Source organism: Pseudomonas sp. RC4D1, assembly GCF_018390395.1.
GTDB classification, from domain to species: domain Bacteria; phylum Pseudomonadota; class Gammaproteobacteria; order Pseudomonadales; family Pseudomonadaceae; genus Aquipseudomonas; species Aquipseudomonas danubii.
This window is the reverse complement of record NZ_JAHBAW010000001.1, coordinates 2749330-2807000: the sequence shown is the minus strand read 5'-3', so window position 1 is coordinate 2807000 and position 57671 is coordinate 2749330. Positions and strand designations below refer to the sequence as shown.

Below are 57671 nucleotides of genomic sequence, written 5' to 3'. Positions count from 1 at the left end.
AGCAGGCTGACGAGACTGAGCAAAACGAGCGGTCTGAGCGGCATCTGAAGCTCCAACAAGGCGAATGTCCATGTGCGAAACATAATAGTCGGTCTGTATACCGTAAAGGCTATGGCTTGTCTTGCCAGTGGGATGCGCTACCATGGCCCTCCCTTTTTTTGTTGCCTGCCACCATGCACTGTCCCTTCTGCGGTGCCAACGACACCAAGGTCATCGACTCGCGTCTGGTCGCCGAGGGCGAACAGGTGCGCCGCCGGCGTGAATGCCTGGCCTGTGGTGAACGTTTCACCACCTTCGAAACCGCCGAACTGGTGATGCCGCGCCTGATCAAGACTGACGGCAGCCGTCAGCCCTTCGACGAAGAAAAACTGCGCGCCGGTATGCAGCGCGCCCTGGAAAAACGCCCGGTCAGTGTCGAGCGTCTGGAGGCGGCGCTGGTGCACATCAAGCACAAGCTGCGGGCCACTGGCGAGCGCGAAGTCAAATCCCTGGTCGTGGGTGAACTGGTGATGACCGAGCTGCAGAAGCTCGATGAAGTCGCCTATATCCGTTTCGCTTCGGTCTATCGACGTTTCCAGGATCTCAACGAATTCCGCGAAGAGATCGACCGTCTCGCCCGCGAGCCGGCCAAGCAATGAGCCTGTCCCCGGAGCAAGCGGTACTCGACGCGCACTACATGGCCCGTGCCCTGGAACTGGCGCGCAAGGGCCGGTATTCCACCCATCCCAACCCCCGCGTCGGCTGTGTCATCGTTCGCGACGGCCAGGTGGTAGGCGAAGGCTGGCATGTGCGTGCCGGTGAACCCCACGCTGAAGTCCATGCCCTGCGTGCCGCCGGGGAACTGGCCCGTGGCGCCACGGCCTATGTGACTCTCGAGCCTTGCAGCCATCACGGCCGCACACCGCCTTGCGCCGATGCCCTGGTCAATGCCGGGGTGGCGCGGGTGGTTGCGGCGATGCAGGACCCGAACCCGGAAGTGGCCGGTCGCGGTTTGCAGCGTCTGGCCCAGGCCGGCATCGACACCCACAGCGGTGTACTGGAAGCCGAGGCCCGTGCAATCAACAAGGGTTTCCTGAAACGCATGGAGCACGGCCTGCCTTATGTGCGGGTCAAGCTGGCGATGAGTCTCGACGGTCGCACTGCCATGGCCAGTGGCGAGAGCCAATGGATTACCGGGCCTGCCGCTCGTTCTGCGGTGCAGCGTCTGCGGGCCGAATCTTCGGTGGTGCTGACCGGTGCCGACACAGTGCTGGCGGATGACGCCCGGCTGACCGTCCGCGCCGCTGAGCTGGGCCTGGACCCTGAGCAGACTGCCCTGGCCATGAGTCGCCCACCGCTGCGGGTGTTGATCGATGGTCGTTTGCGGGTGCCTCTCGACGCGCCGTTCTTCAAGGCCGGACCGGTGTTGGTGGCCACCTGTGCGGCCGTGGAAGAGCAATATGCCAACGGCCCGGAGTGCCTGATCGTTCCCGGCCCCGATGGCCAGGTCGACCTGCATCGCTTGCTGTTGGAGCTGGCCGCCCGTGGCGTCAATGAAGTGCTGGTGGAAGCCGGCCCGCGGCTGGCGGGAGCCTTTGCCCAGCAGGGTCTGGTGGACGAGTACCAGATCTTCGTCGCCGGCAAGTTCCTCGGTTCCTCGGCGCGGCCGTTGCTGGACTGGCCGCTGGCGCAGATGAGCGAGGCACCGTTGCTCAAGATCATTGAAATGCGTGCGGTGGGCGATGACTGGCGAGTCACTGCCATCCCGGCCCCGCCAGCGAGCGTATAATTCCCGACTTTCGCCTACCCGGCGGCCCTGTTCTCGAGGAGGACTCCATGTTCACCGGCATCATCGAATCCATCGGCAGCATTCGCGCATTGACCCCAAAAGGCGGAGATGTGCGGGTCTATGTAGAAACCGGCAAGCTTGATCTGGCCGACGTCAAACTGGGCGACAGCATCGCGGTGAACGGCGTCTGCCTGACCGCAGTCGAGTTGCCGGGTGACGGTTTCTGGGCCGATGTCAGCCGCGAGACCCTCGATTGCACGGCCTTCCATCAGTTGAAAGCCGGCAGCCGGGTCAACCTGGAGAAAGCCCTGACCCCGACCACTCGCCTGGGCGGTCACCTGGTCAGCGGTCACGTCGACGGTGTCGGCGAAGTGGTGGCGCGGGAAGAAAATGCCCGGGCCATTCAGTTCCGCATCCGCGCACCGAAAGAACTGGCCAAGTACATCGCCCATAAAGGCTCGATCACCGTCGACGGCACCAGCCTGACGGTCAACGCGGTCAATGGCGCCGAGTTCGAGCTGACCATCGTGCCCCACACCCTGGCGGAAACCATCATGGCCGACTACCGGCCGGGTCGTCAGGTCAACCTCGAGGTCGACCTGCTGGCGCGCTACCTGGAACGCCTGCTGTTGGGTGACAAGGCGGCTGAAGCCAACACCGGCGGCACCATTACCGAAAGTTTTCTGGCCGCTAACGGCTATCTCAAATCCTGACCCAAGGGGGTGCCGCGTGGCGCTCAACAGCATCGAAGAACTGGTTGAAGACATCCGCCAAGGCAAGATGGTCATCCTCATGGATGACGAAGACCGCGAGAACGAAGGCGACCTGATCATGGCCGCCGAGTGCTGCAAGGCCGAGCACATCAACTTCATGGCCAAGCACGCCCGTGGCCTGATCTGCATGCCCATGAGCCGCGAGCGCTGCGAACTGCTCAAGCTGCCGCTGATGGCGCCGCGTAACGGTTCCGGCTTCGGCACCAAGTTCACCGTCTCCATCGAGGCCACCGAAGGCGTGACCACCGGCATCTCCGCCGCTGACCGTGCGCGTACCGTACAAGCGGCAGCGGCCAAGGACGCCAAGGCCGAGGACATCGTCAGCCCGGGTCACATCTTCCCGCTGATGGCCCAACCCGGCGGTACCCTGGCCCGTGCCGGCCACACCGAAGCCGCCTGCGACCTGGCGCGCATGGCCGGTTTCGAGCCAAGCGGGGTGATCTGCGAAGTGATGAACGACGACGGCACCATGTCCCGTCGTACCGAACTGGAAGCCTTCGCCGCTGAACACAACATCAAGATCGGCACCATCGCCGACCTGATTCACTATCGGATGATCCACGAACGTACCGTTCAGCGGATTGCCGAGCAGCCCCTGGACAGCGAATTGGGCCAGTTCAACTTGGTGACCTATCGTGATTCGGTGGAAGGCGACGTGCACATGGCCCTGACCCTGGGCGATATCTGTGCTGAAGAGCCGACCCTGGTGCGCGTGCATAACATGGACCCGCTGCGCGACTTGCTGATGGTCAAGCAGCCGGGCCGCTGGAGCCTGCGCGCGGCCATGGTCAAAGTGGCCGAGGCCGGCAGTGGCGTGGTGCTGTTGCTGGGTCACCCGCTGGATGGCGATGTACTGCTGGCGCACATCCGTGAAACCGCGGAACACCAGCCGGTGAAGAAACCCACCACCTACAGCATCGTCGGTGCCGGTTCGCAGATCCTTCGCGACCTGGGCGTACGTAAAATGCGCCTGATGAGTGCGCCGATGAAGTTTAATGCGATATCCGGTTTCGACCTGGAAGTTGTAGAATACGTGCCCTCCGAATAAAAGCCGGTCGTTTCCGGCTTGAAATTCGCGGTTCAAATATCACTGAAGAGCGTGTGCTAGACACGCTCTGGCTCTTTAAGAGATTTGTCGAATGACCCTGAAGACCATCGAAGGTACCTTCATCGCCCCTAAAGGCCGCTATGCCCTGGTGGTCGGCCGTTTCAACAGCTTCGTCGTCGAAAGCCTGGTCAGCGGCGCGGTTGACGCCCTGGTTCGCCACGGCGTGAGCGAAAGCGACATCACCATCATCCGTGCCCCTGGCGCCTTCGAAATTCCGTTGGTCGCGCAGAAAGTCGCACAGAAAGGTGAGTTCGCGGCGATCATCGCCCTGGGCGCGGTCATTCGTGGCGGTACTCCGCACTTCGAATACGTGGCCGGCGAGTGCACCAAGGGCCTGGCCCAGGTGTCCATGGAGTTCGGCGTGCCAGTGGCCTTCGGCGTGCTGACCGTTGATTCGATCGAACAAGCCATCGAACGTTCCGGCACCAAGGCCGGCAACAAAGGGGCCGAAGCTGCCTTGTCCGCCCTGGAAATGGTCAGCCTGCTGGCGCAGTTGGAGGCCAAGTGATTAGCGACGATAGCGATCGTTTCAACCCGCGCGATCCCAAGCCTGCCAACGCCGGCAAGCCATCCAAGAGCGCCAAGCGTCGCGAAGCCCGTCAGCTCGCGACCCAGGCGCTGTACCAATGGCACATGGCCAAGCATTCGCTGAACGAGATCGAAGCGCAGTTTCGGGTCGACAACGATTTCACTGACATCGACGGCGCCTACTTCCGGGAGATCCTGCACGGAGTTCCGGCCAACAAGAACGAGATCGACAACGCGCTCGTGCCTTGCCTGGACCTGGCCATCGATGAGCTGGACCCGGTTGAACTGGCGGTCCTGCGGCTGTCCACCTGGGAACTGCTCAAGCGCGTCGACGTGCCGTACCGCGTTGTGATCAACGAAGGTATCGAACTGGCCAAGGTTTTCGGTTCCACCGACGGCCACAAGTTCGTCAACGGTGTTCTCGACAAGCTGGCCCCGCGCCTGCGTGAAGCTGAAGTGAAGGCGTTCAAGCGCTGAACCGCGCTTGCAGCTGCCATGGGCGAGTTTGAGCTGATCCGTAACTTCTTCGCTGCCGCGCCTTGTGCGCAAGGCGGCGAGGGTGTTGCCCTGGGGATTGGTGACGACTGCGCCTTGCTGGCGGTTGCTCCGGGCGAGCAGTTGGCGATTTCCACCGACACCCTGGTGGCCGGTGTGCATTTCGCCGATCCCTGCGACCCCTATCTTTTAGGCCAACGCTCCCTGGCGGTGGCTGTCAGCGATCTGGCTGCCATGGGCGCCACCCCGCTGGCCTTTACCCTTGCCCTGACCCTGCCGACGGTAAGCGCCGATTGGCTGCAGGCCTATGCCCGCGGCCTGAACGCCATGGCCCAGAGTTGCGACGTGCGCCTGATTGGTGGCGACACCACTCGTGGCTCGCTGACCTTGACCCTGACCGTCTTCGGGCGAGTGCCCGCAGGCCTTGCCCTGACCCGCAGTGGTGCCCGTGTGGGTGATTTGCTGTGCGTCGGCGGTGAGTTGGGCAATGCCGCCGGAGCCCTGCCGCTGGTCTTGGGCCAGCGCAGCGCTGATGCAACCATCGCCGCCCCCTTGCTGGCTCACTACTGGTCACCGCAACCGCAATTGGCCCTGGGCCAGGCACTGCGGGGCAAGGCCACCTCGGCCCTGGATATCTCCGATGGCCTGCTGGCCGATTGCGGGCATATCGCGGCCGCTTCGAAGGTCGCCTTGCAGGTGGAGGTGGAGAAATTGCCACTGTCGCCGGCATTGTTGAGCTTTCTTGGCGAACAGGGTGCCCGCGCTGCGGCCCTGAGTGGCGGCGATGACTATGTCCTGGCCTTTACCTTGCCGCCTGCCGAGCTGGCGCCGCTGTTGGCGGCTGGTTGGCCGGTGCAGGTGGTGGGGCAAGTGGTGGCCGGGCAGGGCGTGACCCTGCTGGACGCCGGCGGCCAGGACATCACCCCCGGCACCCGGGGTTATCAACACTTTGCGGAGACACCGTGACAGATCATCCCAAACAGGTCCCGGCGGAGTTCGTACCGCCGTCGGTCTGGCGTAATCCCTGGCATTTCCTGGCGTTCGGTTTTGGTTCCGGCACCTTGCCCAAGGCGCCAGGCACCTGGGGCTCGCTGGTTGCACTACCCTTTATCCCGCTGTGGCAGATGTTGCCGGACTGGGGCTACTGGCTGATGCTCGGCGTCACCATGCTGTTCGGCTTCTGGCTGTGCGGCAAGGTCGCCGACGATCTGCGGGTGCATGACCACGAAGGTATCGTCTGGGACGAGATGGTCGGCATGTGGATCACCCTGTGGCTGGTGCCCGAGGGCTGGTACTGGCTGTTGGCGGGGTTTCTAATGTTCCGTTTCTTCGACATTCTCAAGCCGTGGCCGATTCGCTGGGTCGACCGGCATGTGCATGGCGGTGTCGGCATCATGCTCGATGATGTGCTGGCTGGCGTGTTTGCCTGGTTGGCGATGCAAGGGCTGGTGTGGTGCTTCAACTGAGGAATTAGGCATGGATGTCTGCCGCGTGCTGCTGGTGTTGCTGGTTGCCTGGAGCTGTTGCAGCGTCCGGGCCGGCGAGCTGCAGGCGCCATCCGGGCAGATTCGCATCGCCAGTGAGGTCTGGAGCGAATACACCGAGGCCGACGGCGATGGGTTGGCCTGGGACATCCTGCGCGAAGTCTTCGAGCCCGTGGGAATCACCATCGAGCGTTACAGCGTGCCTTATACCCGTTCGGTCGGGTTGGTGCAGCGCGGCGAGGTGGATGCACAGGTTGGGGCTTATCGCGACGAATCGCCGGGCGTGCTGTACCCGCACTGGAACTACGACACGGACCACATCTACGCCCTGGGCCTGGCGAGCAGTCCGGAACTGAGCCCGGCGACGCTCGGCAGTTACCGACTGGTCTGGGTGCGTGGCTACAAGTACCAGGACTACCTGCCCAATGTTCGCCGCTACAACGAGATCCGGCGGCGTGTCGGTATCCTGCCGATGCTGCTCTACAGTCGCGCCGACTACTATATCGATGCCCAGACCGAGATCGATTATGTGCTGAGCCAGGCTCAGGACCCGAGCCAGTTCAAGCGCACCCATTTGGCCGAGCTGCCGCTGTACCTGGGGTTTGCCAGCAATCCCCGGGGCCGGGAAATGCGCGAGCTGTATGACCAGCGCATGGCGCAGTTGGTGAGTACAGGGCGATTACGGCCAATCTTCGAGCGTTGGAAGCAGCCTTATCCCTTTGATGGGAGTCCGCGTCCGGCGGTCCGTTGATCAAACTTATCGATCTTTATCTCCGATAATTCAGCCTAAGCGTGCAGTGGAGGCTGCTGTTACAATGCCGCCTCTGCGAATCTCCAGTCCTCATACAGATCAGGAGCACAACAGTGCCCGTCGTTTTTGTTGCCGCCTCCAAGCTGCCTACACCTTTTGCGCAATTCACCATGCATGGTTTTCTCGATGAAGCCACCGGTCGCGAGCACGTCGTGCTCAGCCTGGGGGACATCGCCGATGGCGCGCCGGTTCTCGGTCGCCTGCACTCCGAATGCCTGACCGGTGACGCCCTGTTCAGCCAGCGTTGCGATTGCGGCTCGCAGCTGGAAGCCGCCCTGCGGGCCATCGCCCGGGAAGGTCGCGGCGTATTGCTGTACCTGCGTCAGGAAGGTCGCGGTATTGGCCTGCTGAACAAGATCCGTGCCTATGAGCTGCAAGATGGTGGCGCCGATACCGTGGAAGCCAACGAGCGCCTGGGGTTTGCCGCGGATCAGCGTGACTACGGCATGTGCCTGCCGATGCTCGAGCATCTGGGGGTCAAGTCACTACGCCTGATGACCAACAACCCGCGCAAGGTCAAGGCACTGACCGAGATGGGCATCCAGGTTGCCGAGCGGGTGCCGCTGCACACCGGGCACAACCCCCACAACAAGCTGTACCTGGCGACCAAGGCCAGCAAGCTCGACCACATGATGGGCAACGAGCACCAGGGCGAGGTCGACCGCGCGTGACTCGGGGTCAAGTCAAACGGCGTCTGACCGTAAGCTGGTGGCAATACTTGGCTCTGGCCTTGCTGCCGCTGTTTGTGATCAACCTGGTGTTTGGTCAGGGCGAGGCGTTGATGCCCGTGCTGGCGATGCCATTCTTTATCGCCGGTACGGCCTCGATGTTCGTCAGCCTGCGTTTTTTCAACGGCTACAAGCATGCCTTGATCGCCGCCGGCAAAGCCCTCGATACCCCTGAGGAGCCTGCCGCCTGGATCACCCTGGCGGCCCGTCGTCGCGCCGCCTTCCTGGCGGCATCCTTGCCCGCCTGGATCGGTGCCCTGGCAGTGTTTGTCGGCCTGGAAGCGGTGCCGCTGATGCTCCTGGCGCTGTCCACCGCGGTGCTGTTCTACCTCTACCGTATTCCTCGTCAGCTGGGCTGATGTGGCGCTGGCTGGCGGTCCTGTGCCTGCTGGCCAGCGTTCCGACGCTGGCTGCGCCGCGAGTGGTCAGCCTGGCGCCGTCGCTCACGGAAATCGTCGTGGAGCTGGGCGCTGCCGAGTTGCTGGTGGGAGTGCTGGACGCCGGTGAGCGGCCAGCGTCGCTCAAACACCTGCCTTCGGTGGGGCGTTACGGCCAGCTGGATATCGAGCGCCTACTGAGCCTCAAACCTGACCTGCTGTTGCTTTGGCCGGGCAGTGTTGGCCCGGCCCAGCGCGACCAACTGGCGCGCCTGGGCATTCCCACCTATGTTGCCGAACCCCATGATTTCCAGCAGTTGCTGGCGCAGATCGCCGAGATCGGCGAGCGCCTGGGCCGCCCGGCGGCCGGGCGCAAACTGGCGGACGAGTTGAATGGTCAGCTGGCCAGCCTGCGTGCACGCTATCACCGCGAGCCCGCCGTGCCGGTGTTTTATCAGGTCTGGGATCAGCCGTTGTACACCGTGGGCGGCGGGCAGATCATCAGTGAAGCCTTGGGTGTCTGCGGGGCGCGCAATGTATTTGCCGACCAGCACCTGCCGGCGCCCCAGGTCAGTATCGAGTCGGTGTTGCAGCGTAATCCGCAGGCGATCCTGGCCACCGCGCAGGGGCAGTTGGATGCCTGGAAGGCCTGGCCGCAGATCGCGGCGGTGCGGCAGGGACGGTTGTTGCTGGTGAGGGACAAGGGCCTGGAACGGCCCAGTGGGCAGATGATCGCGGCCACTGCCAAGCTCTGTGCCTTGATTGCGCCCGAGCGCTGAGCCCCTTCGACGGATCTTACAGCTCGGGCGTCCAGGTCACGCCGAGCATCCAGGTGCGGCCTTCTTCGCGGTAGCCGTAATCGTTGCCGTTGTATTCGTAAAGCTCGCGGGTATAGGACTTGTCGAAGACATTGTCGAGTTTCAGGTCCAGCTTTAGCTCCCGATTGAGTGCCCAACTGCTGCGCAGGCCAAACAGGCCGTAGCCGCCCACAGGTACCTGCTTTTTCACGTTCAGGTCTTCATAACTCTTGCTTACCAGTTGCCAGCTGGCACCGAACGCCAATGGGTCGAATTGTCGGTCCAGGTCCAGGCTCAAGGTGCGCCGGGCACGGCGCGGCAGTTGATGGCCATCCTTGCGGTTGCGTGGATCGATGATTGCGGTGCCGATGCTGGTCTGCCAGCCGAGCAGCTCCTGTTTCAGGGCCGCCTCGAAACCATTGATCCTTGCTGCGCCAACGTTTTCCGGGCGCTGCGCAACACGGTCATAGATAATCGCCTCTTTGATATCGGTCCGGTAGATCGAAGCTTCCAGACGGCTGCTTTGCGTCAGCTGGCTACGCCATTGCAGTTCATAGCTCTTGGAGTGCTCCGGCTTGAGATCTTGATTGCTGAAACCGGGGTAATACAGATCGCTGAAATTGGGCGCCCGGAAGCCTTCGCTATAGGACAGCAGCAGGTCATTGTCCGGGTTCAGCGGCAGGGTGAAGGTGCCGCTCCAAGTGTTCTGGCTGCCATATTGCTGGTTCTGATCGCGGCGCAAACCCAGTTCGGTGGAGAAGCTTTCACCGTGAAAACGATGCTGGATGAAGGCTGCCCGGTTCCAGCGGCTGTCTTCGGCAAATGATGCTGGGCTGGTATTGAGCCGGTCTTCGTACCAGTCTGCGCCGAGGATCAGGCTGCTGTCCTCGTCCAGGCGCATATCGTTCTGCCAGTTCAGCGAGTTCCGGTAGGTATTGAACACGCTACGTTCGTCGCTGAGCTTGTCGCGTTTGAGGTCGCGGTTTTCGCTATGTCCGAGCTCCAGCCGCGATTTCCAGTAGTCATTGAGGTTCGCGTCGAGATAGCCGCTGACGCTGCTGACACTGAAGTCGGTGTAAGGGTCCTGGGCGAAGACGTTGTAGCTTGAATCGTAGCGTCCGAAAGGGTTGTCGTAGCGAGCGCGGCCACGGTTATCCAGCAGGTTGAAGCCCACCTCTAAATCATCGTTCAGCGCGTGGCTGAGGGTGAAGCTCAACGACTGGTTGCGGTAGCCATCATGGTCGGTATCGCTGGGGAACGACTCATGGGTCCAGTCGATCCCCGCCGTTTCATCCAGGCTGGCGCCAAGGCTGAAGCGCGTCTGCTGATCGCCACCGGATAGTCCCAGGCTGCGTTCCCAAGTCTGGTTGCTGCCCACCCCCAGATGCATGCGTGCTTGCAGGCCTTGCTGGGCGCCACGCCGGGTGAAAATCTGGATCACCCCGCCAATGGCGTCGCTGCCGTAGATCACCGAGCGCGAGCCACGCAGCACTTCCACTCGCTCGATCTGCTCGACGCTGATGAATTGCAGATTGCTGTCGCCGGAGGATGAGCTGCTGATGCGCTGGCCATCCACCAGCACCAGGCTCTGGGCCGAGTTGGTGCCGCGAATGAAGATGCCTGGCAGGCTGCCGCGGCCGCCGCTGCGGGCGACCTGCACACCAGGCACCCGTTGCAGCAGATCGGTCAGGCTGGTGGGTTGCAGGCGGTCGATGTCTTCCCGGGTGAACACGGTGTTGGCGGCGCTGCTGTCGTTGCGTGCTTCCACCTGACGGTTGGCGCTGATCAGCATCTCGGGCAGTTTCAGGGCCTGATCGCGCTCGGAGGTGTCGGCCAGCAGATCGGCGCAGGGCAGGAGACATAGCGGCAGGGCCAGGCGAGAGAGTTTCATGGCTATTCCGTTAGCGCGGCTCGGCCTTCGCCGCAGTGTGTGAAGCCGGATAAGGAAGGGAGCAAAAGCGACGCCCGCATGGCGGGCGTGCAGCAGCGGCTACAGGTAGCCGCTGTGGATCAAGCCAGGCCCAGCAGTTCCAGACGCTGGCGCACCGAAGCTTCGATGCCGGCTTCGTCGAGGCCGCATTCAGCAAGCATCTGCGCCGGTTTGGCGTGCTCGACGTAGGCATCCGGCAGGCCCAGGTGCAGGATCGGCTTGAGGATGTTCTCGCGGGCCAGGAATTCGCTGACCGCGCCACCGGCGCCGCCCATGATGGCGTTTTCCTCGATGGTCACCAGCAGTTCGTGGCTACCGGCGATCTCGCGGACCAGGGCTTCATCCAGGGGTTTGACGAAACGCATGTCGACCACGGTGGCGTCGAGTTTTTCGGCCACTTGCAGGGCTTGGGCCAGTTGCACGCCGAATACCAGCAGGGCCACTTGCTTGCCTTGGCGGCGGATCACGCCCTTGCCGATCTCGATCGGTTCCAGGTCCTTGTCGATCGGCGCGTTGGGGCCGGTGCCGCGCGGGTAGCGCACGGCGGCGGGGCCGTTGTACAGGTGCCCGGTGCTGAGCATCTTGCGCAACTCGTTCTCGTCGCTCGGGGTCATCACCAGCATGCCGGGGATGCAACGCAGGTAGGACAGGTCGAAGCTGCCGGCGTGGGTCGGGCCGTCTTCGCCCACCAGGCCGGCACGGTCGATGGCGAACAGCACATCGAGGTTCTGTACCGCCACGTCGTGGATCAGTTGGTCATAGCCGCGCTGCAGGAAGGTGGAGTAGATCGCCACCACCGGCTTGGCGCCTTCGCAGGCCATGCCGGCTGCCAGGGTCACTGCGTGCTGCTCGGCAATCGCCACGTCGAAGTAGCGCAGCGGGAAACGCTCGCTAAAGGCCACCAGGTCCGAGCCTTCCTTCATCGCCGGGGTGATGCCCACCAGGCGCGGATCGGCGGCGGCCATGTCGCACAGCCACTCGCCAAAGACGCCGGAATACTTCGGACCGCCGGCCTTTTTCGGTGCGGCCGCCGGAGCATCCAGGGGTTCCAGTTTGGTGATGGCGTGGTAGCCGATCGGGTCGACTTCCGCCGGGGCGAAGCCCTTGCCCTTCTTGGTCACCACATGCAGGAACTGCGGGCCCTTGAGGTCACGCATGTTGCGCAGTGTGGCGATCAGGGTCGGCAGGTCGTGGCCATCGATGGGGCCGATGTAGTTCCAGCCCAGTTCTTCGAACAGGGTGCCGGGGACCAGCATGCCCTTGGCGTATTCTTCGGTGCGGCGAGCGATTTCCCAGGCACCGGGCAGGCGCGACAGCACTTTCTTGCTGCCTTCGCGCATGCTGGCGTAGGTGCGGCTGGAGAGGATCTTGGCCAGGTAGTTGGACAGCCCGCCGACATTGCGCGAGATCGACATGTCGTTGTCGTTGAGGATCACCAGCATGTTGGCGTCCACTTCCGGCGCGTGGTTCAGCGCCTCGAAGGCCATGCCCGCGGTCAGGGCGCCGTCGCCGATCACTGCGATGGCCTTGCGCTCGCTGTGCTGCAGGCGGGCGGCGATGGCCATGCCCAGGGCGGCGCTGATGGAGGTGCTGGAGTGGCCGACGCCAAAGGTGTCGTACTCGCTCTCGGAGCGCCGCGGGAAGGCCGCGAGGCCATCTTTCTGGCGCAGGCTGGCCATCTGTTCGCGACGACCGGTGAGGATCTTGTGCGGATACGCCTGGTGACCCACGTCCCACACCAGCCGGTCGTCCGGGGTGTCGAACACGTAATGCAACGCAATGGTCAGCTCGATGACCCCGAGGCCGGCACCGAAATGCCCGCCGGTCTGGCCGACCGTGTAGAGCAATTCCAGGCGCAACTCATCGGCCAGGGTTTCCAGCTCGGCTTCACCTAACCGACGCAGGCCGTCCGGCGTCTGGGCACGGTCGAGCAGCGGCGTGGTAGGGCGTTTGCGGGGAATCTCATGAAACGTCGTGGGCATCAGGCGAATCGTTATAGGTATAGAAAGAGGCGGCAGTTTACCTTATGCATCGCAAGCTGCCCACGCGGAGCGCCGAACTTGGCCGATATGCGGTCCGGCTATCGGGAGTTGATCAGCTGCGGCGCTCGACGATATACCGCGCCAGCTCGCGCAAGGGCTCGGCCGCTGCGTCAAACGGACGCAGCGCATGCAGCGCCTGGTCCCGCAATTCCAGGGCGTATTCCTTGGCTGCGGCCAGGCCCAGCAGCGCCGGGTAGGTCGGTTTGTCCCGAGCGATGTCGGCACCCTGGCGCTTGCCCAGGGTTGCGGTATCGCTTTCGACGTCGAGGATGTCGTCCTGCACCTGGAATGCCAGGCCGACTGCCTGAGCGTAGGTCTGCAGGGCCTTGAGCTCGTCTTTCTCGGCCCGGCCGCTGGCCAGGGCCCCGAGAATCACGCTGGCTTCAATCAGCGCGCCGGTCTTGTGCCGGTGCATGTACTCCAGGGCTTTCTGATCGAGCTTGAGCCCCACCGAGCCCAGGTCGATGGCCTGGCCGCCCACCATGCCCGCCGGGCCTGCGGCCTGGGCCAGGGTGGTGACCATGCGCAGGCGGATCTCGGCGCTGGCGTCGCTCAGGCCCGGGTCCAGCAGGGCGCTGAAGGCCAGGCTCTGCAGGCCGTCGCCGGCGAGGATGGCGCAGGCTTCGTCGAACGCCTTGTGGGTGGTGGGCTGGCCGCGACGCAAATCGTCATCGTCCATGGCCGGCAGGTCGTCGTGGACCAGGGAGTAAGCATGAATCAGTTCCACCGCGCAGGCCGCGCCGTTGGCTTGCTCGGGCCGGCCGCCCAGCGCCTCGCAGGCGGCGTAGGCCAGCAGCGGGCGCACGCGCTTGCCGCCATTCATCACGCTGTAGCGCATGGCTTCATAAAGGCGGGCAAGTTCGGGGCTTGGAGCGGTGAACAGGGTGTGCATTGCAGCGTCGACGCGGGCCTGGCTGGTGGCCTGATAAGCGGCAATCATTCTGGCTGTTCCGCGTCGAAAGGTTGTTCGGCCAGTTCGCCATCGCGCTCCAGCAGGATCTGCACCTTCTGCTCGGCCTGGGCCAGGGCGGCCTGGCAATCACGGGTCAGGCCGATGCCTTGTTCAAAGGCGGTCAACGAGTCTTCCAGCGACAGCTCGCCGTTCTCCAGACGCTCGACCAGGGTTTGCAGGTCGGCGAGGGATTGTTCGAAATCTAAGGCAGCTTTTTTGCGGGCCATGGCGGCTATCCCGGTTGACGTTAAACCGGCGCGACACTAGCAGACACCGGGGTTTCGGGCAAATGAGAAGCGCTTGCTGGCCCGGGTTTCAGTGGCCTTGGCTTGCGCTTTTCACGGAGTTTTTCCTGGGGCTCCAAGACGCTCCGGCAGGTTCGCTGCATAGCGGGTGCTGCGGCCACCTCCGGGCAAGCGGATGATGCAGCCTTTGGCCAGCAGGTCGGCCAGGTGGCGGGTTGCGGTGGCCTTGGAGACCTTGGCCAGCGCCTGGTATTGGCTGGCGCTGATGCCATGGGCAAAGCTGTCCTGATCCCCGTCGAACAGGCGATTGAGCACTTTGATCTGTTGCGCAGACAGCGCCTGCTGGCGGTGCTGCTGCCAGAAGCGAGTCTTGTCCAGTACCCGGTCGATGCGTGACATCGCCTGCTGCAGGCTGCTGAGCAGGGTTTGCAGGAACCACTCCAGCCAGGCACTGATATCCATCCCGCCGCGCTGGCTGTTTTCCAGTATCCGGTAGTAGCCCGCGCGGTCCTTGAGGATGCTGGAGGACATGGCATAGAAGCGAATAGCCTGGTGTTCGGCCTGGGCCAGAGCCAGGTCAGTGATGGCCCGGGCCAAACGGCCGTTGCCGTCATCAAAGGGGTGCAGGGTGACGAACCAGAAATGCGCGACCCCGGCCCGCAGCAGCGGGTCGAGCCCGGGCAGATGACGGCTGGACTCGAACCATTCCAGGAAGCTCTGCAACTGTTGCTCAAGGCCGGCTCTGGGCGGCGCCTCGAAGTGTACGGTGGGACGATCGAGGCGACCTGACACCACTTGCATCGGTGCCTCCCCGCGCAGTTCGCCGACCCGGATCGGCAGGCTCATCAGGTGCTGCTCTTGCGTGGGAAACAGCCACTGATGCCAACGCGTCAGTCGTGCAGGGCTCAGGGGTTGGGCAAAGTGCTGGGTGGCATCCAGGGTCAGCTCCGCCAGGCCTTCGCTGCGTGGGCTGGTGCGACTTTCCAGAGGGAGCTCCAGGCCCAGTCGCCGCGCCAGGGATGAACGCACCGAGCCGACATTCAGATGTTCACCTTCGATGGCAGATGAAGTGAGGATGTTCTGCAGCAACGCGTCCAGTTCACTCTGGACGCTCAGTTCCTGGTCCACCACGCCCGACATGCCCAACAAACGGCCTTGAGCCTGAGCGCATTCGCGCAATAGCGGCGCAAGACGCTCGGCCTGCCAGTCGAAGCTGTGCCAGGTAGGGTGTTGCCAGATCCAACGTGGGTGGTCCATGGACGGGCTCTCTGGGGATGAGCCGAATACATGCTCTATTCAGCTCTTGCAGTGAGCCGAATAGAGCATGTATTCGGCTCAGCGTCCAATTAAACCCTGCCTGAATCAGGCGGATGCAGCGTCGGTCTTGAGCGTGCTGCGCCCTGGTTCACCGGGCGGCGGCGCCTGGATCAGCCACTCCCCGGGCACAGCCTCGATGCGTGGATCAAGGGTCGAGGCCTGCACGCTTGGCGGATGCTCGGGCATGGCCACGTGCTGCAACGGCGCGTCGTCGACCCGGAACTCCCCGCTGACCTTGCTCGGTTGTACCCGCCAGGCCAGCAGCAGGGCGAACAGCGAAAACACCATGTACAAGGCGTTGTGGCCATAGAGGTTCATCAGCGCGCCGCTGAGCAGCGGCCCCAGACAGGCGCCGACGCCGTGGGTGGCCAGGAGCATGGCGCTCAGGGCCACACGTTGGGGTTGCTCAATGTGGTCGTTGGCCAGGGCGACCGCCAGCGGGTAGAGGCTGAACAGCAGCAGGCCGCTGAGGCAGGCGAACAGCAGCAAGAAGGTAAACGACAGGCCGAACAGCCCCCACAAAGGCACAGTCACCAGGCACAGCAGCAGCGCGCAGGCGCGGATCAGTCGTGTGCGGTCGAGGCGATCCGAAAGCCAGCCGAGCGGCCACTGGCCGCATAGTCCGGCCAGGATCGCCACGGCGACGAAAGTGCCGGCCTGGGCCGTGTCCAGGCCGCTCAAGGTGATGAACACCGGTGCCAGGGCATAGAACGAACCGACCAGCAGTCCGGTGATGAACACCGTGCTCAGGGCTTGCGGCACCCGGCGCCAGAAAAAGCCGATCTGCAGGGGGGCTGCCACCAGCTTGGCCGGGTGCAGGCGTCGGGTCAGGGCGACGGGTATCAGGCAGGCGGCGAAACACAGGGCGACGATCAGCAGAGGCTTGAAGTCCAGCTCGGGACGCCAGATCAGCACGCTCTGACCCAGCATCAGGCCCAGGGAGACCGCCACCATGTAGCCGGCGAACACTGCGCCGCGCTGCTGGTTGCCCGCCTGCTCGTTGAGCCAGCTTTCGATCACCATGTACTGGTTCATCATCACCAGGCCGGTGATGAAGCGCAGCACCAGCCACAACCACAGATCTTCGAACAGCAGGTGCAGGAGCACGATCATGGTCGCGGCACCCGCGCAGGCGACGTAGGAGCGGATATGGCCCACGGCGGCAATCATCCGATGGCCGAACTTGGCGCCGCAGACCATGCCGGCGTAATAGGCGGCAGTCAGGCCACCGATCCACAGTTCGCCGACCCCATCGTTGGTTAGGCGCAGGCCGATAAAGCTGAAGAACAGCCCGTTGCCGGCAAGCATCAGGAGGGTGGCGCAGTAGAGTGCGGGGAATGTCAGCAGGTTCAGGTTCATGAGTCGTCAGGTCGGGGCGGTCAAGGACCGGTGTCGTGGGCAAGGTGGGTGTGTTCCAGCAGCCATTGGCGAAAGCGGCGTACGGCGGATGGTGGATTGCGGTGGTGCGGTTGCATCAGGTTCAGGCGCCCGCGGCTGGGCATGCGCTGCGGCAGTGCGCGTTGCAGGCGTCCGGCGGCGAGTTCGTCCTGCAGCAGGCTTTCCCAGCCCAGGGCTACCCCCTGGCCCATCACTGCCGACTGCATCAGCAACTGGTAGCTGTTGGTGCGCAGCGCATGTTGCGGTGAGTGATAGGTCGCGCCCACGGCACTGAACCAGTCGGACCAGGTCAGCCAGTCGTGATAGTGGTCTTCGACAATCAGCAGTCGGTGTTCCTGCAGCAGGTGTTGCGGATCGCGAATCGGCCCCTTGCGGCTCAGGTAGTCCGGGCTGCAGACGCAGATCACCTGCTCCCCGGCAAAGACCGGGGTCAGCTCCAGGCCCAGGGGCGCCGGCAACTCGTCCAGGTGATAGAACAGTCCCAGGTCGTACTCGCTGACATCCAGGTGCTGGGGGCTTTCACTGCAGAGGATGCGGATGTCCAGCTCCGGATACAGGCTCTGGAACGCTGGCAGCAGGCGCGCCAGCCAGATCGAGCTGATGGTCGGGGTGCTGGCCAGGGTCAGCTGGCGCTCGGCGCCGCGCCGGCGCAGTTCCGCCGACTCGCGGTCCAGCTCGCGCAGCAGGCGCTGGATGGTGCGAAAGTAGCGCTCGCCCGCCGGGGTCAGGCTGATGCCCAGGTTGTGGCGGTGGAACAGCGGCCGGGCGAGGTTTGCCTCCAGACGCTTGATCTGGCGGCTCACCGCGCTCTGGGTCAGGTTCAGCTCCTGGGCGGCCCGGGTAAAGCTCAAATGACGGGCCACGGCCTCGAAAGGCTGCAGGCAGTTGAGAGGGGGCAGATCGACGTTTCGATGCGACATGCGGGTACCAGTCTACAGGGGCGGGCGCTGTGTCCTGCGTCCCGCCGAGTCTCGGAGATTGGGCATCCTGCCACGCTTTACAGCGTGGATCGGGCGATCCGTTTGTGCCACTGGCGTTGATGAATCTGCCGGCCATCGAGTCGCGCAACCTGGGTGGCGCGCAGGTAGAACCATTGCGCGTCGGCGTGCAGGCCCAGGGTGCTGTCCACTTCCACCGACCAGGTGCCGCGACCGGCCCGGTACTGCCATTGGATATCGGCTCGGGTCGACAGCGGGTCCCAGGGCAGGGTGCGGTACTGCTCGGTGCAGCGCTGGTCGACCCACAGGCCGTGATCGAGCAAGCGCATGGCGCCCAGGTCGTCGTCGATACGCACGCAGACTTCGCCGCTGGCCACGTCTTCGCTGAGGCTGCGCTTGGGGGCGGCGGCGCGGATGATTTCCAGGTTGGCCGGCGGGGCGCTTTGCGGGGCTTCGAACGGACACGCCACGGGTTCGCCGATGAACACCGGCAACTGTACGCTCTGTACCTCGGGCAGCAGGGTCAGGGTGGTCAGCTCCCGGGCCGGCCACAGCAACGGGAAGCTGGCGGTGCTCAACGCCAGGCGCAGGCGATAACCGGCCGGCAGGCGATAACCGACATGGTCGAGGTTGAAGCGAACCTGCAGGGGCGCGCCGGGCTCGGGTGGGCTGGCCACGGCGAAGTCGTCGCGCAGCGACAGGTTCAGGGTGCCGTAGGTGATCTGCGCCACCTGACCGTCCGGGGCCACGGCATTGAGCCGGGCGACGATCTGCCCGCAAGGCCGGTCCGAGGTCAGGCGCAGGTCCAGGCGCACATCACCCAGCAAGGCCAGGGGCTCGCTCAAGGGCTGGCTGTCGAAGCACAGTGAATGGGCATCGTCCCGGCGCTGGTCGGTGGGGCCGTCCGGTCCGAACCAGATGGCGCAGTACTCGCCCTGATGCAGGCCGGTGGTCAGGGGCGAGCAGATGCTGCGACTTGCGCTCAGCGCTTGCGCTCCCGCGCTGAGCCCGCTGTCGCTGAGGCTGAAGGTCTGCCACTGGATCTGTGGATCGGGCCAGCCGGCGGTCTGCACCCACACGCCCGGGCGTTCGGCGTAGCTGGCCTTGGGCGGCACGGCGTCCTGCAGGTAGAAGGTGCAGGCGGGCTCGTCCATCACCCCGTTGTCGATGCCCTTGAGCCAGTGGTCCCACCAGCGCTTGGCCTCCTGGAGAAAACCAATGGCCGGGTTGGGCACGGCAAAGTGCGGGTACTTGTGAATCCAGGGGCCGAGCAGGGCTTTCTTCGGGCCATTCAGGTGCTGCATCAGGCGCGGCACGCTGTTCTTGTAGGCATCGCCCCAACCGCCGATGCAGTACACCGCGGCCTTGATCGCCGCGTAGTCCTCGCACACCGAACCCTGGCGCCAGTAGTCGTCACGGGTCTGATGCTGCAGCCAGGTTTCGGCCAGCATCGGCATGGCGTCCAGGCGTTGCTGCCATTGCGCCTGCCAGTCCGGTACCAGCAGCGGGTCCGGTACGGCGGCGCTGAAGTTGAGCATGGTGGCGGCCCAACCCTGGTTTTCCATCAACAGGTTGCCACCTTTGTAATGAATGTCGTCGGCGTAGCGGTCGTCGGTGGAGCACAGGGTAATGATGGCTTTCAGTGCTGCGGGTTGATGGGCAGCCACTTGCAGGCCGTTGAAGCCGCCCCAGGAGATGCCCATCATCCCCAGGTTGCCGTCGCACCAGGGTTGGGCGCAGAGCCAGTCGAGCACCTCCAGGGCGTCCTGCTGCTCCTGGGGCAGGTACTCGTCGGCCATCAAGCCCTGGGACTCGCCGTTACCGCGCATGTCCACGCGCACGCAGGCGTAACCCTGGCCCGCCATCCAGGGATGGGTCAGGGCATCGCGCACTGCGGTGCCATCGCGCTTGCGATAGGGCAGGTATTCGAGAATTGCCGGGTAACGCCGGGTGCCGGCATCGGCCGGCAGCCAGATACGCGCAGCCAGTTGGGTGCCGTCACGCAGAGGGATCAGGCAGTGCTCGATCTCGCGGATCGGATGGGGAAAGTCGCGGATGACGTCCATGGGCTACTCCAGTCGAAAAAGGGGCCGGCACCGGGCCGAGCGCGGTGGATCACAGCAGGCTGAAGGGGTACTCGGTGACCAGGCGGATGTGGTCGACATCGCCGTTCGAGGTTCCGTTAATGCGGTAGGTGCCCTGGCGCAGGCTCAGGGACAGGTCCTTGGCGACGCCGCTCTGCACCCGGTAGCTCAGGTCGATGTCCCGCTCCCATTGGCGCTCCTTGTCGGCGTAGTAGCGGTAGGGGCTGTCGTTGGGGATCCGCCGGCCGTCGACATGGCTGCCACGGATGTAGCGGGTGCCGAAGGACAGGCCGGGCAGGCCCAGGTGCTCCAGGTCGAGTCGGTAGCCCAGGCTCCAGGAGCGTTCGCCGGGGCCGTTGAAGTCGGCGATCAGCGAGGCGTTGGCCAGGTAGATCGAGCCGTGGAAGCCGCCGCCGCTCAGGGCCAGATAGTCGAAGGGCTGCTGGCCATGGATGCGTTGGTGGGCCAGGGTCACGGTGTGCGGACCATCCTTCAGGGCCAGCGCCGCCGACCAGGCCGTTACGGCGATATCCCCGGCCAGGGCCTTGCCATCGTCTAGGGAACGATAGAGCCGCAGGTCCAGGTTCAGGCTGCGCCGATCCTCGGCGTCCAGGGGCTGGTCGAGGTTGAGGTTGACGTAGTGCTGGCGCCACAGGTCCTGGTAGCGCGAGCTGTAGAGCCCCAGCCCCACCTGCGGATGCAACTGGTAGGTGCCGCCCAGATAGCTGGCGTCGCCGCCCTCGACCCTGGCGTAACCGGCGTGGAAACCACCCCGATGACCGGTCTGGTTGAAGTCCCGGGAGGCGGTGAAGTGTCCGCCCTCCAGCAACAGGCCTTCCACCTCGCGACTGCTGAAGGCCAGGCCGGTGGCGGTGGCTGGCATCAGCCGGTTGTCGGCCAGGGCCAGCACCGGGGTCTGGGGTCGCAGGTCGCCGTATTTGAACTCGGTATTGGACAGGCGCATTTTCAGCGCGGCCCCGGCAGTGGCCGATTCCCGGCGGCTGCTGCCGTCGCTTTCGCTGACCAGCATCATGGTGCGCGCCCGGCCACCGCCGCTGTCGAGTCGGGTGGCGAAATAGGCATGGGCATCCAGGCCCCAGCCCAGGGTGCCCTGGGTGTAGCCGGAGGCGTAGTCCAGCTGCAGGCCCTGGCCCCACTCGCGGGCATCCAGGTCCAACTGACGATGGTCGTTGTTGCGGTAGTTGTTGCGCACCAGGCCGTTGATTCGGCTGTCTTCGACAAAGCCCCGGGATTGCGCCTGACTGGCGTGGGCCAGCGCGGGGCAGAGCAGCATCAGGCCCAGGCCGCCAAGGATCAGGAGACGGACGTTCATGGGGTAGGCCCTCGTGGCGAGTGGCTTTCCCCGAGCTCGTCCGCTGGCAACTGCGGTGTCAGCAAGGACGGGTTTTTCATCCAGATGATCAGTGCACTGCTGGAGAGCAGGACAATCAGCATGCCCGGCAGGCCGCCCAGGTTGGAGAGCATCTTGACCCCGTCGATGCCGACGTAGGCCACCATCACCCAGGACACGCAGCCGATGATCGCGCCCCAGATCACCTTGAGCAGCGGGCTGCCGTCCAGATCGGAGTCGGCGGTGACCCCGCGGCTGCACAGATTGCCGATGACATCGGTGCTGGAGTCGGCAGCAGTAACGAAGGAGATGAAGGCAATGAACAGCAGGAAGGCAATGATCAGGCCGCTCGCCGGCAGCTGCTGGAACACCTGGTACAGCACATGCTCCACCCCTTGCTCGTTGAGCACACGGTTGAGTACCCCATCACCCTGGGCGTCGAAGTACAGGCTGCTGCCGGAGAAGATGCAGATCCATAGGGCGGTGAACAGCGCCGGGTAGAGCATGGAGATGTGGATGAATTCGCGCACGGTATAGCCACGGCCGATCTTGCCCAGGAACATGGCGCTCACCGGGGCCCAGGCGAACCACACCGACCAGTAGAACACCGTCCAGCTCTGGGGCCAGTTGTCGCCACTGGCCGCGCCGGTGAACAGGCTGCGGCCGAAGAAGGTCTGCAGGTAGGTGCCGAAGGACTCGATGCCGAGGCTGAGGATGTACAGGGTCGGCCCGCAGACCAGAACGAACAGCCCCAGGGCCAGCATGATCCAGGTGTTGAAGGTGGAGAACTTGACGATGCCCTTCTGCAAGCCGCTGGCGGCGGAGAACACGAAGGTGGCGACGATCACCGCGATGATCAGTCCCAGGCGCAGCGGCGTGGTGTCACCGCCGATGTACTGGCTCAGGCCACCGGACAGGGTCAGGGCGCCGGTGCCCAGGGAAGAGGCCATGCCCGCCACCAGGGCGAACATCGCCAGGGTGTCGATCAGTCCGGCATGGCGCTTGACCCATGCTGCGCCAAGCAGGGGTTGCAGCATGGCGCCGATGGAGAAGTGGCCGCGCAGGTTGTAGAAAACCAGGGCGAACACCAGTGAGGGCACCAGATAGATGGCGTAGGGCGTCAGGGTCCAGTGCAGGAACATGCTGGACATGGCGAAGTGCTTGGCCTCGCTGCTGCCGGCTTCGATGTTCAGGCTCGAGGGCGGGCCATACAGGTGATAGAGCGGCTCGGCGGTGGTCCAGAACAGCACGCCGACCGCCAGGGTGGTGCACAGGGCCACCATGAACCAGCGCGGCTTGCTCAGCAGGGGCTTGGCGTCTTCGCCACCGATGCGCACCCGCCCCAGGGGCGAAAAGTAGACGATGGCGGTCAGTACCAGGAGAAAGAAGCTGCCGGCACTGAACAGCCAGGAAAAGTTGTCGAGGATGATCCGGTTGAGCTGCCTGCTCACCACCAGGAAACCCTGCAGATCAAGGTAGCTGGCGATCACCGCCGCCAGCAGAATCAGAAAGGTGGGCCAGAAGACCCAGGCTCTTAACGGATACTTCATCAGTGAGGCACTCCCGTTGCTTATCTTTTTTATGGCCAGGCGAGGCCGCAATCACAGGGCGCCGCGGTGCAACGCTGCGGCGTTCTTAGATAAGCGTTGAGTGGTGCGCTGTAGCAATCGACTAATGGGTATGGGGTCATTCCCTGAGGGAATGCGCGATGGCCCCTGGCTGCCATGGGCGATGGCCGGGCCGATTGGTGCAACAGGCATTCCAGAGCGCTTGCCGCAGGGTCGATCAGCAGCCTTCGGTGGTTGGCGGCCGGACGCTTGCGAGTGCTGGAGAGAGGGGGCCTCTGGGGCAGATTCGTACTTGAACTAAGGGTTTTTGTTGTCGGCTGATGAGGTGCGCAATTAATGGCGTATGGCCACCTTTCTCGGCGCGGATAATGTCGCCGTAGTGGCACCTGCGGGGCGGACTTCAGCAGGGTGTCGATTGCCTTGCAAAATCCCTTTTCGCCAATTGTGCAACAGGCGCCAAGTCGCTAATCTGCGGCCTTTCCAGCGCCCTTTGTCGCCGGGCACTCTTTCTGAATATTTGCAGCCGCGCCGAGGATCTGGCGCCAGGGTTTTCCCATGCATGGCAGGACGCATTACATGCGCGTTTTATCCTCCCTCCTGCTGACCTTGCTGGTGGCCGGGGCGGTGTTCGCCGAACCTTCCGCCGAACTTCAGGAACCCCTGGCCGGCTGGCGCTATTCCGGACTGCTGGACCGTACCGAGCAGGACCGGGTGGCCTATCCGACGCCCCCCATCGACCGCGGCATTCAACGCAACCGCACCCTGATCGAGGGCCAGCTCAAGGCGATCGGTCACTTGCGCCAGCCCCATAGCCTGTCGGTCAACGGCAATCCGCTGAACCTCTACACCGACGAACAGGGCCGCTTCGCTCGCCCTTATGCGTTTGGCGCCGGCTCCAACAGCGTCGAAGTGCGCAGCTCCGAGGGCAAGTCCCTCAAGCGCGTGCAATTCTACGAAGCCAATCAGAACAAGACGCCCCCACGCATTCGCGTGGTGCTGGGCTGGGATGATCCCAAGGCCGAGCTGGACATGCACATCATCACCCCCGACGGTCAGCACGCGTTCTTCGGTCATCCCGGTTTGACCAACGGCGGCGGCCTGGACCCGGACGGCGTCGACGGGCCGGGCCCGGAAATGTTCACCATGACCGCGCCGCTGCGGGGCACCTATCTGATCTACGTCAACTACTGGGGCAACTTCGGCGGTGGCGGGTACAACTTCGACGAAGGCAGCAATCAGAACGAGGTGATCACCTCGCAGATCAACCTGATCCTTAACGAAAACACCGTCGATGAGAAACGCGAGACCTTTATCGTGCCCATGCGGGCCATCGGCGACCTGTTGCTGGTCAAGTCTTTCAACTATTGAACATCCCGCACCACGGATGAATTGGGCTTTGTGAATCATGAGCGAAAACACAGCATCCCCGGCGGCCGGCGTTCCCGGCCCTGTTCAACCCGGTAGCAAACGGCGCTGGCCAGCACTGGTCGCGGGCCTGTGTCTGGTCGCCGCCGCAGTCGCGGGTGTGGGCTGCAAGCCCAAGACCCCGGTGGCCGAACTGGCCGGCGACAAGCTGGGCCTGAGTCGCCCCGACGGACTACTGGAAACCCACTCCCTGACGCAACTGCCCAAGGACCTGCTGGCGGTGCCTTTCCTCAAGGAAACCCTGACCGAAGACTTCGTCTTCTATTACCAGGCCCACGCCGACCGCCTGGGCCTGATCGGCAGCCTGCGGCGGATCATCTACGAGCATGACCTGAAATTGCAGGACAACCTGATCGAGCAACTGTTCGACCAGCCGGCGGATGTGGCGCTGTGGCGCGGTGTCGATGGGCGCCTCAAGGATTTCCTGCTGGTGATGGATCGTGGCGGGCTGGCCAAGCTACTGGAGCCCCTGGCCAAGGTTGCCCTGGACGACACGCAACTGAGCAAGCTGGCTGAGCTGAAGGTCGGCGGCGATGCGGTGACCCTCTACCAGTTGAACTACAACGCCGGTAAATCCCTGGCGTTCGCTTCCCACGGCGACAAACTGGTGGTGCTGTCCAACCCGGCCAAGCTGTATGACCTGAGCAGCGGTGCCGACGATGAGCACGGCGCCGTCTCCACCGCTGCCCTGGAAGCCCTGCTCAACGGTGACAAACTGTTCCCCGAAGCCTTTGGCCTGGAGGCGCGCAAGCCTGAAGTGCAGCAGCGGTTGGCGGTCAACTCCAGTGTCCTGGCCATGGGTTACCAGCGTTTCATCCCCAACTTCGCCGGCCTGCGTTTCGATATGGACGCCCAGGGCTGGCACAGCTACCTGGCCATGCAAGAGCAGGACAACCAGCCGGCCTTTGACTTCAAGCCGATCTGGCAGGCCATGCCCATGGGCGCCAGTGCCTGCGTGGCGTTGCCCCTGGCAGCGGAGCAGCAGAAACCGCTGCTGGTCAAGCTCGGTGCCGAAGAGGCGGTGGCCAGCAGCCTGACTGAACACATGGCCGGCACCGCCGGCCTGTGCTGGTACGCCGACTCGCGGCTGTACACGCCGCTGCTGGTGGCCAGCCTCAAGGACAAGGACAACACCCAGCTCGATGGGGAACTGGGCAAACTGTTCGGTTCCATGGTCGGGGCCCGGGAAAGCAAGGTGCCGGAGCGCATCTTCCCCGTGGTCGAGCAGCAGAACGGCGAGGTACACCAGTGGCAGCGCCAGGTCAGTTCCAACTTCGGTCAGTACCCGGCCAAGGAAGCCAAGGACCCGCAAGCCATCACCGGCCGCGCCTTCATGCAGGTCAGCCTGGCTCGCCATGGTTCGACCCTGGTGTTCTCCCTGGACGACAAGCTGGTGAGCAAGGCCCTGGATACTTTGGATAAACGCTTCCCGCCCCTGGCCGATGTGGTACCCAAGGATGCACTGATGCCGGTGTACCTGGGCCCGCAATCCCTGGCGCAGTTGATCCAGCAGGAAACCTTCGACAGCTTGCCCCAGGACATGGAACCGGTGTTCAACAACGCCGCGCAAACCTACCTGGTGCCCAAGCTGCGCACCCTTGGCGGTTACGGCAAGTACGCCCTGACCCTGCCCGAAGGCAGTGAGCCCAACGGTCACTGGCAATGGCTGCCCCTGCAATGGCGCGCACTGTGAGTGCATGGCGCAAAAGCCTGGGCAGTCTCGGCCTGCTGGCCCTGTTGCTGAGCAACGCCGTGGGCGCGACCCAGGCGCCGCCACTGGACGTGCAGCAGTCCCAGGTGTTTCGCGCCTGGTTCGTGCGCATCGCCCAGGAGCAACTGAGTCAAGGGCCGAGCCCGCGCTGGTACCAGCAGGACTGCGCCGGCCTGGTGCGCTTTGCCGCCAACGAAGCGCTCAAGGCCCACGACAGCAAATGGCTGCGGGCCAACGGCATGTCCAATCGCTACCTGCCGCCGGAGCTGCAACTGAGCGAAGGCCAGCGTGGCCTGGCCCAGCAGTGGCAGCAGGGCGGCGGCCAGACCGGGCCCTACGTCAACGCCATCAAGCTGATCCAGTTCAACAGCCATCTGGTCAGCCGTGACCTGGGCCAGGCGCGCCCCGGCGACCTGCTGTTCTTCGACCAGGGCGACGACCAGCACCTGATGATCTGGATGGGCCGCAACATCGCCTATCACACCGGCACCACCACCCCCACCGACAACGGCATGCGCTCGGCCAGCGTGCAGCAACTGATGACATGGAAGGACACTCGATGGATACCCGACCCCGCCAACCCCAACTTCATCGGCATCTATCGACTGAACTTCCTCACCCAATGAGCGAATCGCGTATGTGGCGTTTTCTGTTTCGACTGACTGTTGTTCTGACCCTCGCGGCCCCCGCGAGCTTGGTCAATGCCGAAGACTCGGTGCCGTCCAGCGATTACGCGGCGGTCTCCGGCGAGAGTTTCTTCCTCCTGGCCGACAGCAGCTTTGCCAGCGACGAGCAGGCCATGGTGCGCCTTGAGGCCCCGGGTCGGGATTACCGGCGCTTTCGCATGGAGCCCTACGGCGGCGCGGACATCCGGGTGTACCGGATCAACCAGCCGCTGGACTTCCTCAAGCGCCAGAAGAACCTGCACCGGGTGGTCAGTGACGGCCAGTTCAAGGGCGAGGGCCTGTCCAACACCTTGGCCTACCTGTGGGACAACTGGTATCGCAAGTCGCGCCGGGTGATGCAGCGCGCCTTCTCCTACGAGTCACGCAAGCAGGTGACCGAGGAGGTGCCGGAATTGAAGGTCGGCAACTCCATGCTGGCGCCCACGCCCTATGACGCCCAGCCGCAATTCGCCCTGATTCCGGGGCTGCCGCTGGTGACCCAGTTCCGTTATCCGCTGTGGCAGGCCAAGCCGATCCAGCCGCCGGCCGGGGTTGACCTGTCCGGTTCCTCCAGCCAGTTCATCAACGTCGCGCCGGGCAACGTCTACATCCCGCTGGGGCAACTCAAACCGGGCCTGTACCTGGTGGAAGCCCTGGTGGGCAAGTACCGCGCGACCACCATGGTCTTTGTCTCCAACACCGTGGCGGTGAGCAAGATTGCCGGTGACGAACTGCTGGTCTGGGCCGCGGGCAAGCATGAAGGCAACTCCGTGCCCAAGGTCAACGTGCTATGGACCGACGGCCTGGGCGTGATGAACAGCGGCGCCACTGACGAACAGGGCCTGGTGCGCCTGAAACACGTCAGCCCCGAGCGCTCCTACGTGATCGGCGAGGACCAGGAAGGCGGGGTATTCGTCTCCGAGAACTTCTATTACGACAGCGAAATCTACGACACCAAGCTCTATGCGTTCACCGACCGGCCGCTGTATCGCCCGGGGGATTGGGTATCGCTGAAAATCGTCGGCCGCGAGTTCAAGAACGCCCGGGATTCGGTGCAGCCGGGTGCCGGCACGGTGAATGTCAGCGTGCTGGATGCCGCCGGCACCGCGCTGCAGAACCTGACCCTGAATCTGGATTCCAAGTCTGGCACCCAAGGCCGTTTCCAACTGCCGGAAAATGCTGTGGCCGGTGGTTATGAGTTGCGTTTTGCCTACAAGGACCAGGTCTACAGCAGCGCCTTCCGCGTGGCCGAATACATCAAGCCGCACTTCGAGATTGCCCTGAGCCTGGCCAAGCCGGACTTCAAGACCGGCGAGCCGGTGAAGGGCAACCTGGTGCTGCTCTATCCGGACGGCAAGCCGGTGGCCAATGCGCGCCTGCAACTGAGCCTGCGGGCCCAGCAGCTGTCCATGGTGGACAACGAACTGCAGTACATGGGCCAGTTCCCGGTGGAACTGACCAGTGCCGAGCTGACCACTGACGCCAAGGGCAGTGCCACCCTCGATCTGCCGGCGGCCAGCAAGCCGAGCCGCTACATGCTCACCGTGTTCGCCAGCGACGGCGCGGCCTATCGGGTCAAGACCACCAAGGAAATCCTCATCGAGCGGGGCGCGGCGAGCTTCAGCCTGAGTGCGCCGCAGCGTTTCAGCGCCGCTGGCGACAAGGTGCAGTTCAGCTACGTCAACCAGAACACCGGTGAGCAGAGCCAGAAGGTTTCCCCCAGCCGCTACAGTTGGGTGCGCCTGGAAGACCAGTCCACCGGTGAGGGCAAGCTGGGCGAGGCCGACAAGGGCTTTGCCCTGGCCTTCGAGCGTCCCGGCACCTACAACCTGACCCTGAAGGACGAGCACGACCGAGTACTGGGCGGCACCAGCCACTCGGTCACCGGCGAAGGCGTTAAAGCGGTGCCGGGCACCGTGGAAATCGTTCTCGACAAGGCCGAATACAAGAGCGGTGACGAAGCCCTGGCGCTGATTACCTTCCCCGAGCCGATCAACGATGCGCTGCTGTCGCTGGAGCGCGACAAGGTTGAAGCCACGGCGCTGCTGTCCAAGGGCGGCGACTGGCTGAAGGTGGAAAAACTCAGCCCTACCCAGTACCGCGCCCGGGTGCCGGTGAAGGACAACTTCGCACCGAACCTGACGTTCTCTGTGCTCTACACCAAGGGCGGCGAGTACAGCTTCCAGAATGCCGGGATCAAGGTGCTGACACCGCAGATCGATGTGGCCATCCACACCGACAAGGACAAGTACCAGCCGGGTGACCTGGTCACCGTGGACCTGTCCACCCAGTTCGCCGGCAAGCCGGTGCCGGCGCACCTGACCGTCAGCGTGGTGGACGAGATGGTTTACGCGTTGCAGCCGGAAGTAGCGCCGAGCATCGACCAGTTCTTCTACCACCCTCGGCGCAATAACGTGCGCACCAGCGCCAGCCTATCGTTCATCAGCTACGACGTGGCCCTGCCGGGCAGCCCGACGGCCCCGGGCAAGGCCAATCGCAGCGAGCGTGGGGTCAAGGTGCTGGAGCGGCCACGTCGTGAAGACGTCGACACCGCCGCCTGGCAGCCGGAGCTGGTGACCGATGGCAGCGGCAAGGCGCGTTTCACCTTCCGCATGCCGGATTCCCTGACCCGCTGGCGCATTACCGCTCGGGCCATCGCCGATGACGGCCAAGTGGGGCAGAAGAAACAGTTCGTTCGTTCCGACAAGGCTCTGTACCTGAAGTGGAGCGGCCCGACCCGCTTCCGCAGCGGCGACAAGCCGGACCTGGGGGTGTTTGCCTTCAGCCAGTCCGAACAACCGGTCAAGGCCGAGCTGGTGATTCATTACGCCGGGGAATCCCAGCGCCTGCCGCTGACCTTGAACAGCGGCATCAACTATGTGGCGCTGCCGGCCATTGCCCCGGGCAATGGCGAGTGGAGCGCCGAGCTGGTGCAGGGCGGCAAGACTGTGGACGCCCTGGCTGTGCGTCTGGTGAGCAGCGCGGCCGGCTGGCAGACGGTGCAAACCCAGAGCCTGGACGTGGTCAGCACCACGACGCCGTTGGGCCTGCCGGCCGATGCCGCAGAGATTCGCCTGCGTCTGGACGACAGCCCGCAAGCGCTGTTCCGTTCGGCCCTGGATGGGTTGCTGGAATACCCCTATGGCGGCGTCGAGCAGACCGCCAGCCAGTTGCTGCCGTTGAGCGTTGCCTACCCGGCGCTGGCCAGTAACCCGCAGATCCGTGATCGGTTGCGCCTGATCATGCAGAACAGCCGCCTGCGCCTGGTGCATATGGCCGGGCCGCAAGCAGCCTTCACCTGGTGGGGCGAAGACGCCGAACCGGATGCGTTCCTCACCGCCTATGCCTATTACGCTGACTGGAATGCCAGCAAGGTCATGGACCTGAACCTGCCGCCGGAACACTGGCAGCGGGTGCTGGAGGTCTATGCCAAGCAGGCCGGCAGCACGCCATTGCTGCAACGGGCGCTGATCCTGTCCTTCGCCCGTGAGATGAACCTGCCGATCAATACCCTGGTCAGGGGACTGATGGACGACCTGGCCAAGGTGGGGGCCGGTCCGGCTGCCAGCATGGATGACGACAGCAGCGACAGCCTGGTGATGGTGGAGCCGGATTCGGCCCTCGGCCTGGCCAGCGCCCGGGTGCTGACAGCCGCCCTGGCGCGGGACGCCAAGGTCACGCCGCCACCTGCCTTCGTGGCGCAGTTGGAGGCGGCACAGCAGCAGGTCGATATCAGTTCGCAGCCTTTCGCTCAGGCAATGAATCTGTCCTTGAAGCCTTTCGATCAAGCGACGGCGCGCGCATTGCTGCAACGTCTGCTGCCATCGCAACCGACCCTGGACCGTGCTCTGGCCCTGACCTGGCTGCAGCGTAGCGTGGCCCAGTCGGCACCGGCCGAGGCCCTGAATCCGGGGCAGGGCTGGCAACAGCAGCAGGGCGCCAGCGGCGAACGCTACTGGCAGTGGCAAGGGCCGCAGGTGCCGGCCGTGCTGACCCTGGACAAGGTGCCGGAGCGTCCGCTGCAGGCCTCGGTCAGCTACCTGAGCAAGCTGGACATGGGCACGCCGTCGCCGGTGAACATTACCCGTCGCCTGTTGCGCCTGGTGCCCGGGGATGAAGCCTTCACCTTCAAGCTGGAGCCGGTGGGCAACAAGCCGATCGCCAGTGACGGCCTGTATCTGGACGAAGTGATCATTGCCAACGAGGGCAACCGCCCGCTGCTGTACGGCATGCTGGAAGTGCCGTTGCCGCCGGGCGCCGATGTCGAACGCACCACCTGGGGTATCAAGCTGGCCGGTCCTGCGGGCACTGAAGCGGCGTCCCTGGAAAAAGCGCGTTTCGAACCCGGGCAGATGAGTTACGCGGTGCCGCTGGATGCGTTGAACGACAACAGCGAAGTGCGTCTGCGGCATCTGATCCGCTTCTCCCAGAAGGGCCAGTTCAACCTGCCTGCGGCACGTTACTACCAGGTGTATGCGCCAGAGCATCAGGCCCAGGAACGTACGCCGGCACTGGGTCAGGTCACGGTCAAATAACATGACGCGGTGTTGGGCCTGGTTGTGCCTGTGTCTACTCCCTGGGCTGGTGACAGCCCAGGACGAGCCTCTGCGCCTGGCCTGGAAAACCGCCCCGGACAGCGAGCTGGTGAGCCTGAGCAAGACTCAGGTGCTGGCTCGTGAGCCGTTGCCGCAGGACCTGCAAGCGCCCCTGGGCAGCATCTGGAAACTCTTCGTCTACGCCTGGCTGGTGGATACCGGCGCACAAGAACCGGCCTATGCCTGCCAGGGCAAGTCCAAGGACGAGGTCTATTGCTGCACGGCAGGCGGCAGCATTGCTCGGGATCAGGCCCTGGTTCGCTCCTGTGGTCTGTACTTCGAGCCTCAGCGCTTGCAGCTGTCCAGTGCTGACTGGCGCGCCTACTGGCAAGCGCGCAATGCTCCGGGCTGGCTGCAGGACCTGGACCAGTTGCAACCCCAGACCCGGGTTCCGGTGGCGCAGCTGTTGCAGGTGCTGGCGCTGCTGCCGGCACGGGATACGGCGCGGCGTGTGTTGCTGGATGTGGTGCTCAATGCCGGTGACGGTGCCGTAGCGGGCGAGGTGGGCGGGCGCCTGCGGGTCAAGACCTGGAGCTGGCTGGCGGATCAGGACCCGCAGTCGCGCCAGGGCGGCTTTGCCGGTTGGCTGGTGGATGGTACGCCGCTGTGGGTGGGCGGGCGCGGTACTAGCCAGCGGGTGCTGAAGGACTACGCCCAGGCCCTGAACCAAGTGCTGCCGGACAATCCGCCTGTGGATAAAGGCCGCTGTGTGGAAGTCAGCCTGTTTTCCCGCTACCCGCTCAAAAGCGTCAGCCAGAAGGGTCAGCCAGCCAGGCCGGGCGCTCTGCAAGGGGATTATCGGGTGGAATTTGCCAACGGCAACCGGCTGGATATCCACAGCGCCGGCGAGTTGTTCCTGCAGCAAGACCCTGCGGCCCAGCGACTGGTGGCGCGCCTGGACCGTGAAGAATATGTGGCCCGTGTGCTGCAACGCGAAGCCAGCAGTGAACCGGCGGAGGCCGCCAAGGCCCTGGCCGTGGCGATCCGCACCTACCTGCTGCAGAACGCCGGACGCAGCGGCGAATGCCTGAGCATCGACGACAGCAGCAATCGCCAGCGGGTCGCGCCGCGCCCGGCGACCGCCCAGGCCAGGGCCATTGCCGCCTGGACCAGCGATCTGGTGCTGGCCGGCACGCAAGTCACCTACCACTCGGACCTGAGTGCGCCGGACAAACTGTCCTGGCAGCAGGCCGTTGAACAGGCGCGCGCTGGCCAGCGTTACGACGCCATCCTGCTGCATGCCTACCCTCGGGCCAGCCTCAGCCGCTGGGACAACCCGGTGGCGTCTTGCGAACCCTTGCCCGCAGCTCAGGAGTGGCTGTTGAACCAGCGTCGGCGCTGGCGCCAGCCGCTGGAGCAAGAGATCGGCTACAACGAAATCAGCCAGTTCGCCGTGTGCCGCCTGAGCTTCGGTCGGCCCTACGTCGACCGCGAACGACAACGCATCTACGTGCGTGGCGTGCTCTCGCTGCAAGACCGCCTCGACCTGACTCACGAATACCTGCACCTGGCCTTTGAAGCTCATCCCAACGGCCAGGATGAAACCTACATCGAAGGGCTCGCCCGTCATCTTTTATTGGAATAGGCCATGAAACTTCCTGCTCCCCCGGTCCTCCTGTTCCTTTGCGGAATGTTCAGCCTGCCCATGGCCCTGGCCGACAGCGGCATCCAGCTCGACACCCCCAAAGGCGGCTGGCGTACCCGCGCTGTCGATGGCGAGCAATACATTCAGGAGGTCAACTACCCGGCCTCTTCGGTGAACACGCCCCAGGGCCAGGCCAATACCGCGCGTATAAGCGGGCAGATCAAAGGCGCGCCCAAAGCGAGCAAGGAGCCGGGCCAACTGATCGTCAATGGCGTCAGCATGCCGCTCAAGTTCAATGAGCAAGGTGGTTTCGACCGGCCGTATTCCTTCCCCAATGGCAGCAACAGCGTTGAAGTGCGCAGCCCGGACGGCCAGCAGCGCAAGCGCGTGCAGTTCCTCAATACCGGCGGTGGCGTGACTCCGCCCAAGTTGCGGGTGCTGCTGTCCTGGGACAGCGACAACACCGACCTCGACCTGCACCTGGTGACCCCAGACGGCGCGCACATCTGGTATGGCGAGCGCGTGGCCCCCAACGGCGCGGCCCTGGATGTGGACGTGACCACCGGCTACGGCCCGGAGATCTTCTCCATGCCGGCGCCGCTCAAGGGCCAGTACCTGGTGTATGTGAACTACTACGGTGGCGGCTATCGCAGTGACGATGAAGACGGCGGCCAGGAAAACGCCGTGCAGCCCCTGACCACGGCCCAGGTCACGGTGATTACCGAGGAGGGCACACCGGATGAGAAGAGCGAATCCTTCATCGTGCCGATGCGCGCCCCCGGAGAGCTGACCCTGGTACGCAGTTTCAGCTATCCATGATCGGGCTCAATCTATCCGCCTGCCCGAGCATTGGTTCATTGCCCTGAGACAATACGATTGCCCGGTGTTTGCCTTGCAATGAATCACCATTCATTGGCAGGGAAATGCGCAACATGGGTAGGTTTCAATCGTGGTTGAAGTGTTGTGTGGTGGTTGGCAGCTGCGCCTGCGGCGTGGTGTTGGCCGCAGGGGCCGACGGGCTGCAGAGGGTCAAGGTTGACCTGGTGGCGCCGCCTCAGGTGCACGCCCATGAACAAGTGGTCAGCGGGCCGCCGAAGGTCGTGCAGTTTCGCATGACTGTGGAAGAGAAAAAGATGCAGGTGGATGACCAGGGCACCACCTTGCAAGCAATGACCTTCAACGGCTCCATGCCCGGCCCGACGCTGGTGGTGCATGAGGGCGACTACGTCGAGCTGACCCTCAGCAACCCGGCCAGCAACAGCATGCCCCACAACATCGATTTTCATGCGGCCACCGGCGCCTTGGGCGGCGCGGCCCTGAACCAGGTACTGCCGGGGCAGGAGGTGGTGCTGCGCTTCAAGGCCGATCGCAGCGGCACCTTTGTCTACCATTGTGCGCCGCCGGGCATGGTGCCCTGGCACGTGGTGTCGGGCATGAGCGGGACCTTGATGGTGTTGCCTCGCGAGGGCTTGAAAGACTCCGCCGGCAAGCCCTTGCGCTATGACCGTGCCTACACCATCGGCGAGTTTGACCTGTATATCCCCAAGGACAAGGACGGGCATTACAAGAGCTACCCGGACCTGGCCTCCAGCTACCAGGACACCCGTGAAGTGATGCGCACGCTGACGCCGAGTCATGTGGTGTTCAACGGTCGGGTTGGTGCTCTGACCGGGGCCAACGCCCTGACTGCCAAGGTCGGCGAAAGCGTGCTGTTCATTCATTCCCAGGCCAACCGCGACAGCCGTCCGCACCTGATCGGCGGTCATGGCGATTGGGTCTGGACCACCGGCAAGTTCGCCAATGCCCCGCAACGCAACCTGGAGACCTGGTTCATTCCTGGCGGTTCGGCGCTGGGGGCGCTTTACACCTTCAAGCAGCCGGGCACCTACGTGTACCTCAATCACAACCTGATCGAGGCCATGGAGCTGGGGGCCCTGGCGCAGGTCAAGGTCGAGGGGCAGTGGGATGACGACCTGATGACTCTGGTAAAAGCCCCCGGGCCCATCACTTCGGGCAAGTGATAGCAGCCGGGGCTCAAGCCCCGGCACCTGGCATCAGAGGTTCAGGGCGAACTTCAGGTAGCCCGGATACACCTGGCGCCAGTCGTTCTGGAAGGTGTGGCCTTCGGCATGTTCATGGCTCTGGACCTGATTGCCGGGCTCCAGGGTCTGTTGCGTGATGGCGGTGAGCTTCTGGTTGCTCTCGTGCTCCTGGGCGCCATGGACAATGACGATGCGCTTGTCCCGGGCCCGGGTTTCGCCGAACGGAATCCGGTAGCCGCCGGGGGACAGCAGCAACGCGCCGCTGTACTGCTGCGGATACTCGGCGATCAGGTGCGAGGCATGCTCGGCGCCTTGGGAGAAGCCCATCAGGGCAATGCGCGAGCGGTCGATGCGAGTCTGTTTTTCCAGCTTCTTCAGGGCGGCGTTGACCGCCTCCTGGGTGGTGTCCACCGAATGCTGCTGCCACATGAACTGGTGCTCGTCGCGCTTGAGGGTGCCGTTGATGCCCACCAGCACGGCCTGCTCGCCCACAAGGTCGGTGCGCATATCGACGCCGTCGCTGCCCTCGGTGCCGAATCCCGATAGCCAGACCACCACCGGCCAGCCTGCGGCCGGGGCCTTGCCCTGGGGAATACTGAAGGCTGCAAGGCCGGCATCCTTGGCGTGGGCCGGATAGTTCTTTTCCGCTGCTTGCAACAGCTTCTTGTAGGCTGGATCCTGCTGAAGCGACTCCAGTTCGTCGTCTTCCTTGAGTAGCACCAGTTGCCAGAAGCCACGCTCGCGGGCCTGCTCCAGGTACTCGGCGGCCCGCTTGTTCTTGTCCATGGCGGCCAGGCTGCCGGCGGCCTGGTACGAGGCGTAGGCATTCTTCGGGTCGAGGCGGGCGGCGGTCAGGTAATAGGCGAGGGCACCGGCGTAGTTGTCGTGCTGGCTCTTTTCGTTGTCCCCGGCCTCGATGAAGTCCGCCGCTGTGGCGTCGTCCAGGTACAGATTGGCCATACCGGCCAGGCCTTGCCAACGGCCCTTGGCGACGTCCTGTTGCGCATCGGCATGGGCCCAGGAACCGCTGAGGCTCAGAGCCCCGAACAACGAGAGGAATGACAGGGGCAGGCGTACTGCGGCCGGCAACGACATGACTGAGCGTCCTTTTTCAGTGAAGGAAGTCCCGGGCCGTTGCCCGAAACGGCGCGCAGCTTAGCATGGTGGATCGCCCTGGCGGACGACCCGTGCACTGGCTGGATTCAACGCCCAAACGCCAGAATCAGTCGCTCTGATCGGCGGTGGAAAGTACCTCGTCGATCTTCCAGCAGCCCTTGTCCTTGATCATTCGCACATCGACGATCTGGGTGGTATCCGGGGTGCTGCCCAGCGTCACCTGCTCCTTGGCGCTGGAGCCCTGGATCTGCGGTTCACTGACCTTGATCTGAGTCAGCCACTCGTCCATGTAGTCCTGGGCCTTGAGGAAGTAGTCCTCTTCCAGGCCGTCGGGGCTGGCCATCTGTTTCTTGATCTTGGCGATCAGTGAGTCAGAGACGTATTTCTTCATCTCGGGGACGTTGTCGGTCAGAGGGTCCTTGTCTTCGCTGAAGGTTTGCAGGTACCAGCTGTAGAACGCCTGAGTGGCGGGTTTTGGCGAGCTGGCGCAGTCGGCCAGGGCGACCGACTGATGCATGGCGACCGCTGCCAGCAGCGAGCAGAACAGCATTCTCATGGGGAACCCCTTACGGATGGCGATAGATTTTGTAGGCAGGCTTTTGCACCCGATAGGAGTGACCCGGGTAAAAACCGTGCAGTTGCTTGAAGTCTGACACCCAGATGGTGCCGTTGAACATCGCCATGTGGCCGTGAGGGTGCCCGGGAATGGGCTGGATAATGACCACATCGCCTGCTGCGGGCGTCTGGCCGGCCGGTTGCTCGATAAAACCGGCGGAGGTCAATGATGAGCCGAAATCCTTGGCCGAGTGCTTCCTGTGCAAAATCACCCCACCGCCACCGGCTTCGATCGCTTTGCGGGTATAGGCCGCGCAGCGCCCGGTACTGCCGGCGTGAGCGTGCGCGTTCAAGTGACTGATAGCGGCTTGTTTATTCCACATTCCTTGTTATCCGAGAGTCCTGAAGAGCGGCGATTCTATGCTTGCGCAGTGAGGGCGGAAATACTGGCTAAGTGCCTTTTCTTCGGGCTTTGGGGGGCGTATCACAGTTATCGTTCAGGCCGCTAAAACCGCGTTGAGTCCACTTCGGCAAAGGTTGCCCTGACCATTCAACCCGGCTGTAGCTCAAGGACGTTGCGCGCCGCCGTTTGCACCCGGTTGCGCCCCCGATCCTTGGCGCCATACAGCGCTTCATCGGCCAGGGAAAGCAGGCGCGGCAGATCGTAGCCTTGGGTTTCACTGGTTACTACGCCAATGCTGACACTGAGCAGCCCTGGCTCCAAAAGAGGCAACCGGGCAAATGCCTGGCGAATCCGTTCGGCGACCCGCACGGCGGACTGCTCGTCGGTCGATTCCAGCAGGCAAGCGAACTCTTCACCGCCGATGCGGGCAAACACGTCTTTGCCGCGCAGGGTTTCTGAAAGTACCCGGCTGAAGGCGATCAGCGCCTGGTCCCCGGTCTGATGGCCAAAGGCGTCGTTCAAGCGCTTGAAATGGTCCAGATCGCACAGCAGCAAGGCCAACGGCGCACCTCTGCGCTGGCATTCGATCAGCATTTGTTCGCCATGGACCATGAACGCCCGGCGGTTGCCGATGCCCGTCAGGGCGTCGCAGAAGGCTGCGGCCTTGAGGCGCAGTTCGACCCGTTCCTTGACCATGCACAGGGTCACGTAGGCGATGCCGATCACATACAGCATCGATTCGAACAACATGAGCGAGAACAGCGGCACTCCGGCGCCGTAGCCTTTGAACACCTGATCCATGGCCAGGCCCTGGTCAATCACCGCGCGCACGCTGTAGAACACGGTGTGCAGCAGAGTCAGGGCCAGGGCAGGCATATAGGCAACTTCCAACTGCCGACGGCTGCGCCAGAACTCCAGCATGATCAGCAGGCCATAGCCGGCCACCAGCAGCGAATACACCGAGACCCGAACCGTCATTGACTGGTAGAACGCTGGAACCATGCACAGGGCCATCCAGATGCCGGCCCCGGCGAGCATGCCCGGTGCATGGGGCGGACGTCCGGCGAACACCCGCATGGCCGTCCAGTTGAGACCGGCGCTCAGCAGCAGGACCAGGTTGCCGAGCACCTTGGGTACGAAGTCCATGCCCAGATCGCGCAGGCTTACCAGCAGCATTCCAGCGGCGGCCAGCAGCATCATGCCGCCCAGGTAGGCCAGCGGGCGCTCGCGGGTTTCCTGCCGCCAGGCGTGGAAGGTCAGCAGGCTCATGAGGAAGAAAATGAACACCGAGACGACCAGCAGGGTGGGGATATGCAGGGCCATGTCCGGGGTTCTCGTGAAGTCGCGTCAAGGGCGGGGAAGCAAAACCGCGGCCGGAAGCGGGCGAATTGCCATCAGTGGGCGCGATTGTAGCGAGAACTTCCGGGCCTTGGTGGATGTTGCTGCAGGAAGTGCCCGGTCTAGCGGAATACGCCGCAGACCGCGTTGCCCTGGTAGCCGTGCGCGATGGGTCCGAGAAACATGAACGGACCACAAGCGTAGAAATCCGAACTGATTTTCCGATTTGTGTACAGCAGCGGCACTTCGACGCCATTGATATCGTCGCCATAGGCGGTGGCGCTGTAGGACTCGCAGACTGGCAGCTTGAGTGGAATCGGCAGGATCACGACCAAGAGGGTGGTGCCACACCACTGGCGTTCGGGCGTGCTCTTTTGCGTGTGGGTGACAACCGGCTTCATGGAGTTGCCGATGAGCTTTTGGTGAGCTTCGGTCTTCGATACTTGCTGGTAGGGCATATCCACCCAGGCCCCCACGCAGCCGCTGAGGCCAAGCGTTGCAAGTGTCGCTATCAGTGCGCCTTTCATGGTCCGCTGCACGGGCCGCGGGAGGACCAGGCCGGGGTTCATGGCCGGTGCTTCGGGCTTGGATTCCAGGGGGGCGGCAAAGCTGTGTAGGTCGTGCATCCTGCACCTGCTGTCGGAGTGGTCAGTTCTTCGCGTGCCCGGCTTGCAGGCATTAAAAAGCCGGCTTGTGGCCGGCTTCTCGGGGACTGGCTTGGTTCATTTTTGGTAAACCGCACCAGCCTTCAAAACGTACACCCAGCTCTTGCGGCTGGCTGTGGGACTGGGCAGGAAAGTCATCCGCTTCGTCGGGCGATCTGACCGCAGGGAGGGTCGATGCGCAAATGTGGGGCGCAGCATACGCATATTCGCCGGCAATTCCCAGTGCGAAGCGCTATCCAGAGGCCCTGGGGACGAAAATAGTGCGTGGGAATTTGTTGCCGGATGCGTGTTTGGTGCGGCCTTGTTGGCTGGCAAGACGACTGCGATGGGGGAACAGGTACGAAAAAGCCCCGATCACTCGGGGCTTTCTCTTGAAGCTTGTCGCTCGAAGCTTAACGCTGCTTCTCAGCCTTTATAGGCGGCAACCGACTTCAGGATCTCGGCGCGGGCTGCATCGGCATTGCCCCAACCGTCGATCTTCACCCACTTGCCTTTTTCGAGGTCTTTGTAGTTCTCGAAGAAGTGCTTGATCTGTTCCAGCAGCAGGGCTGGCAGGTCGGTGTATTCCTTCACGTCGACATACAGCTGGGACAGCTTGTCGTGAGGAACCGCGATCACTTTGGCATCGCCGCCGCCGTCGTCGGTCATGTTCAGGATGCCCACTGGGCGAGCACGGATCACCGAGCCTGGCGCTACTGGGTACGGGGTCACGACCAGCACGTCGAGGGGGTCGCCGTCGTCAGCCAGGGTGTTGGGGATAAAGCCGTAGTTGGCCGGGTAGAACATGGGGGTGGCCATGAAACGGTCAACGAACAGGCAGTCGCTGTCTTTGTCGATTTCGTACTTGATCGGCGCGTGGTTGGCCGGGATTTCGATAGCGACGTAGATGTCGTTCGGCAGGTCTTTGCCCGCCGGAATCTTGCTGTAGCTCATTGGGCGTTGCCCCCGTTAGTTGACCAAATGACTTGGCCGGATTGACCAAAAAGTGGCGGCGATTATAGACACACTCCGCAACCGATGCTACGTGCCAAGGGTCGTAGAACCTTGGTTGTACTGTCTCGCAGACATGTTCGGGTGGGCCGTGCGACCGGCGGTTTTGCCATCGGTCGGCAGGCGTGGCAGCGGTCTTTCCACTGGCCTTCAGATGAACAACGTATCAGCGCGACAGGACATTAGTGGTGCGTTTGATAGACCGGATCTTCAGCTTGAAGTTGCTGCAGTCGGGCCAATGGATTCTGCCGATAAAACAGCTGCAACTGTTCATAGACTTTCGGATAGGCCGCCACGAGCAAGTCCGGGGCACTGAAGAAGTACTCGCTGGTGACGGCGAAGAACTCCGCCGGGTTTTCCGCCGCGTAGGGATCGATGGCGGTTTCCGCCTCCGGATCATGGTCGAGCTGGCGGTTGAGATCGTCGTAGGCACTTTGCATCACCTGCGCCCAGTCGCTGACCCGCATGTCGCTGTGCAGCGGCGGCAGGCCATTGGCGTCGCCGTTGAGCATGTCCAGCTTGTGGGCCAGTTCGTGGATCACCAGGTTGTAGGCTTCCCAACCGCCACTGGCCAGCACCCCAGGCCAGGCGAGGATGATCGGGCCCTGCTGCCAGGCTTCACCGCTGTGCTCGCCGTCCCATTCATGCTCGATACCGCTGGCATCGCGGTGGCGCTGGGGGCTGAGGAAGTCGTCGGGATAAAGAATGATTTCATGGAAGCCCTGGTACCAGTTCAGGTCGCCCAGGTGCAGCAATGGCAGTTGCGCCTGGGCTGCCAGCAGCAGGCGTTGCTCCTGATGCAGCTCCACGCCGGGCAGGGCGGTGAGGTGCTTGTCATCGAGAAACAGCACGCTGGCTTCCCTGAGCCACTGGTCCTCGGCAACGCTGAGGCCGTCGAGGAAGGGCAGGTGCTGGCGCACCCGCTGCCAGGTTTCATCGCTGACCGGGTGCTTGGCCAGCCGGCGCTTGCGGCGCCAGGCACTGAGGGACCACATGGTGTTTAGCGGGTTTCGGCTTTTTCAGCGCTGCGGCCGAAGCGGCTGCGCAGCACGCCAATGATCATCGGCACCAGGGACAGCAGGATGATGACCACCACCAGCAACGACAGGTTTTTCTTGATGAACGGTACGTTGCCGAAGAAGTAGCCCAGGGTCACCAGGCCGCCGACCCAGAGGATGGTGCCGATCACGCTGAAAGCGAAGAATCGTGGGTAGGGCATGCGGGCCACGCCAGCGACGAACGGTGCGAAGGTGCGGATGATCGGCAGGAAGCGCGCCAGGGTTACGGTCTTGCCACCGTGTTTTTCATAAAAATCATGGGTTTTCTGCAGGTAGTCGCGACGGAAGATCTTCGAATTGGGGTTGCTGAACAGTCGTTCGCCCGCGGTTCGCCCGATCACGTAATTGGTGCTGTCACCGAGGATCGCCGCCAGCATCAGCAGGCCCCCCAGCAGCACCGGGTCCATGCCGCCGCCCGCAGCGACTGCGCCGGCGATGAACAGCAAGGAGTCCCCGGGCAGGAACGGCGTCACCACCAGACCGGTTTCACAGAAAATCACCAGAAACAGGATGGCGTAGATCCAGGGCCCGTAGTTGGTCACCAACATGTCGAGGTAAACGTCGAGATGAAGGAGTAGGTCGATCGGGTTGAAATCCATGGGGGCACCTGTGGTGACAGCCTGGCTCGGCAGGCCTGTGCGATGACTCGGAGAAAGGGACTACAAGGATGTGTAGATTTTCTTACGCGCCGAAAAGGGCGGCCATTATAAAGGCAGAGAGGTGAAATGCGTGTTCAGATTGTAGCGGGGCGTTTCGGCGCGCAAAGCACGGCAGGCCACCTGGGATCACCCCGGCCTGAGGGACTAAAGCGGCCCGCAGGCCGCTGTCGGTGAGATCAGCTATCGCTCAGAGGCAGGACGTAGTTCTTGAACTCGCTGTCTTCGCGAAAGCCCATGGACTCGTAGGTTTTCTGCGCCACGGCGTTGTTGCTGCTGGTGGACACACGCAGGCGGACGGCGTTGGTTTCCTTGGCCATCTTCTTTGCGGTGCGCATCAGGTTGTCGGCCACCAGCTGGCGCCGGGCATCTTCAGCGACGTAGATGTCGTTGAGAATCCATACGCGCTTGAGCGACAGGGAGGAAAAGCTTGGGTACAGCTGGCAAAAACCCAGCAATTTATTGCTGTCATCATCGGCCAGGGCCAGGTAGATCACCGATTCCTTGCGTCGCAGGCGCTTTTCCAGAAAGGCCCGGGACGAATCCGGATAGGGCAGGGCGCCATAGAACTCGCGGTATTTGACGAATAACGGGGTCAACAGATCCAGGTGCTCGAGGGTTGCTTGAGTAATCCGCATGGTGGCTCTCAACTTCAAGTGGATGTGACGGCACAGGTTGGATGACTCGGGCAGCCGTGTTCCGATGCTGCCCAAAGCGGGAAAAAAGCGCAATCGTCTTGCAAAATCACGCTTGGGGCGGCCCCAGAAGGAAGTTGCCCTTCATGTCTGCCGTTGAGTCGCTGTCCAGAGTCTGCACTTGTGCTTCGTCTTTGAGGTTTACTCCCGACAATTGCCGGCGGCAGGCTTCACGCATCAAGTACAGCAGGCGATGGGCGGCCATGCCATAGCTCAGGCCTTCCAGGCGCACATTGGAGATGCAGTTGCGATAGGCATCGGTGAGCCCGACTTTCGGCTGGTAGGTGAAGTACAACCCCAGGCTATCGGGAGAACTGAGCCCGGGACGCTCACCGATCAGGATCACAGTCATCTGCGCCCCCAGCAGTTCGCCAATCTCGTCGGCCACCGCTACCCGGCCCTGTTCCACCAGGATCACCGGCGACAGCGACCAGCCTTCGGCGGCGGTCTGTTCCTCCATGCGCGCCAGAAAGGGCAGGGTGTGGCGATGCACCGCCAGGGCCGACAGACCATCGGCCACCACCACCGCCAGGTCGACCCCACCGGGATGGGCGCTGGCGTAGTCGCGCAGGCTCTGGGCCGATTCATCACTGAGCCGGCGCCCCAGGTCGGGGCGTTGCAGGTAGCTGTGGCGATCGGTAGCGGCGCTATGGAGCAGCAGGCTGTCACGGCCGCGCTCGGCCAGTTGGGCGCTCAGGCCGGCGTGGTCGAAGGGCAGGTGCACGGCATCCCGGGCCTGGGCGTGGGCGAATTGGAAGTCCAGTTGGGCGCCGGTCGGCAAGCTGGTGCCGGTGCGGCCCAGGGCAATGCGCGCGGGGGTCAGGCGGCGCAGTTCCAGCCAGGGATTTTGCGAGTCGGTCGGATGTTTTTGCATGTGCCTGTTCCTTATCCCAGCTGGGCCAGTGCCTGGCGGAAAGCCGGTGGCAGGTTGTTGCCGAAATGCACCTTGCCGTCGGCCTGGGTGAAGATGCCGGTCCTGGCTAGCCATTGTTCGAACTCAGGGGCAGGTTTCAGGCCCAGGGTCTGGCGAGCATAGAGTGCGTCGTGGAAGGACGTGGTCTGGTAGTTGAGCATGATGTCGTCGGAGCCGGGGATGCCCATGATGAAGTTGATGCCGGCCACGCCCAGCAGGGTCAGCAGGTTGTCCATGTCATCCTGATCGGCTTCGGCGTGGTTGGTGTAGCAGATGTCGCAACCCATGGGCACGCCCAGCAACTTGCCGCAGAAGTGGTCCTCAAGGCCGGCGCGGATGATCTGCTTGCCGTTGTACAGGTACTCGGGACCGATGAACCCCACCACGGTGTTCACCAGGAACGGCTTGAAATGCCGGGCCACGGCATAGGCGCGGGTTTCACAGGTTTGCTGGTCGATGCCGAAGTGGGCGTTGGCCGACAGGGCACTGCCCTGGCCGGTCTCGAAGTACATCAGGTTCTGCCCGAGGGTGCCGCGGTTCAGGCTCAGGCCTGCTTCGTAGCCTTCCTGGAGCACGTTGAGGTTGATGCCGAAGCTGGCGTTGGCGGCTTCGGTGCCGGCAATCGACTGGAACACCAGATCCAGGGGGACACCGCGATTGATCGCCTCGATGGAGGTGGTGACGTGGGTCAGCACGCAGGCCTGGGTGGGGATCTCGTAGCGCTGGATGATGGCGTCGAGCATTTCCAGCATGGCGCAGATCGAGGCGATGCTGTCGGTGGCCGGGTTGATGCCGATCATCGCATCGCCGTTGCCGTACAGCAGGCCGTCGAGAATGCTCGCGGCAATGCCCGCCGGCTCGTCGGTGGGGTGGTTGGGTTGCAGGCGGGTGGACAGGCGCCCGCGCAAGCCCAGGGTGCCGCGAAACTTTGTCACCACGCGAATCTTCTGCGCCACCAGGATCAGGTCCTGCACACGCATGATCTTCGACACCGCGGCGGCCATTTCCGGGGTCAGGCCCGGCGCCAGGGCACGCAGGCTCTGCTCGTCGGCGGCGTCACTGAGCAGCCAGTCGCGAAAGCCGCCAACGGTGAGGTGGCTGACCGTGGCGAAGGCCTGCTTGTCATGGCTGTCGATGATCAGCCGGGTGACTTCGTCGGATTCATAGGGAATCAGCACTTCTTCGAGAAAGTGCTTGAGGGGGATATCCGCCAGGGTCATCTGGGCAGCGACCCGTTCGCCGTCGTTGAGGGCGGCGACACCGGCCAGAAAATCTCCGGAACGGGCCGGGCTGGCCTTGGCCATGACTTCCTTGAGGCTGTCGAAGCGATAGGTCTGGGAACCTACGCTGTGGGAAAATTGGGCCATCTCAGTCTCCGTTTCAACGATGTAGGGGCGTTGCCGAGTGCTGGCGGATCATCAGGATGCCACCTTCTTCAGCAGGTTTTCCAGACGGTTGCCGGCAGCCCGGTGGTGGAGGATGGCAAAGGCCTTTTCCGCCACCAGGCTGCCGCCTTCCAGCGGTGGCAGGCCACCGCTGTAGATGTTCGAGATCACGGTGTATTCGTAGCGAATGTCCGGATTGCCGCTGAACTGGGCGGCGGCGCGGCGGGCCTGGTCGTCCGGCAGGCGGTAGCCCAGGTAGGCGGACATGCTGCGCGAGGCCAGGGCATCGCCGCCGGGACGCTCGCCGATCAGCACGATGATCAGTTGCGGTTGCAGGGCTTCGCCCACCGACTCTGCCAGCTTGACCCGGCCATAGGGCGCGAGGATCGGCTGGCCGATGCGCAGCTCGCGACTCTGCAGACCGTCCATCAGCACCGGCAGCAGCTCGGGAATGTTGTGGTGGATGGCTTCGGCGCTGAGGCCGTCGGAAATCACGATCTGCACGTCGTTGTATTCCGGTTGCAGGCGCCGCAGCACCTCCTCGGTCAGCCGCGCGCCCAACTCCGGGTCCTGCAGGTGGGCCAGCTTGTCCGGGGCGGCGGTGCGCAGTTCCCGCAGGGGAATGGCGCCGATTTCGGCAGGGCGCAGGTCGACGTAGATCGCCTCTCGGGCCACCGCGAGGTTGGCGCGCACGGTCCGCGACACCGCGTTGGCCGGGCGTGGGCCGGCGTTGTCAAAGCCGTAGGTGGCCGGGGTGGATTCGAGCAGGCGCTGGAAGTCGATGTCCGACTCACAGAAGATTCGCGGGTTGCCCCAGTTCGGTCCGCGTTCCACGTTGCCGTGGGCGTCCTCCTGGAAAATCCCCTTGCCCAGGGCCCAGCGCAGGTATTCCGGGGCCGGCGCCAGGTCGTGGACTTCGCGCAGGGTCTGGTTGTCGTGGGCGCTGGTGTCGAAGTAGGCGAGCATGCGGTCGGTGCTCAGGTACACGTCCATGAAGAAGTTGGCGCCGGCGGCGGTCAGCAATTCGGTGGCCATTTGCTGGCCTTCCAGGGTCACCTGGGAGTGCAGGGTGTAGCAGGGCGCCATGCCCATGGGCAGCCCCAGTAGCTTGCCCATGAACTGGTCCTGCAGGCAGGAATAGGTCATCTCGAAGTTGTCGAGGTGGGTTTCCGGGCCGATGAAACCGGTGACGTTGTTCACCATGTACGGCCGATAGCGCCGGGCCAGTCCATAGCACAGGGCTTCGCAGGTGGTCATGTCGATGCCTTCGTGCTTGCCGTAGGTCAGTTCGCTGCCCTGGCCGGTCTCGAAGTACATGAAGTTTTCTGCAACATCGCGCAGCGGGCCGCGCTCGGTCATGGTCTGCCAGGCCTGATCCAGCAACTGCACGGTGACATCGAACTCGTCGGTCAGGGTGCGTTCGGTGCCGGCCAGGCTCTGGAACATGATTTCCACTGGCGCGCCCTGGTCGAGGCAGGCCAGTTGGGTCTTGATGTGGGAGAGCACGCAGATCTGCGTCGGCGCTCCGGTTTCCCTACGCAATTTATCCAGGTGGCGCAGGGTGGCACTGATGTTGTCCACGGTGTCGATGGCCGGGTTAAGGCCGATCAGCGCGTCCCCCGAGCCCATGCTCAGGCCGGTGTAAACCAGCAGCGTGATGCCGCTGAGGTTGTCGGTGGGATGGTTGGGCTGCAGCCGCGACGACAGAGTACCGGGCAGGCCCACCAGGGTCCGGGCCTTGGCCGCCGCGCCGCTCTTGAGCTTTTTCGACAGCAGGATCAGTTCATGCACGTCCAGCAGCTTGGCCAGGGCCGCCACCATGACCCCGGTCAGGGCCGTGCCGATACGGCGTATTTCAGTGCCATGGCTGCGCAGCAGGCGATCTTTCAGGGCGCCCAGGGTCAGGTCGGCGATCTCGCCAAAGACGCTGTGGTCGATGTCGTAGTTGACCTGCATGACGCTGTCGATGCGGCCGTGGCGATCTGTCAGCGGATGCTGGAAGTAGTGATCCAGGGTCAGCTCTGAGAGCACTTTGCGCGCCGCCTCGCGGGTGATTTCATCAGCCGCCGCGAGCCCTGCCACCCGGTCCCCGGCCTTGCTGATGTCGGCGGCGCCGAGCACCGCCTTGAGGCTGGCGAAGCCTATCTCGCGGTCCAGCACCCGGGTGCTGTAGGCCCGTTCGGCAAGCGCTTCGGGAAGGCGGATGTGCTGCAGTGCGGTGAGTGACATGGCAAGACGCTCCTTGGCCGGCATCGGCTCAGTGCACGCCGTAGAAGGCGACGGGCACGATGTGCTGGTGGGGTTTTCCCAGGTTGATGAAGTGTGCCGAACGCTCGCGTACTTCATCGATGACGATCAGGTTGCAAGAACTGCGCCCCCAATCCGTGGCGTAGTTGCCCAGGACCTTGCCGACGTTGCTTTCCAACAGCAGCACCAGCGGCCAGTGCGGGGCGGGTCGTGCTTGCTCCAGGGCGCGGGCCAGGCGTGCGCCCAGCTGTCGGATGTCCTCCAGTCGTGGCGCCTGGCCGTTGTCGAGCAATTGCAGGCAAGCGCCGTCGCAGCTGCTCAGTGCCAGGGCCAGGGCGTCGTCCAGTTGCTGCTCGGTGGCATCCATGGGCAGCCGGGCGACGATGGGCAGGTCCTTGAGCGGCAGCACCTCGGGCTGGGGCAGAAACAGGGTGCTGCCGGAAATCTCGGTGTTGTGCAGGGTCAGGCCGTAGACCGTGGCCCGGCCGCGGTTTTCCGGCACCAGCCGGGTGGCCGCCTGCACCAGTCGCGGGTGGCGGGCAATGGCCAGGGCCAGATCGATGCCCAGATCGCCGTAATAGGTGGTGCCGGGCATGGGTTCGCCTTGCAGGTGGCGATAGAGCAGCTCGCCCACACCGCCGGAAAAAGTCAGGGCCGGGTCGGCATTGCGTGCAGGGAGGATCAGCGGCAGTTGCTCGGTCAGTTGGCCCAGCGGGCTGGCAAAGAAGTGGCGATCACCTTCGGCAATGGCGACCAGGGCATCGATGTACCAATTGACCACCGCCTCCAGCTCGGAACGCTCCAGGACCTGTCCGGGATGCTTGCGGATTGCCAGGTGATCGAGCAGTGCCTGACCGAACTCCGATACGCCGCTGAGACGATAACTGCCCGGCTCGAACTGCAAGTGCCGAGCCCCGATGAAATGGCAGCCGCTGGCCAGGACGTTGCCATCCAGGCCCCAGGCGGCGTTGGTGGTGCCCCCGCCGATATCCAGGTTGAGTATCGGTTGCCGAGCGTGGAAGCGGCTCAGCGCCGAACAACTGCCCATGAAGGCCAGCCAGGACTCCAGCCCGCCGTCGTCGGCGCGCGTGATCAGGGCGTTGCCGATCAATTGGCCGACCAGTTGCGCCAGGGCCTGGGCGTTGTGCCGCCGCGCCGCCAGACCGGTGATGATCACACCACCGGAAAACAGCTGTTGCGGGCTTACGCCGGCCTGTTCGAGCCAGGTTTCGATCAGGGCCCGGATCGCGGCTTCATCGATGACCTGGTCCTTGAACGGGGTGAACACCGGCTCGCCACGAAACAGCACCCGTGGCTCGTTGAGGGCCATGCGTCCGGTGATGCAGTGGCTGCTCAGGCTGGCCTGGGCGATCAGCGCGCTGCTGGTGGTGGACCCGAAGTCCAGCCCCAGCAGCAGTACCGATGCGCCGCCCGTGATGGCTTGCATGCAGGCGTTCCTCGCCGCGCCGCAGTCAGGCGGTGGCCTTCTGGCCGGCAGGTTCCGGCGTGTCCAGCGCGGTGCCGCCCAGGTACTCGCCCGGGGCGATGATCCCCGCGGCCCGATCCTGGGCTTCCAGTTGCAGCGCCTTGGGCACCGACAGCCAGTAGGCCAGGCCGACGGCGACGAAGCCGGCGCAGAGCTTGCCGATCAGTACCGGCAGGATGATGGTGGGCTGGAAGTTGGCAGTGAAGGACAGGTGGTCCCCCAGCAGGAAGGCGGCGCAGACGCCGAAGGCGATATTCACCACCTTGTCCTTGGGCGGCATGAGGCGCACTAGGCGGAACATGGCGAGGATGTTGGCGATGGTCGCCAGCATGCCGGCGCTGCCCACCGCGCTGAGGCCGATCTTGCCGCCGAGGTTCTCCAGGGGTTTGCCCAGGTACTTGCGCAGCAGGTAGACCATGGGGAAGGCACCGGCCAGCATGATGCCGATGTAGCCGGCGGTTTCCAGGGCGCGGGTCTGGTCCTGGGCGTCGGCGATGATCGGGTGGAAGCCCCAGCCGCCAAATACCGCGGAGAAGACCCCGGTGAAGTATTCGACGATGGAGAACACCAGCACCAGCTTGATGGCCGCGTCCATGGCGCGGCCGAAGATGATGAAACCCTTGATCATCATGTCCGGCAAAAAGCGCAGGCCCAGGGCCAGGGCCACGACGAAGATCAGGATCGGCAGCAGGTTGGCGAAGATGCTGCCCAGGCCCAGGGCCAGTTGGTAGCTGGCTTCACCGTTGGTGCTCACCAGTTCGCGTACCACCGGGTTGCTGAAGGCCAGGATCAGGCTGGCGATCATCACCCCGACGGGGATGGTGAGGATGCCGGACATGATCCCCAGGGCCATGTACTTGTGGTCGCGCTTGTCGAGCATCGCCAGGCCCATGGGGATCGAGAAGACGATGGTGGCGCCGCCCATGAAGCCGGTGATCAAGGCCATCACCAGGGCTTCCTTGCTGGCGGCCAGGGCCGAGGCCAGCTGATAGCCACCCATGTCCGAGGCGATGATCATGGTCGCCGCCAGGGCCGGATCGGCGCCCAGGGAGTTGAAGAACGGACCGAAGACGGTCTCGATGACCACGGTCAGGTAGGGAATGGAGGCCATGATCCCTGCGGCCGGCACAAAGATGTAGCCGGTGGCATGAATGCCTTCCATGAATTCTTTGCCCAAGCCTCGCTCGCTGTCATAGATGGCGGCGAAGGCACCGATTACGGCGCAGAGCATGATGAGGTAGAGCACGTAGTTGCCGATCTGATCCATTGCGTTTGTCCCTTGTTATTGTTTTTCAAGCAGGGTCTGTGCACGACTGGTTTGGCGCAGAACTTCCGACAGCAGTGTCCCGTCCGGCAAGCCTTCGGCACCGGATCAGAGCAGGTGAACAAGTGCGGCAAGGCCGCCAAAAGGCCTCCCGGCGACCTGGGTCGCCGGGAGGGTCGATCAGAAGAAGCCCAGCGGGTTGATGTCGTAGCTCACCAGCAGGTTCTTGGTCTGCTGGTAGTGGTCGAGCATCATCTTGTGGGTTTCACGGCCAACGCCGGACTTCTTGTAGCCACCGAACGCGGCGTGCGCCGGGTACAGGTGGTAGCAGTTGGTCCAGACGCGGCCGGCCTTGATCCCGCGGCCCATGCGATAGGCGCGGTTGATGTCGCGGGTCCAGACCCCGGCACCCAGGCCGAACTCGGTGTCGTTGGCAATCGCCAGGGCTTCGGCTTCGTCCTTGAAGGTGGTGACGCTGACCACCGGGCCAAAGATTTCTTCCTGGAACACGCGCATTTTGTTGGTGCCCTTGAGCAGGGTCGGCTGGATGTAGTAGCCGCTGGACAGGTCGCCTTCGAGTTTCTCCACCTTGCCGCCGGTGAGCAGCTGCGCGCCTTCGTTCTTGGCGATGTCGAGGTAGGAGAGGATCTTGTCGAACTGCTGCTCGGAGGCCTGGGCGCCGACCATGGTGTCGGTGTCCAGCGGATCGCCACGCTTGATCTGCTCGATCTTCTTCATCACCACTTGCATGAATTCGTCGTAGATCGATTCCTGCACCAGGGCACGGGATGGGCAGGTGCAGACTTCACCCTGGTTGAAGAACGCCAGCACCAGGCCTTCGGCGGCCTTTTCGATGAACTTCGGTTCGGCCTGCATGATGTCTTCGAAGAAGATGTTCGGCGACTTGCCGCCCAGTTCCACGGTGGACGGAATGATGTTCTCGGCGGCGCACTTCATGATGTGCGAGCCCACCGGAGTCGAGCCGGTGAAGGCGATCTTGGCGATGCGCTTGCTGGTGGCCAGGGCCTCGCCGGCTTCACGGCCGAAACCTTGCACTACGTTGAGCACGCCCGGTGGCAGCAGGTCGCCGATCACTTCCATCAGTACGGTGATGCCCAGTGGGGTCTGCTCGGCGGGTTTGAGTACCACGCAGTTACCGGCAGCCAGGGCTGGGGCGAGTTTCCAGGCGGCCATCAGGATCGGGAAGTTCCACGGGATGATCTGCCCGACCACGCCCAGGGGTTCATGGATGTGGTAGGCCACGGTGTTGCCGTCGATTTCCGCGGCGCTGCCTTCCTGGGCCCGCAGGCAACCGGCGAAGTAGCGGAAGTGGTCGGCGGCCAGGGGAATGTCGGCGTTCAGGGTCTCGCGTACCGCCTTGCCGTTGTCCCAGGTTTCGGTGATGGCCAGCAGTTCAAGGTTCTGTTCGATGCGGTCGGCGATCTTCAGCAGGATCAGCGAGCGGGCCTGTACCGAGGTGGCGCCCCAAGCGTCGGCGGCGGCATGGGCGGCGTCCAGCGCCTTGTCGATGTCTTCGGCGGTGGAGCGGGGGAATTCGGCAATCGGCTGGCCATTGACCGGCGAGGTGTTGGTGAAGTACTGGCCTTTGACTGGCGCAACGAATTCGCCGCCGATGTAGTTACCGTACTTGCTCTTGAACGAAACGATAGCGCCTTCAGTACCGGGGTGTGCGTAACGCATGGTGGGTATCTCCTGGCTTTTATGCTTATGGGGGAGGACGCGCTATAGCGCATACCAAGCGTAGAGCAAAGGTCGGGCCAGTGGGGTGCAGGCCATATGAATCAAGGGTTTGCGGATGTTTCGAAGCGGTGCCAACGGCAGCGTGTGACGAATCTGGTACGGCACCGAGTGACAGTTTGTAACCTGGATGGCACAAGCTGTGACTCATGGGTCAAGCCGGCATTGCAATGAAACAGCGGCTGGAGGATGCTGGTTCGCGTGTCGAATCTTGTCGGATAGATCTGATGGTCTGTCCTTCTTTACAGGGCCGATTGCGGCCGGCAGCGGCGCCAGTGTTCCGTCTGAGCGTGACAGCGCATCAGGAGAATAATAAGAAATGCACAGTAGTAATCATCTGAGTCGACATGCCCAGCAGGTGCTGACGGTGGCCCAGGGTAAAGCCCATTTGCAGGGCCCCGGCAGCGACCCCTCCATTGCTCGCTCCTGGCTGCGCTGCCTTGAGGACTATCACCTTGATCCGGCCCAGGCCATGGCTCCCACAGTGCTGGAGCATGGTCGCCTGCTGGAAAGTCGCGAACGCCTGCAGGATGTGCTGCAAATAGCCGGCACCGAGATGGCCAACCTGCACCAGCAGTTGTCCGGCGCGGGCCATGCCGTGCTGCTGACCGATGCCCGGGGGGTGATCCTCAACTGCATCACCGCCCCTAGCGAGCGCAAGATTTTCGAGCATGCCGGTCTCTGGCTGGGCGCCGACTGGAGCGAGGCCCGGGAAGGCACCAACGGCATTGGCACCTGCCTGGTGGAGCGCCAGTCGCTGACCATTCACCAGGGCGAGCACTTCCGTGGCCGGCACACTGGCCTGACCTGCTCGGCGAGCCCGGTGTTCGATCCCCATGGCGAATTGCTGGCGGTGCTGGATGTGTCCTCGGCGCGTCAGGACGTTTCCCGGCAGAGTCAGTTTCACACCATGGCCTTGGTCAATCTCTCGGCGAAAATGATCGAGAGCTGCTATTTCCTGCGTTATTTCGAGAACCAGTGGCTGCTGCGCTTTCATCTACAGGCGGAGTCTGTGGGGCTGTTCAGTGAGGGCTTGCTGGCGTTTGACGGCGAAGGGCGAATCTGTGCGGTGAACCAGAGCGCCCTGAACCTGCTGGGACATATTCGCGGTGGCTTGCTGGGTAAACCGGTGGACAGCTTTTTCGACTGTTCCCTGGATGAATTGCTCAGTCGCGCCAGCATCAATGCCAGCGCCAGTTGGCCCTTGCGTACTCGGGATGGGCGGCGTCTGTTTGCCTTGTTGCGCGGTCAGCCGCACCCGGTATCGCAACCTGCACCGCGGGTGCCGGCTGGTGTTACGCCGCCGCGCACTTCAAGCATCTGCCTTGGGGATGAAGGGCTGCAGAATGATTTTCGCCGGGCCTCGCGGGTGTTCGAGCGTGATGTGCCGCTGTTGATCAATGGTGAAACCGGCTCCGGCAAGGAGGCTTTCGCCAAGGCCGTGCACCAGGGCAGTGCCCGTTCGGATAAAACCTTTGTCGCCCTCAATTGCGCGGCGATTCCGGAGAGCCTGATCGAGAGCGAACTCTTCGGTTATCGCGGCGGCAGCTTTACCGGGGCGCGCAAGGAGGGCATGCGCGGCAAGTTGCAGCAGGCCGATGGCGGCACCTTGTTCCTCGATGAAATCGGCGATATGCCCCTGGCCCTGCAGACGCGTTTGCTGCGGGTGTTGGAAGATCGCCTGGTGGTGCCGATTGGCGGTGAGCCGCAATCGGTCAACGTGCGGATCATCAGCGCCACCCACCGGGATCTGCTGGAGCGGGTACGCGACGGCAGTTTCCGTGAGGATCTGTATTACCGGCTCAATGGTCTTGAGATCGCGCTGCCGGCCCTGCGTGAGCGCAGCGACAAATCCCAGTTGCTGGACTTTCTCCTGGCCGAAGAAGCGGGCGGGCAACCGGTGGTGCTGGACGAAGCGGCGCGTCAGAGCCTGTTGAGTTATTCCTGGCCGGGAAACGTGCGGCAATTGCGCAACGTCCTGCGAACCCTGGCGGCCTTGTGTGAAAACGGCCGCATTGGTCTGGAAGACCTGCCGCCGCTGATCCGCAACAGCCGCCCGGCGCCGGTTTCCGAGCCGGTTGCCGAAGCGCAGGAGCGCCCCCTGGAGGACGCCGAGCGGGTTGCGCTACTGGCAGCCCTGGAGCAACAGCGCTGGCACATGACCCATACCGCCGAACAGCTGGGGGTCAGCCGCAATACCCTCTATAGAAAGCTGCGCAAACACGGTATTGCGCGTTAAAACGCACCTGTGACTGCCGGTACAGGGCCGCTTGCCTTGTGCCAGCGGCGGCAAACGCAACAGCCTCCCGGTCAGCTAATGGGTGCGATTTGCAGCCCTCTAGGCTAACCTGCGCCGATGTTTTATGAGGTCGACTATGCACATCCATATTCTCGGTATCTGCGGCACTTTCATGGGCTCGATGGCGGTTCTGGCTAAAGAACTGGGCCATCACGTCACCGGCTCCGACGCTAACGTCTATCCCCCCATGAGCACCCAGCTGCAAGCCCAGGGCATCGAGCTGACTCAAGGCTATGACCCGGCCCAGCTGGACCCGGCTCCGGATCTGGTGGTGATCGGCAATGCCATGTCCCGGGGCAACCCGGCCGTGGAGTATGTGCTGAACAAAGGCCTGCCCTATGTTTCCGGCCCGCAGTGGTTGGCGGACCATGTCCTGCAAGGGCGCTGGGTCCTGGCTGTTGCCGGCACCCACGGCAAGACCACCACCAGCAGCATGCTGGCCTGGGTACTGGAGCATGCCGGCATGAGCCCGGGCTTCCTGATCGGTGGGGTGCCGCAGAATTTCGCCGTTTCGGCCCGCCTGGGCGGCACACCGTTCTTCGTGATCGAGGCCGATGAGTACGACAGCGCGTTCTTCGACAAGCGCTCGAAGTTTGTCCACTACCGCCCGCGCACGGCGATCCTCAATAACCTTGAGTTTGACCATGCGGACATCTTCCCTGACCTGGCAGCCATCGAGCGGCAGTTCCACCATCTGGTGCGGACCATCCCCAGCGAAGGCCTGGTGATTCATCCCACCACCGAACCGGCCTTGCAGCGGGTCATCGAGATGGGCTGCTGGACGCCGGTGCAGACCACCGGTGCCGGTGGTCAGTGGCAGGTCAAGTTGCTCAGTGCCGACGGTTCTGCCTTTGAAGTGATGTTCGAGGGGGTGAGCCAGGGCGTGGTGGAGTGGGAACTGACCGGGCAGCACAACGTGGCCAATGCCCTGGCGACGCTGGCCGCTGCTCGTCATGTTGGCGTGGTGCCGTCGATGGGCATTGCTGGCCTGAGTGCGTTCAAGAGCGTGAAGCGCCGCATGGAGAAGGTCGCCGAAGTGCATGGCGTGACCATCTACGATGACTTCGCCCACCACCCGACGGCCATCGCCACCACCCTGGACGGCCTGCGCAAGCGGGTCGGCGACGCACCGGTGATTGCCATCATCGAGCCGCGCTCCAACTCCATGAAGCTTGGCGCCCACCGTGATGGGCTGCCGGAAAGCGTCAACCAGGCCGATCAGGTGATCTGGTACGCACCGGCCAACCTGGGCTGGGACCTGGCGGCAACGGCGGCCTTGTGTTCGGTGCCATCGATTGTCAGCGACTCTCTGGAAGGCATCATCGAACGGGTGAAAAGCCAGGCCAAGCCGGGCACCCAGGTGGTGATCATGAGTAACGGCGGCTTCGGCGGCCTGCACGGCAAACTGGCCGAGGCACTGCAATGAGCAACGGCCCGGAACGCATCACCCTGGCCATGACCGGTGCCTCGGGCGCCCAGTACGGTTTGCGCCTGCTGGATTGCCTGGTGCGTGAGGATCGGGAAGTGCACTTCCTGATCTCAAAGGCTGCGCAGTTGGTCATGGCCACGGAAACCGATGTGACCCTGCCGCCCAAGCCGCAGATGATGCAGGCCTTTCTCACCGAGTACACCGGTGCGGCGGCGGGGCAGATCCGGGTGTACGGCAAGGAAGACTGGATGTCGCCGGTAGCCTCGGGTTCCGGCTCGCCGGCGGCGATGGTGGTGGTGCCTTGCTCCACCGGCACCTTGTCGGCGATTGCTACCGGGGCTTGCAACAACCTGATCGAACGGGCTGCGGACGTGACCCTCAAGGAGCGCCGGCAGTTGATTCTGGTGCCTCGCGAGGCTCCCTACTCCAGCATTCATCTGGAGCACATGCTCAAGTTGTCGAATATGGGCGTGACTATCCTGCCGGCCTCGCCGGGTTTCTATCATCAGCCGCAGACCATCGATGACCTGGTGGACTTCGTCGTGGCGCGGATTCTCAATCTGCTGAACATTCCCCAGGACATGTTGCCGCGCTGGGGCGAACATCATTTGAGCAGCGATGAATAAATCCCTGCTGATGCTGCTGGCTGCCCTGCAGCTGGGGGGCTGTGCCACGGTCCGTACCTTGAACGCCGCACAACCTGGGGCACCGGTGGTGTATTCGGGGACGCGCCTGGATCTTTATGCCATGCAGGGTGGTTGCTGTGCCATGGACCGCTTTGGCGCCGAGGCACCGAGCTATCCGGGAGTAGACCTGCCGGCCAGTGCCCTGCTCGATACGCTGTTGCTGCCGTTGTCGGTGCTGACAGTGTTGGGGGTGGGGTTTCAGGCAACGGGTGGGTTGTAGGGTTCGTCGGCAAGCCGGCTCCTGCAGCTATGTGCAGGAACCGGCTTGCCGGCGGGTGCTTCATTTACCTAGCTTGCGCAACTCATCGGATTCGACGACCCGAGTGCCGCTTTGCTCTTCCAGGGCCAACCGCCACATGGCGCGTGCCAACTGGCAGGCTTCGATGCCGTGGTACTTGCCCGGGATAAGTCGCGACAACGGGCCGGCCAGTTGTTCGGTCAGGCGCGGTTCGATCCGGTCTCCCAGCAGCAGTGACGGCCGGCAAATGGTCAGCTGTGGCCAGCCCTGCTGTTTAAGGGCCTCTTCCATTTCACCTTTGACCCGGTTGTAGAAAATCGATGACTTGGGGTCGGCGCCCAGGGCGCTGACCACTATCAGGTGCCGCGCGCCCATTTCCAGGGCGCGTTTGCCGAAGGCCACCACCATGTCCAGGTCCACGGCGCGAAAGGCCGCTTCGGAACCCGCCTGCTTGATGGTGGTGCCCAGGCAGCAGAAGGCGATCTCCACCTTGCCGCTTAGTTGCGGCAGAAACACCGCCGGATCGCCGACGGGGTTCTCCAGGCGTGGGTGCTTGCTTAGCGGGCGTCTGCTGGGTGCCAGAACACGAATGATGGTGGGCTCGTTGAGCAGGCGATCGAGTAGATGCTCTCCGGTTAGTCCGGAGGCGCCGGCGAGCAGGATATGCTGAGGCGTCAAGTACATAGTCATTCCCCCTTGATACTGTTTCAGCTTAGTTGCTCTGTGCTTCCTTGCTGCCTATAGAGACACTTTGCAGCGCTTTTCGTGCCTGCTGTTTGCGCAATTGTTGCCAATGCGCGATGACGCCTTTGGGGGCCCAGATCTGTGGTTCTGACGCTTCGAAACCATCGGCCTGTTCACGTTCGGCCACTGTGGCCCGGGCCAGCTTGAAGGCGTGCTCCAGGTCATCGGTCTGGTTCAGTGCCTGGGCGAATAAAGCATCGCCGAAGTAGGTGAAGTCGGCTTCTTCGGAACAGCCGAAAGACACCCGGTCGGCCTGGGAGGCGGTCATGATCAGGGTTCGTTCGTCCTTGAGCGCAGGGATGAAACCGCCCGAGTAGCAGGACGAGATGACGATGATCTTGTCGCGGTTTTTCAGGGGGGCCAAGGCAATGGCCAGTTCATCGGCTGGTAGGTCGGTCAACTCCATGCGCGGCTGATCCAGCACCAGTTCGTGCTCGCTGGTGCCATGGCTGGTGAGGTAGATGAACACCAGGTCCTCGGGGCCGCTGCGTTCGGCCAGGGTCTTTGCGGCGCGGCGCAGGTTCTCCCGGGTGGCCATGGGCCGGTTCATCAGGTGGTCCCGGTGGTTGACCAGGCGGATCTGACCGTGGGCGCCGAAGCGGCTCGCGAGCATGTTGCTGACGTAGTCGGCTTCGCGCAGGAAGACACTCTGCTTGCCGTCGCCGGCCAGGGTCAGGCTATAGAGTTCGATGGTTGGGCTTGAGGCAGGCACCGCATCGAGGGCCTCCTTGAGCAGGCGACCCTGGACCAGCAGAGCAGTTTCCAATGGGTCCGGCAGTAGTTTGCCGTCGGCGTCGCGAACCCGCATGCCATTGCTCCAGACACCGCTTTGCACGCTGCCATCGCGCAGCACCAGCACACCGTGGCCCTGGTAGTTGTCGCTGTCGAAGCCGCCGATGTAGAAGCTGCCGTCACTGAGGTTCAGTCGTCCTTCGCCGCTGAAGCGCCAGTCGCTGAAGGTGCCGACATAATGGCTGCCATCGGCGCCGATCAGCTCGCCCTTGCCACCCAGGGCACCTTCCTTGAACT

51 protein-coding genes (2 of these 51 only partly in view) are annotated in these 57671 nt (G+C 63.5%); 23 read left to right on the top strand and 28 right to left on the bottom strand.

The window, feature by feature from the left end:
- On the bottom strand, positions 1-44 hold the 5' end (the start) of the coding sequence (locus KHO49_RS12940) for a hypothetical protein (RefSeq protein WP_213665103.1). The gene continues 415 nt to the left of window position 1, outside the view; the window shows 44 of its 459 coding nt (coding positions 1-44); its start codon is at positions 42-44; the stop codon falls past the left edge of the window.
- A 129-nt stretch (positions 45-173) separates the two neighbouring features.
- Here KHO49_RS12940 and nrdR point away from each other — a divergent pair, with 129 nt between their 5' ends.
- The 12 genes from nrdR (at position 174) to KHO49_RS12880 (ending at position 8851) form a co-directional block, all read left to right on the top strand.
- Entirely contained in the window at positions 174-638 is a 465-nt protein-coding gene (nrdR, locus tag KHO49_RS12935) for a transcriptional regulator NrdR (RefSeq protein ID WP_019095943.1), read from the top strand.
- Positions 635-1768 carry a bifunctional diaminohydroxyphosphoribosylaminopyrimidine deaminase/5-amino-6-(5-phosphoribosylamino)uracil reductase RibD gene (gene ribD / locus KHO49_RS12930; protein ID WP_102882378.1) on the top strand — a complete coding sequence of 378 codons (1134 nt, stop codon included), beginning with the start codon at positions 635-637 and terminating at the stop codon, positions 1766-1768. Before nrdR ends, ribD begins: the two co-directional genes overlap by 4 nt.
- A gap of 47 nt (positions 1769-1815) precedes the next feature.
- On the top strand, positions 1816-2481 hold the full coding sequence (locus tag KHO49_RS12925) for a riboflavin synthase (protein ID WP_170002162.1): 666 nt from the start codon (positions 1816-1818) through the stop codon (positions 2479-2481).
- A 16-nt stretch (positions 2482-2497) separates the two neighbouring features.
- Complete coding sequence (gene ribBA / locus KHO49_RS12920) at positions 2498-3589, top strand: bifunctional 3,4-dihydroxy-2-butanone-4-phosphate synthase/GTP cyclohydrolase II (RefSeq protein WP_102882377.1); 1092 nt, start codon at positions 2498-2500, stop codon at positions 3587-3589.
- Between the two features lie 91 nt (positions 3590-3680).
- The gene (gene ribH, locus KHO49_RS12915; protein WP_003228649.1) at positions 3681-4157 is read left to right on the top strand and encodes a 6,7-dimethyl-8-ribityllumazine synthase; all 477 of its coding nucleotides are present in this window, start codon (positions 3681-3683) and stop codon (positions 4155-4157) included.
- Positions 4154-4654 (top strand): transcription antitermination factor NusB, encoded by a 501-nt coding sequence (nusB, locus tag KHO49_RS12910; protein ID WP_102865291.1) that lies wholly within the window; start codon positions 4154-4156, stop codon positions 4652-4654. The genes ribH and nusB overlap by 4 nt, the downstream gene beginning before the upstream one ends.
- An 18-nt stretch (positions 4655-4672) precedes the next feature.
- Positions 4673-5638 carry a thiamine-phosphate kinase gene (gene thiL, locus KHO49_RS12905; RefSeq protein WP_213665102.1) on the top strand — a complete coding sequence of 322 codons (966 nt, stop codon included), beginning with the start codon at positions 4673-4675 and terminating at the stop codon, positions 5636-5638.
- Positions 5635-6138: a phosphatidylglycerophosphatase A family protein gene (locus KHO49_RS12900; RefSeq protein WP_102865293.1), complete on the top strand. Its 504-nt coding sequence runs from the start codon at positions 5635-5637 to the stop codon at positions 6136-6138. The genes thiL and KHO49_RS12900 overlap by 4 nt, the downstream gene beginning before the upstream one ends.
- 10 nt (positions 6139-6148) lie before the next feature.
- Positions 6149-6907 (top strand): substrate-binding periplasmic protein, encoded by a 759-nt coding sequence (locus KHO49_RS12895; RefSeq protein ID WP_110652019.1) that lies wholly within the window; start codon positions 6149-6151, stop codon positions 6905-6907.
- 113 nt (positions 6908-7020) lie between these two features.
- Complete coding sequence (gene ribA, locus KHO49_RS12890; RefSeq protein WP_102865295.1) at positions 7021-7638, top strand: GTP cyclohydrolase II; 618 nt, start codon at positions 7021-7023, stop codon at positions 7636-7638.
- Positions 7635-8054, top strand: a complete 420-nt coding sequence (locus KHO49_RS12885; RefSeq protein WP_102865296.1) for an MFS transporter — start codon at positions 7635-7637, stop codon at positions 8052-8054. The genes ribA and KHO49_RS12885 overlap by 4 nt, the downstream gene beginning before the upstream one ends.
- Complete coding sequence (locus KHO49_RS12880; protein ID WP_213665101.1) at positions 8054-8851, top strand: cobalamin-binding protein; 798 nt, start codon at positions 8054-8056, stop codon at positions 8849-8851. Before KHO49_RS12885 ends, KHO49_RS12880 begins: the two co-directional genes overlap by 1 nt.
- A 16-nt stretch (positions 8852-8867) precedes the next feature.
- Here KHO49_RS12880 and KHO49_RS12875 read toward each other — a convergent pair whose 3' ends face one another.
- From KHO49_RS12875 to KHO49_RS12830, 10 genes are all read right to left on the bottom strand, one after another.
- The gene (locus tag KHO49_RS12875; RefSeq protein ID WP_213665100.1) at positions 8868-10760 is read right to left on the bottom strand and encodes a TonB-dependent receptor plug domain-containing protein; all 1893 of its coding nucleotides are present in this window, start codon (positions 10758-10760) and stop codon (positions 8868-8870) included.
- A gap of 119 nt (positions 10761-10879) precedes the next feature.
- Positions 10880-12781 (bottom strand): 1-deoxy-D-xylulose-5-phosphate synthase, encoded by a 1902-nt coding sequence (gene dxs, locus KHO49_RS12870; protein ID WP_110596265.1) that lies wholly within the window; start codon positions 12779-12781, stop codon positions 10880-10882.
- Positions 12782-12893: 112 nt separating this feature from the next.
- The gene (locus KHO49_RS12865) at positions 12894-13781 is read right to left on the bottom strand and encodes a polyprenyl synthetase family protein (protein ID WP_102882371.1); all 888 of its coding nucleotides are present in this window, start codon (positions 13779-13781) and stop codon (positions 12894-12896) included.
- Complete coding sequence (locus tag KHO49_RS12860; protein WP_011063724.1) at positions 13778-14020, bottom strand: exodeoxyribonuclease VII small subunit; 243 nt, start codon at positions 14018-14020, stop codon at positions 13778-13780. Before KHO49_RS12860 ends, KHO49_RS12865 begins: the two co-directional genes overlap by 4 nt.
- Positions 14021-14131: 111 nt before the next feature.
- Positions 14132-15295 (bottom strand): Fic family protein, encoded by a 1164-nt coding sequence (locus KHO49_RS12855; protein ID WP_213665099.1) that lies wholly within the window; start codon positions 15293-15295, stop codon positions 14132-14134.
- Positions 15296-15400: 105 nt separating this feature from the next.
- A complete protein-coding gene (locus KHO49_RS12850; RefSeq protein ID WP_213665098.1) occupies positions 15401-16714 on the bottom strand; it encodes an MFS transporter in 1314 nt (437 codons plus the stop codon).
- A gap of 20 nt (positions 16715-16734) precedes the next feature.
- On the bottom strand, positions 16735-17673 hold the full coding sequence (locus KHO49_RS12845; RefSeq protein ID WP_102882368.1) for a LysR substrate-binding domain-containing protein: 939 nt from the start codon (positions 17671-17673) through the stop codon (positions 16735-16737).
- Between the two features lie 77 nt (positions 17674-17750).
- Entirely contained in the window at positions 17751-19757 is a 2007-nt protein-coding gene (locus KHO49_RS12840; protein WP_110596263.1) for a CocE/NonD family hydrolase, read from the bottom strand.
- A 49-nt stretch (positions 19758-19806) separates the two neighbouring features.
- On the bottom strand, positions 19807-21108 hold the full coding sequence (locus KHO49_RS12835; RefSeq protein WP_213665097.1) for an OprD family outer membrane porin: 1302 nt from the start codon (positions 21106-21108) through the stop codon (positions 19807-19809).
- A complete protein-coding gene (locus KHO49_RS12830; RefSeq protein WP_213665096.1) occupies positions 21105-22676 on the bottom strand; it encodes a BCCT family transporter in 1572 nt (523 codons plus the stop codon). The genes KHO49_RS12835 and KHO49_RS12830 overlap by 4 nt, the downstream gene beginning before the upstream one ends.
- 594 nt (positions 22677-23270) lie before the next feature.
- Between KHO49_RS12830 and KHO49_RS12825 the strand changes: the two genes are divergently transcribed.
- The 7 genes from KHO49_RS12825 to nirK all read left to right on the top strand — a co-directional run bounded on the left by KHO49_RS12825 (position 23271) and on the right by nirK (position 34696).
- Complete coding sequence (locus KHO49_RS12825; RefSeq protein WP_102882364.1) at positions 23271-24062, top strand: YfaP family protein; 792 nt, start codon at positions 23271-23273, stop codon at positions 24060-24062.
- A gap of 37 nt (positions 24063-24099) precedes the next feature.
- Positions 24100-25812: a DUF2138 domain-containing protein gene (locus KHO49_RS12820; protein ID WP_102882363.1), complete on the top strand. Its 1713-nt coding sequence runs from the start codon at positions 24100-24102 to the stop codon at positions 25810-25812.
- On the top strand, positions 25797-26456 hold the full coding sequence (locus KHO49_RS12815; protein ID WP_102882362.1) for a DUF1175 domain-containing protein: 660 nt from the start codon (positions 25797-25799) through the stop codon (positions 26454-26456). The genes KHO49_RS12820 and KHO49_RS12815 overlap by 16 nt, the downstream gene beginning before the upstream one ends.
- Entirely contained in the window at positions 26453-31030 is a 4578-nt protein-coding gene (locus tag KHO49_RS12810; protein WP_283777027.1) for an alpha-2-macroglobulin family protein, read from the top strand. Before KHO49_RS12815 ends, KHO49_RS12810 begins: the two co-directional genes overlap by 4 nt.
- Position 31031: 1 nt before the next feature.
- Complete coding sequence (locus KHO49_RS12805) at positions 31032-32675, top strand: DUF2300 domain-containing protein (protein WP_213665094.1); 1644 nt, start codon at positions 31032-31034, stop codon at positions 32673-32675.
- A 3-nt stretch (positions 32676-32678) separates the two neighbouring features.
- Positions 32679-33494, top strand: a complete 816-nt coding sequence (locus KHO49_RS12800; protein WP_102882359.1) for a YfaP family protein — start codon at positions 32679-32681, stop codon at positions 33492-33494.
- A 113-nt stretch (positions 33495-33607) separates the two neighbouring features.
- A complete protein-coding gene (gene nirK / locus KHO49_RS12795; protein WP_213665093.1) occupies positions 33608-34696 on the top strand; it encodes a copper-containing nitrite reductase in 1089 nt (362 codons plus the stop codon).
- A gap of 33 nt (positions 34697-34729) precedes the next feature.
- Here nirK and KHO49_RS12790 read toward each other — a convergent pair whose 3' ends face one another.
- The 15 genes from KHO49_RS12790 to exaC form a co-directional block, all read right to left on the bottom strand.
- Complete coding sequence (locus tag KHO49_RS12790) at positions 34730-35812, bottom strand: TPR end-of-group domain-containing protein (protein ID WP_213665092.1); 1083 nt, start codon at positions 35810-35812, stop codon at positions 34730-34732.
- A gap of 127 nt (positions 35813-35939) precedes the next feature.
- Positions 35940-36389, bottom strand: a complete 450-nt coding sequence (locus KHO49_RS12785; RefSeq protein WP_102882357.1) for a DUF3828 domain-containing protein — start codon at positions 36387-36389, stop codon at positions 35940-35942.
- Between the two features lie 10 nt (positions 36390-36399).
- Positions 36400-36771: a cytoplasmic protein gene (locus tag KHO49_RS12780; RefSeq protein WP_102882356.1), complete on the bottom strand. Its 372-nt coding sequence runs from the start codon at positions 36769-36771 to the stop codon at positions 36400-36402.
- A gap of 167 nt (positions 36772-36938) precedes the next feature.
- Positions 36939-38114 carry a GGDEF domain-containing protein gene (locus tag KHO49_RS12775; RefSeq protein ID WP_213665091.1) on the bottom strand — a complete coding sequence of 392 codons (1176 nt, stop codon included), beginning with the start codon at positions 38112-38114 and terminating at the stop codon, positions 36939-36941.
- Positions 38115-38251: 137 nt separating this feature from the next.
- Positions 38252-38755 (bottom strand): hypothetical protein, encoded by a 504-nt coding sequence (locus tag KHO49_RS12770; protein ID WP_249735514.1) that lies wholly within the window; start codon positions 38753-38755, stop codon positions 38252-38254.
- Between the two features lie 444 nt (positions 38756-39199).
- Positions 39200-39727 (bottom strand): inorganic diphosphatase, encoded by a 528-nt coding sequence (ppa, locus tag KHO49_RS12765; protein ID WP_011063696.1) that lies wholly within the window; start codon positions 39725-39727, stop codon positions 39200-39202.
- Between the two features lie 239 nt (positions 39728-39966).
- Positions 39967-40779, bottom strand: coding sequence for a M90 family metallopeptidase (locus tag KHO49_RS12760; RefSeq protein WP_170002126.1), 813 nt, complete (start codon positions 40777-40779; stop codon positions 39967-39969).
- Positions 40780-40784: 5 nt separating this feature from the next.
- Entirely contained in the window at positions 40785-41441 is a 657-nt protein-coding gene (locus tag KHO49_RS12755) for a DedA family protein (protein ID WP_102882346.1), read from the bottom strand.
- Positions 41442-41677: 236 nt separating this feature from the next.
- Positions 41678-42136: a GNAT family N-acetyltransferase gene (locus KHO49_RS12750; RefSeq protein ID WP_102865325.1), complete on the bottom strand. Its 459-nt coding sequence runs from the start codon at positions 42134-42136 to the stop codon at positions 41678-41680.
- A gap of 106 nt (positions 42137-42242) precedes the next feature.
- Positions 42243-43067 (bottom strand): ethanolamine ammonia-lyase subunit EutC, encoded by an 825-nt coding sequence (eutC, locus tag KHO49_RS12745; RefSeq protein WP_213665090.1) that lies wholly within the window; start codon positions 43065-43067, stop codon positions 42243-42245.
- 11 nt (positions 43068-43078) lie between these two features.
- A complete protein-coding gene (locus KHO49_RS12740; RefSeq protein ID WP_102882345.1) occupies positions 43079-44473 on the bottom strand; it encodes an ethanolamine ammonia-lyase subunit EutB in 1395 nt (464 codons plus the stop codon).
- A 51-nt stretch (positions 44474-44524) separates the two neighbouring features.
- On the bottom strand, positions 44525-46720 hold the full coding sequence (locus KHO49_RS12735) for an ethanolamine ammonia-lyase (protein WP_123390328.1): 2196 nt from the start codon (positions 46718-46720) through the stop codon (positions 44525-44527).
- A 28-nt stretch (positions 46721-46748) separates the two neighbouring features.
- A complete protein-coding gene (locus KHO49_RS12730) occupies positions 46749-48185 on the bottom strand; it encodes an ethanolamine ammonia-lyase reactivating factor EutA (protein ID WP_213665089.1) in 1437 nt (478 codons plus the stop codon).
- 25 nt (positions 48186-48210) lie between these two features.
- Entirely contained in the window at positions 48211-49491 is a 1281-nt protein-coding gene (gene eutH, locus KHO49_RS12725; protein ID WP_213665088.1) for an ethanolamine utilization protein EutH, read from the bottom strand.
- 177 nt (positions 49492-49668) lie between these two features.
- Positions 49669-51189 (bottom strand): acetaldehyde dehydrogenase ExaC, encoded by a 1521-nt coding sequence (gene exaC / locus KHO49_RS12720; protein WP_011063687.1) that lies wholly within the window; start codon positions 51187-51189, stop codon positions 49669-49671.
- Between the two features lie 376 nt (positions 51190-51565).
- On the opposite strand from exaC, the gene KHO49_RS12715 reads away from it, so the two are divergent.
- From KHO49_RS12715 to KHO49_RS12700, 4 genes are all read left to right on the top strand, one after another.
- On the top strand, positions 51566-53485 hold the full coding sequence (locus KHO49_RS12715; RefSeq protein WP_123390333.1) for a sigma-54-dependent Fis family transcriptional regulator: 1920 nt from the start codon (positions 51566-51568) through the stop codon (positions 53483-53485).
- A 136-nt stretch (positions 53486-53621) separates the two neighbouring features.
- Entirely contained in the window at positions 53622-54971 is a 1350-nt protein-coding gene (mpl, locus tag KHO49_RS12710) for a UDP-N-acetylmuramate:L-alanyl-gamma-D-glutamyl-meso-diaminopimelate ligase (RefSeq protein ID WP_102882340.1), read from the top strand.
- Entirely contained in the window at positions 54968-55600 is a 633-nt protein-coding gene (gene ubiX / locus KHO49_RS12705) for a flavin prenyltransferase UbiX (RefSeq protein WP_102865334.1), read from the top strand. Before mpl ends, ubiX begins: the two co-directional genes overlap by 4 nt.
- Positions 55593-55880 (top strand): YceK/YidQ family lipoprotein, encoded by a 288-nt coding sequence (locus KHO49_RS12700; protein ID WP_102865335.1) that lies wholly within the window; start codon positions 55593-55595, stop codon positions 55878-55880. The genes ubiX and KHO49_RS12700 overlap by 8 nt, the downstream gene beginning before the upstream one ends.
- 60 nt (positions 55881-55940) lie before the next feature.
- Here KHO49_RS12700 and KHO49_RS12695 read toward each other — a convergent pair whose 3' ends face one another.
- Complete coding sequence (locus tag KHO49_RS12695; RefSeq protein ID WP_102865336.1) at positions 55941-56582, bottom strand: oxidoreductase; 642 nt, start codon at positions 56580-56582, stop codon at positions 55941-55943.
- A gap of 28 nt (positions 56583-56610) precedes the next feature.
- On the bottom strand, positions 56611-57671 hold the 3' portion of the coding sequence (locus KHO49_RS12690; RefSeq protein WP_213665087.1) for a C13 family peptidase. It continues 658 nt past the right edge of the window; only the last 1061 of its 1719 coding nucleotides appear in the window; its start codon lies off the right edge, out of view; the stop codon is at positions 56611-56613.

Bases quoted from the DNA above. Each gene is read 5' to 3' on its own strand.
- nrdR (WP_019095943.1), top strand. From the start codon at position 174: ATGCACTGTCCCTTCTGCGGTGCCAACGACACCAAGGTCATCGACTCG.
- ribD (WP_102882378.1), top strand. From the start codon at position 635: ATGAGCCTGTCCCCGGAGCAAGCGGTACTCGACGCGCACTACATGGCC.
- KHO49_RS12925 (WP_170002162.1), top strand. From the start codon at position 1,816: ATGTTCACCGGCATCATCGAATCCATCGGCAGCATTCGCGCATTGACC.
- ribH (WP_003228649.1), top strand. From the start codon at position 3,681: ATGACCCTGAAGACCATCGAAGGTACCTTCATCGCCCCTAAAGGCCGC.
- thiL (WP_213665102.1), top strand. From the start codon at position 4,673: ATGGGCGAGTTTGAGCTGATCCGTAACTTCTTCGCTGCCGCGCCTTGT.
- KHO49_RS12895 (WP_110652019.1), top strand. From the start codon at position 6,149: ATGGATGTCTGCCGCGTGCTGCTGGTGTTGCTGGTTGCCTGGAGCTGT.
- KHO49_RS12880 (WP_213665101.1), top strand. From the start codon at position 8,054: ATGTGGCGCTGGCTGGCGGTCCTGTGCCTGCTGGCCAGCGTTCCGACG.
- KHO49_RS12875 (WP_213665100.1), bottom strand. From the start codon at position 10,760: ATGAAACTCTCTCGCCTGGCCCTGCCGCTATGTCTCCTGCCCTGCGCC.
- dxs (WP_110596265.1), bottom strand. From the start codon at position 12,781: ATGCCCACGACGTTTCATGAGATTCCCCGCAAACGCCCTACCACGCCG.
- KHO49_RS12865 (WP_102882371.1), bottom strand. From the start codon at position 13,781: ATGATTGCCGCTTATCAGGCCACCAGCCAGGCCCGCGTCGACGCTGCA.
- KHO49_RS12860 (WP_011063724.1), bottom strand. From the start codon at position 14,020: ATGGCCCGCAAAAAAGCTGCCTTAGATTTCGAACAATCCCTCGCCGAC.
- KHO49_RS12855 (WP_213665099.1), bottom strand. From the start codon at position 15,295: ATGGACCACCCACGTTGGATCTGGCAACACCCTACCTGGCACAGCTTC.
- KHO49_RS12850 (WP_213665098.1), bottom strand. From the start codon at position 16,714: ATGAACCTGAACCTGCTGACATTCCCCGCACTCTACTGCGCCACCCTC.
- KHO49_RS12845 (WP_102882368.1), bottom strand. From the start codon at position 17,673: ATGTCGCATCGAAACGTCGATCTGCCCCCTCTCAACTGCCTGCAGCCT.
- KHO49_RS12840 (WP_110596263.1), bottom strand. From the start codon at position 19,757: ATGGACGTCATCCGCGACTTTCCCCATCCGATCCGCGAGATCGAGCAC.
- KHO49_RS12835 (WP_213665097.1), bottom strand. From the start codon at position 21,108: ATGAACGTCCGTCTCCTGATCCTTGGCGGCCTGGGCCTGATGCTGCTC.
- KHO49_RS12830 (WP_213665096.1), bottom strand. From the start codon at position 22,676: ATGAAGTATCCGTTAAGAGCCTGGGTCTTCTGGCCCACCTTTCTGATT.
- KHO49_RS12825 (WP_102882364.1), top strand. From the start codon at position 23,271: ATGCGCGTTTTATCCTCCCTCCTGCTGACCTTGCTGGTGGCCGGGGCG.
- KHO49_RS12820 (WP_102882363.1), top strand. From the start codon at position 24,100: ATGAGCGAAAACACAGCATCCCCGGCGGCCGGCGTTCCCGGCCCTGTT.
- KHO49_RS12815 (WP_102882362.1), top strand. From the start codon at position 25,797: ATGGCGCGCACTGTGAGTGCATGGCGCAAAAGCCTGGGCAGTCTCGGC.
- KHO49_RS12810 (WP_283777027.1), top strand. From the start codon at position 26,453: ATGAGCGAATCGCGTATGTGGCGTTTTCTGTTTCGACTGACTGTTGTT.
- KHO49_RS12805 (WP_213665094.1), top strand. From the start codon at position 31,032: ATGACGCGGTGTTGGGCCTGGTTGTGCCTGTGTCTACTCCCTGGGCTG.
- KHO49_RS12800 (WP_102882359.1), top strand. From the start codon at position 32,679: ATGAAACTTCCTGCTCCCCCGGTCCTCCTGTTCCTTTGCGGAATGTTC.
- nirK (WP_213665093.1), top strand. From the start codon at position 33,608: ATGGGTAGGTTTCAATCGTGGTTGAAGTGTTGTGTGGTGGTTGGCAGC.
- KHO49_RS12790 (WP_213665092.1), bottom strand. From the start codon at position 35,812: ATGTCGTTGCCGGCCGCAGTACGCCTGCCCCTGTCATTCCTCTCGTTG.
- KHO49_RS12785 (WP_102882357.1), bottom strand. From the start codon at position 36,389: ATGAGAATGCTGTTCTGCTCGCTGCTGGCAGCGGTCGCCATGCATCAG.
- KHO49_RS12780 (WP_102882356.1), bottom strand. From the start codon at position 36,771: ATGTGGAATAAACAAGCCGCTATCAGTCACTTGAACGCGCACGCTCAC.
- KHO49_RS12775 (WP_213665091.1), bottom strand. From the start codon at position 38,114: ATGGCCCTGCATATCCCCACCCTGCTGGTCGTCTCGGTGTTCATTTTC.
- KHO49_RS12770 (WP_249735514.1), bottom strand. From the start codon at position 38,755: ATGCACGACCTACACAGCTTTGCCGCCCCCCTGGAATCCAAGCCCGAA.
- ppa (WP_011063696.1), bottom strand. From the start codon at position 39,727: ATGAGCTACAGCAAGATTCCGGCGGGCAAAGACCTGCCGAACGACATC.
- KHO49_RS12760 (WP_170002126.1), bottom strand. From the start codon at position 40,779: ATGTGGTCCCTCAGTGCCTGGCGCCGCAAGCGCCGGCTGGCCAAGCAC.
- KHO49_RS12755 (WP_102882346.1), bottom strand. From the start codon at position 41,441: ATGGATTTCAACCCGATCGACCTACTCCTTCATCTCGACGTTTACCTC.
- KHO49_RS12750 (WP_102865325.1), bottom strand. From the start codon at position 42,136: ATGCGGATTACTCAAGCAACCCTCGAGCACCTGGATCTGTTGACCCCG.
- eutC (WP_213665090.1), bottom strand. From the start codon at position 43,067: ATGCAAAAACATCCGACCGACTCGCAAAATCCCTGGCTGGAACTGCGC.
- KHO49_RS12740 (WP_102882345.1), bottom strand. From the start codon at position 44,473: ATGGCCCAATTTTCCCACAGCGTAGGTTCCCAGACCTATCGCTTCGAC.
- KHO49_RS12735 (WP_123390328.1), bottom strand. From the start codon at position 46,720: ATGTCACTCACCGCACTGCAGCACATCCGCCTTCCCGAAGCGCTTGCC.
- KHO49_RS12730 (WP_213665089.1), bottom strand. From the start codon at position 48,185: ATGCAAGCCATCACGGGCGGCGCATCGGTACTGCTGCTGGGGCTGGAC.
- eutH (WP_213665088.1), bottom strand. From the start codon at position 49,491: ATGGATCAGATCGGCAACTACGTGCTCTACCTCATCATGCTCTGCGCC.
- exaC (WP_011063687.1), bottom strand. From the start codon at position 51,189: ATGCGTTACGCACACCCCGGTACTGAAGGCGCTATCGTTTCGTTCAAG.
- KHO49_RS12715 (WP_123390333.1), top strand. From the start codon at position 51,566: ATGCACAGTAGTAATCATCTGAGTCGACATGCCCAGCAGGTGCTGACG.
- mpl (WP_102882340.1), top strand. From the start codon at position 53,622: ATGCACATCCATATTCTCGGTATCTGCGGCACTTTCATGGGCTCGATG.
- ubiX (WP_102865334.1), top strand. From the start codon at position 54,968: ATGAGCAACGGCCCGGAACGCATCACCCTGGCCATGACCGGTGCCTCG.
- KHO49_RS12700 (WP_102865335.1), top strand. From the start codon at position 55,593: ATGAATAAATCCCTGCTGATGCTGCTGGCTGCCCTGCAGCTGGGGGGC.
- KHO49_RS12695 (WP_102865336.1), bottom strand. From the start codon at position 56,582: ATGTACTTGACGCCTCAGCATATCCTGCTCGCCGGCGCCTCCGGACTA.